At 62.2% G+C, this 56,739-nt stretch carries 54 protein-coding genes, 1 tRNA gene and 1 other RNA gene (2 of these 56 running past the window's edge); 9 read left to right on the forward strand and 47 right to left on the reverse strand.

Going from position 1 to position 56,739, the window contains the following annotated elements:
• From D7D26_RS00200 to D7D26_RS00245, 11 genes are all read right to left on the reverse strand, one after another.
• Positions 1-1,462 carry the 5' portion of a TRAP transporter permease gene (locus D7D26_RS00200; RefSeq protein WP_078016175.1) on the reverse strand. Its footprint begins 527 nt before the window's first position, so the window shows 1,462 of its 1,989 coding nt (coding positions 1-1,462); the start codon lies at positions 1,460-1,462; the stop codon falls past the left edge of the window.
• 21 nt (positions 1,463-1,483) lie between these two features.
• Entirely contained in the window at positions 1,484-2,002 is a 519-nt protein-coding gene (locus D7D26_RS00205; protein ID WP_158606203.1) for a DUF1850 domain-containing protein, read from the reverse strand.
• A 120-nt stretch (positions 2,003-2,122) separates the two neighbouring features.
• A complete protein-coding gene (locus tag D7D26_RS00210) occupies positions 2,123-3,082 on the reverse strand; it encodes a TAXI family TRAP transporter solute-binding subunit (RefSeq protein WP_078016173.1) in 960 nt (319 codons plus the stop codon).
• A 492-nt stretch (positions 3,083-3,574) separates the two neighbouring features.
• Entirely contained in the window at positions 3,575-5,296 is a 1,722-nt protein-coding gene (gene ggt / locus D7D26_RS00215; RefSeq protein ID WP_120371560.1) for a gamma-glutamyltransferase, read from the reverse strand.
• Between the two features lie 74 nt (positions 5,297-5,370).
• Positions 5,371-6,516, reverse strand: coding sequence for a succinylglutamate desuccinylase/aspartoacylase family protein (locus D7D26_RS00220; protein WP_120371561.1), 1,146 nt, complete (start codon positions 6,514-6,516; stop codon positions 5,371-5,373).
• Positions 6,517-6,529: 13 nt separating this feature from the next.
• A complete protein-coding gene (locus tag D7D26_RS12435; RefSeq protein ID WP_168170033.1) occupies positions 6,530-6,673 on the reverse strand; it encodes a hypothetical protein in 144 nt (47 codons plus the stop codon).
• 14 nt (positions 6,674-6,687) lie between these two features.
• Positions 6,688-7,974, reverse strand: coding sequence for a TRAP transporter large permease subunit (locus D7D26_RS00225; RefSeq protein ID WP_120371562.1), 1,287 nt, complete (start codon positions 7,972-7,974; stop codon positions 6,688-6,690).
• Between the two features lie 9 nt (positions 7,975-7,983).
• Positions 7,984-8,526 carry a DUF6305 family protein gene (locus tag D7D26_RS00230; protein WP_199674621.1) on the reverse strand — a complete coding sequence of 181 codons (543 nt, stop codon included), beginning with the start codon at positions 8,524-8,526 and terminating at the stop codon, positions 7,984-7,986.
• A 135-nt stretch (positions 8,527-8,661) separates the two neighbouring features.
• Positions 8,662-9,465, reverse strand: coding sequence for a glutamate racemase (gene murI / locus D7D26_RS00235; RefSeq protein WP_120371564.1), 804 nt, complete (start codon positions 9,463-9,465; stop codon positions 8,662-8,664).
• Between the two features lie 157 nt (positions 9,466-9,622).
• Positions 9,623-11,473: an oligoendopeptidase F gene (gene pepF / locus D7D26_RS00240; protein WP_120371565.1), complete on the reverse strand. Its 1,851-nt coding sequence runs from the start codon at positions 11,471-11,473 to the stop codon at positions 9,623-9,625.
• 32 nt (positions 11,474-11,505) lie between these two features.
• Complete coding sequence (locus tag D7D26_RS00245) at positions 11,506-12,258, reverse strand: hypothetical protein (protein WP_147413013.1); 753 nt, start codon at positions 12,256-12,258, stop codon at positions 11,506-11,508.
• Between the two features lie 157 nt (positions 12,259-12,415).
• Here D7D26_RS00245 and D7D26_RS00250 point away from each other — a divergent pair, with 157 nt between their 5' ends.
• A complete protein-coding gene (locus tag D7D26_RS00250) occupies positions 12,416-13,075 on the forward strand; it encodes a nitroreductase (RefSeq protein WP_158606204.1) in 660 nt (219 codons plus the stop codon).
• Between the two features lie 156 nt (positions 13,076-13,231).
• Here the strand turns inward: D7D26_RS00250 and D7D26_RS00255 are convergent, their stop codons facing one another.
• From D7D26_RS00255 to D7D26_RS00275, 6 genes are all read right to left on the reverse strand, one after another.
• Positions 13,232-14,293 (reverse strand): HigA family addiction module antitoxin, encoded by a 1,062-nt coding sequence (locus D7D26_RS00255; RefSeq protein WP_120371568.1) that lies wholly within the window; start codon positions 14,291-14,293, stop codon positions 13,232-13,234.
• A 45-nt stretch (positions 14,294-14,338) separates the two neighbouring features.
• Positions 14,339-14,653 (reverse strand): type II toxin-antitoxin system RelE/ParE family toxin, encoded by a 315-nt coding sequence (locus D7D26_RS00260; protein ID WP_233543408.1) that lies wholly within the window; start codon positions 14,651-14,653, stop codon positions 14,339-14,341.
• 187 nt (positions 14,654-14,840) lie between these two features.
• Positions 14,841-14,978: a hypothetical protein gene (locus D7D26_RS12210; RefSeq protein ID WP_154528004.1), complete on the reverse strand. Its 138-nt coding sequence runs from the start codon at positions 14,976-14,978 to the stop codon at positions 14,841-14,843.
• A gap of 175 nt (positions 14,979-15,153) precedes the next feature.
• Positions 15,154-15,681: a TetR family transcriptional regulator gene (locus D7D26_RS00265; protein WP_120371569.1), complete on the reverse strand. Its 528-nt coding sequence runs from the start codon at positions 15,679-15,681 to the stop codon at positions 15,154-15,156.
• Positions 15,682-15,879: 198 nt separating this feature from the next.
• Complete coding sequence (locus D7D26_RS00270) at positions 15,880-17,262, reverse strand: S-layer homology domain-containing protein (RefSeq protein ID WP_120371570.1); 1,383 nt, start codon at positions 17,260-17,262, stop codon at positions 15,880-15,882.
• 230 nt (positions 17,263-17,492) lie between these two features.
• The gene (locus D7D26_RS00275) at positions 17,493-17,846 is read right to left on the reverse strand and encodes a helix-turn-helix domain-containing protein (RefSeq protein ID WP_158606205.1); all 354 of its coding nucleotides are present in this window, start codon (positions 17,844-17,846) and stop codon (positions 17,493-17,495) included.
• Between the two features lie 434 nt (positions 17,847-18,280).
• Between D7D26_RS00275 and D7D26_RS00280 the strand changes: the two genes are divergently transcribed.
• Both D7D26_RS00280 and D7D26_RS12510 read left to right on the forward strand, forming a co-directional pair.
• Entirely contained in the window at positions 18,281-18,556 is a 276-nt protein-coding gene (locus D7D26_RS00280) for a type II toxin-antitoxin system RelB/DinJ family antitoxin (RefSeq protein WP_158606206.1), read from the forward strand.
• A 1-nt stretch (position 18,557) separates the two neighbouring features.
• Positions 18,558-18,674 carry a type II toxin-antitoxin system YafQ family toxin gene (locus D7D26_RS12510; RefSeq protein WP_233543409.1) on the forward strand — a complete coding sequence of 39 codons (117 nt, stop codon included), beginning with the start codon at positions 18,558-18,560 and terminating at the stop codon, positions 18,672-18,674.
• 353 nt (positions 18,675-19,027) lie between these two features.
• Here D7D26_RS12510 and D7D26_RS00285 read toward each other — a convergent pair whose 3' ends face one another.
• The 8 genes from D7D26_RS00285 to D7D26_RS00320 all read right to left on the reverse strand — a co-directional run bounded on the left by D7D26_RS00285 (position 19,028) and on the right by D7D26_RS00320 (position 29,025).
• Complete coding sequence (locus D7D26_RS00285) at positions 19,028-20,194, reverse strand: efflux RND transporter periplasmic adaptor subunit (protein ID WP_158606207.1); 1,167 nt, start codon at positions 20,192-20,194, stop codon at positions 19,028-19,030.
• Between the two features lie 10 nt (positions 20,195-20,204).
• Entirely contained in the window at positions 20,205-21,653 is a 1,449-nt protein-coding gene (locus D7D26_RS00290; protein ID WP_120371574.1) for a TolC family protein, read from the reverse strand.
• A gap of 23 nt (positions 21,654-21,676) precedes the next feature.
• Positions 21,677-24,721 (reverse strand): efflux RND transporter permease subunit, encoded by a 3,045-nt coding sequence (locus tag D7D26_RS00295; protein WP_120371575.1) that lies wholly within the window; start codon positions 24,719-24,721, stop codon positions 21,677-21,679.
• Positions 24,718-25,338, reverse strand: a complete 621-nt coding sequence (locus D7D26_RS00300) for a TetR/AcrR family transcriptional regulator (protein ID WP_120371576.1) — start codon at positions 25,336-25,338, stop codon at positions 24,718-24,720. Before D7D26_RS00300 ends, D7D26_RS00295 begins: the two co-directional genes overlap by 4 nt.
• A 298-nt stretch (positions 25,339-25,636) precedes the next feature.
• Positions 25,637-25,735, reverse strand: an RNA gene (ffs, locus tag D7D26_RS00305) — signal recognition particle sRNA small type.
• Positions 25,736-25,868: 133 nt separating this feature from the next.
• On the reverse strand, positions 25,869-26,237 hold the full coding sequence (locus D7D26_RS00310; protein ID WP_120371577.1) for a YegP family protein: 369 nt from the start codon (positions 26,235-26,237) through the stop codon (positions 25,869-25,871).
• Positions 26,238-26,478: 241 nt separating this feature from the next.
• Complete coding sequence (locus D7D26_RS00315; RefSeq protein ID WP_120371578.1) at positions 26,479-28,119, reverse strand: hypothetical protein; 1,641 nt, start codon at positions 28,117-28,119, stop codon at positions 26,479-26,481.
• Positions 28,120-28,224: 105 nt separating this feature from the next.
• Positions 28,225-29,025: an ankyrin repeat domain-containing protein gene (locus D7D26_RS00320; RefSeq protein ID WP_158606208.1), complete on the reverse strand. Its 801-nt coding sequence runs from the start codon at positions 29,023-29,025 to the stop codon at positions 28,225-28,227.
• 209 nt (positions 29,026-29,234) lie between these two features.
• Here D7D26_RS00320 and D7D26_RS00325 point away from each other — a divergent pair, with 209 nt between their 5' ends.
• The 4 genes from D7D26_RS00325 to D7D26_RS00340 are packed head-to-tail and all read left to right on the forward strand — an operon-like array spanning position 29,235 to position 32,510.
• Complete coding sequence (locus D7D26_RS00325; RefSeq protein ID WP_120371580.1) at positions 29,235-29,735, forward strand: DUF6921 family protein; 501 nt, start codon at positions 29,235-29,237, stop codon at positions 29,733-29,735.
• The gene (locus D7D26_RS00330; RefSeq protein WP_120371581.1) at positions 29,732-30,268 is read left to right on the forward strand and encodes a pilus assembly protein PilX; all 537 of its coding nucleotides are present in this window, start codon (positions 29,732-29,734) and stop codon (positions 30,266-30,268) included. The genes D7D26_RS00325 and D7D26_RS00330 overlap by 4 nt, the downstream gene beginning before the upstream one ends.
• Entirely contained in the window at positions 30,265-31,809 is a 1,545-nt protein-coding gene (locus tag D7D26_RS00335) for an FAD-binding protein (protein ID WP_120371582.1), read from the forward strand. Before D7D26_RS00330 ends, D7D26_RS00335 begins: the two co-directional genes overlap by 4 nt.
• Entirely contained in the window at positions 31,806-32,510 is a 705-nt protein-coding gene (locus tag D7D26_RS00340) for a 2Fe-2S iron-sulfur cluster-binding protein (RefSeq protein WP_120371583.1), read from the forward strand. Before D7D26_RS00335 ends, D7D26_RS00340 begins: the two co-directional genes overlap by 4 nt.
• 107 nt (positions 32,511-32,617) lie before the next feature.
• On the opposite strand, the gene D7D26_RS00345 is transcribed toward D7D26_RS00340, so the two are convergent.
• The 19 genes from D7D26_RS00345 to argH all read right to left on the reverse strand — a co-directional run bounded on the left by D7D26_RS00345 (position 32,618) and on the right by argH (position 51,359).
• Positions 32,618-33,304: an ABC transporter ATP-binding protein gene (locus D7D26_RS00345; protein ID WP_120371584.1), complete on the reverse strand. Its 687-nt coding sequence runs from the start codon at positions 33,302-33,304 to the stop codon at positions 32,618-32,620.
• Between the two features lies 1 nt (position 33,305).
• The gene (locus D7D26_RS00350) at positions 33,306-34,514 is read right to left on the reverse strand and encodes an ABC transporter permease (protein ID WP_120371585.1); all 1,209 of its coding nucleotides are present in this window, start codon (positions 34,512-34,514) and stop codon (positions 33,306-33,308) included.
• 2 nt (positions 34,515-34,516) lie between these two features.
• Positions 34,517-34,948: a DUF4418 family protein gene (locus D7D26_RS00355; RefSeq protein ID WP_120371586.1), complete on the reverse strand. Its 432-nt coding sequence runs from the start codon at positions 34,946-34,948 to the stop codon at positions 34,517-34,519.
• Between the two features lie 4 nt (positions 34,949-34,952).
• Complete coding sequence (locus D7D26_RS00360) at positions 34,953-35,366, reverse strand: FMN-binding protein (RefSeq protein WP_199674619.1); 414 nt, start codon at positions 35,364-35,366, stop codon at positions 34,953-34,955.
• 15 nt (positions 35,367-35,381) lie between these two features.
• Positions 35,382-36,074: an ABC transporter ATP-binding protein gene (locus tag D7D26_RS00365; RefSeq protein WP_120371587.1), complete on the reverse strand. Its 693-nt coding sequence runs from the start codon at positions 36,072-36,074 to the stop codon at positions 35,382-35,384.
• 3 nt (positions 36,075-36,077) lie between these two features.
• A complete protein-coding gene (locus tag D7D26_RS00370; RefSeq protein ID WP_120371588.1) occupies positions 36,078-37,286 on the reverse strand; it encodes an ABC transporter permease in 1,209 nt (402 codons plus the stop codon).
• Complete coding sequence (locus D7D26_RS00375; protein ID WP_078015918.1) at positions 37,276-38,562, reverse strand: ABC transporter permease; 1,287 nt, start codon at positions 38,560-38,562, stop codon at positions 37,276-37,278. The genes D7D26_RS00370 and D7D26_RS00375 overlap by 11 nt, the downstream gene beginning before the upstream one ends.
• 15 nt (positions 38,563-38,577) lie before the next feature.
• The gene (locus tag D7D26_RS00380) at positions 38,578-39,792 is read right to left on the reverse strand and encodes a Fe-S-containing protein (RefSeq protein ID WP_120371589.1); all 1,215 of its coding nucleotides are present in this window, start codon (positions 39,790-39,792) and stop codon (positions 38,578-38,580) included.
• 159 nt (positions 39,793-39,951) lie between these two features.
• Complete coding sequence (locus tag D7D26_RS00385; protein WP_120371590.1) at positions 39,952-40,548, reverse strand: iron transporter; 597 nt, start codon at positions 40,546-40,548, stop codon at positions 39,952-39,954.
• 72 nt (positions 40,549-40,620) lie between these two features.
• Positions 40,621-42,048, reverse strand: a complete 1,428-nt coding sequence (locus D7D26_RS00390; RefSeq protein ID WP_120371591.1) for an FTR1 family iron permease — start codon at positions 42,046-42,048, stop codon at positions 40,621-40,623.
• A gap of 418 nt (positions 42,049-42,466) precedes the next feature.
• Entirely contained in the window at positions 42,467-43,723 is a 1,257-nt protein-coding gene (locus tag D7D26_RS00395) for a CaiB/BaiF CoA transferase family protein (RefSeq protein ID WP_120371592.1), read from the reverse strand.
• 483 nt (positions 43,724-44,206) lie between these two features.
• Positions 44,207-44,294 (reverse strand) — tRNA-Ser (locus D7D26_RS00400).
• 121 nt (positions 44,295-44,415) lie between these two features.
• The gene (locus D7D26_RS00405) at positions 44,416-45,252 is read right to left on the reverse strand and encodes a polysaccharide deacetylase family protein (protein ID WP_120371593.1); all 837 of its coding nucleotides are present in this window, start codon (positions 45,250-45,252) and stop codon (positions 44,416-44,418) included.
• Positions 45,245-46,114: a polysaccharide deacetylase family protein gene (locus D7D26_RS00410; protein ID WP_120371594.1), complete on the reverse strand. Its 870-nt coding sequence runs from the start codon at positions 46,112-46,114 to the stop codon at positions 45,245-45,247. Before D7D26_RS00410 ends, D7D26_RS00405 begins: the two co-directional genes overlap by 8 nt.
• A gap of 25 nt (positions 46,115-46,139) precedes the next feature.
• A complete protein-coding gene (locus D7D26_RS00415) occupies positions 46,140-46,862 on the reverse strand; it encodes an amino acid ABC transporter ATP-binding protein (protein ID WP_120371595.1) in 723 nt (240 codons plus the stop codon).
• Positions 46,849-47,625 carry an amino acid ABC transporter permease gene (locus D7D26_RS00420; protein WP_233543410.1) on the reverse strand — a complete coding sequence of 259 codons (777 nt, stop codon included), beginning with the start codon at positions 47,623-47,625 and terminating at the stop codon, positions 46,849-46,851. The genes D7D26_RS00415 and D7D26_RS00420 overlap by 14 nt, the downstream gene beginning before the upstream one ends.
• A gap of 126 nt (positions 47,626-47,751) precedes the next feature.
• The gene (locus tag D7D26_RS00425; protein WP_120371596.1) at positions 47,752-49,260 is read right to left on the reverse strand and encodes a transporter substrate-binding domain-containing protein; all 1,509 of its coding nucleotides are present in this window, start codon (positions 49,258-49,260) and stop codon (positions 47,752-47,754) included.
• Between the two features lie 18 nt (positions 49,261-49,278).
• A complete protein-coding gene (locus D7D26_RS00430) occupies positions 49,279-50,040 on the reverse strand; it encodes an aspartate/glutamate racemase family protein (RefSeq protein ID WP_120371597.1) in 762 nt (253 codons plus the stop codon).
• Complete coding sequence (gene argH, locus D7D26_RS00435) at positions 50,037-51,359, reverse strand: argininosuccinate lyase (RefSeq protein WP_120371598.1); 1,323 nt, start codon at positions 51,357-51,359, stop codon at positions 50,037-50,039. Before argH ends, D7D26_RS00430 begins: the two co-directional genes overlap by 4 nt.
• Positions 51,360-51,697: 338 nt before the next feature.
• On the opposite strand from argH, the gene D7D26_RS00440 reads away from it, so the two are divergent.
• Together D7D26_RS00440 and D7D26_RS00445 are read left to right on the forward strand one after the other, a co-directional pair.
• Positions 51,698-52,564, forward strand: a complete 867-nt coding sequence (locus D7D26_RS00440; protein ID WP_120371599.1) for an NAD(P)-dependent oxidoreductase — start codon at positions 51,698-51,700, stop codon at positions 52,562-52,564.
• A gap of 13 nt (positions 52,565-52,577) precedes the next feature.
• Positions 52,578-54,089, forward strand: coding sequence for a carboxypeptidase M32 (locus D7D26_RS00445; RefSeq protein WP_120371600.1), 1,512 nt, complete (start codon positions 52,578-52,580; stop codon positions 54,087-54,089).
• Between the two features lie 73 nt (positions 54,090-54,162).
• Here D7D26_RS00445 and D7D26_RS00450 read toward each other — a convergent pair whose 3' ends face one another.
• The 3 genes from D7D26_RS00450 to D7D26_RS00460 all read right to left on the reverse strand — a co-directional run.
• Entirely contained in the window at positions 54,163-55,458 is a 1,296-nt protein-coding gene (locus D7D26_RS00450; protein ID WP_120371601.1) for an L-cysteine desulfidase family protein, read from the reverse strand.
• Positions 55,459-55,494: 36 nt separating this feature from the next.
• Positions 55,495-56,496, reverse strand: coding sequence for a uroporphyrinogen decarboxylase family protein (locus D7D26_RS00455; RefSeq protein WP_120371602.1), 1,002 nt, complete (start codon positions 56,494-56,496; stop codon positions 55,495-55,497).
• 81 nt (positions 56,497-56,577) lie between these two features.
• A protein-coding gene (locus D7D26_RS00460; RefSeq protein ID WP_120371603.1) for a GntR family transcriptional regulator crosses the window boundary here: on the reverse strand, positions 56,578-56,739 show its 3' end. 582 nt of this gene lie beyond the right edge of the window; the window shows 162 of its 744 coding nt (coding positions 583-744); the start codon falls outside the window, past its right edge — the gene reads right to left on this strand; its stop codon occupies positions 56,578-56,580.

A 56,739-nucleotide genomic window follows, 5' to 3' on the forward strand; every position in this document is an offset into this window, starting at 1 on the left:
ACGTGATCATGGTCAGCACCAGCGTGAAGAACAAATGCCCGCCCGCCAGCGAAACGATGCCGTTGGCAAGCTTCAGGCCGATGCCGGTCAGCGTCACGGAGCCGATCACGAGGCCGGCGCAGGCGCAGGCCGCGGCGACGCCGAGAGCGCTGCGGGCGCCTTCGTCGAAAGCGGCGATGATGTCGCTCAGCTTCATGCGCGTGTTCTTGCGGCACATGGCCACGGCCACCGTCCAGAGGATGCTGTAGAACGCGGCCTTCAGCGGCGTATAGCCTTTGATCAGCATGTAAACGATGACGAACAGCGGGATGAGCAGGTGCCCGCCGGCCAGGAAGATCTTCTTCGTGTTGGGCAGCTGCTCTTTGGGCAGCCCCCGCAGGCCGAGGCGCTTGGCTTCCATGTGGATCATGATGAACACGGCCATGTAATAGAGCAGGGCGGGAAGCACGGCGGCAATGGCGATCGTGATGTAGGGCACGCCGATGAAGTCGGACATGATAAAAGCCGCCGCCCCCATGATCGGGGGCATCAGCTGGCCGCCCGTGGACGACGCCGCTTCGACGGCGCCGGCAAAGTGCGGCAGGTAACCGATGCTCTTCATCAGCGGGATCGTGAACGTTCCCGTCGTCACCGTGTTGGCCACGGAACTGCCGGAAATGGTGCCGAAGAACGCCGACGAGATGACGGCCACTTTGGCCGGGCCGCCGGCCTGATGCCCGGCCGCGGCAAGGGCCAGATCGATGAAGAACTTGCCCAGCCCGGTCTTGTTCAGGAAAGCGCCAAACAGGATGAACATGAAGACGAAGGTCGAAGAAACGCCGACGGGCGAGCCAAGAATCCCTTCAGTGGTCAGGTACATGTGGTTGACGATACGCGTCCAGCTGAAACCGCGGTGAGCGAGGAAGCCGGGCATGATCTTGCCGAAATGGGCGTAGAGCACGAAGACCAGGGCGACAAGCACGATCGGCAGCCCGACGATGCGGCGCGCCGCTTCGAACGTGAACAGGATCGCCAGAGCGCCGAAGATCAGGTCGAACGTCGTGGGCAGTCCGCCGCGGTACAGGATCGCCTCGTAATTGACGACAAGGTAGATCATCGTCGAACCGGCAAGAACGGCCAGCACCACGTCGAGCCAATGCATCGTCTTTCTGGAGAACGACGCGAACGAAGGATACAGCAGGAAAATCAGCACGAACGTGAAGAACACGTGCAGAGGACGCTGAATCTGCGCCGGCAGCACGCCGAAACCGGCCGTATAGAACTGGAACAGAGAAAAAACGATGCAGATGAGCTTGATCGCCTTGCCCCAGAAACCATCCGGGCGACGGTACCGCGATTCCGTATCGTACTTTTCGAGATTCTCCTGGACTGCGCTCTGGTCGCCGGCCACCGTGTCGGCATTCAGCTGCTTTTTCTCTTGCGGCAGCTCCGTCGCGCCTGACTCTTTCTTCATTTCATCCATATTCCCATACCCCCTTATACTCTACAACATGCTCCGACATTTAAACTTCAGCAGTTCGCACAGATTCCCTTCGTGGACCGTGAACGTCAGCGGCTTCCCCGGGGCGGACACCCACTGCTTCAGCCTGAATTCATCCTTCCCGACACACAGCGTGTGATCCGCCACGACCTTGCTGATGCGGTAGGTCACCGCGGGGAGCCTCAGATGAAAACCCCTGATGTGGTATGCGCCGTCCTCCACCGTGAACGTCTGGCCGTCCAGAGGCTCCGTCGGCAGCCCCGCGCCCATCATGTCATAAACCGTTTCGCGCAGGATGGAACAGCCCGGGGCAATCTCGTAGATCTCGTCCACCGGGCGCCGTGCCACCGAATGGATAAAACGCACCGTGTAGCGCTCTCCCAGTTTTACCGGACGCAGATAGACCACCGTCCCCCGTTCATCCGTCACGGTCAGATACTGCTGCCGCACACCATACAGGATCCCCGCGGCAGCCATAAGCAGAAAGACGAAAAGAAACGCACGGCCTAGGGATTTTTTCATGTTCACGTCCTCTCCGCCGCACATCGCCGGCAGAACGAAAAGTCACGCTTTTTCCTGAAAAAACGGAAGGAGCCTCGCGACTCCTTCCGTTTGAGAAAGCTCCAAACTTCCGAGCCCCGCTTACTTGACCAGGCCGACTTCCTTGTAGTACTTCAGAGCGCCGGGGTGAATGTCAAGCGTCATGCCGTCAAGAGCGTGCTCAAGCGTCAGATTCTTGCCCTTGGCGTGCGCGTTGCCAAGCGCCTCGAGATTCTCGAAGATCGCCTTGGTGACGGCGTAGGCTTCGTCTTCCGACATGTCGCGGCGGGCCACAAGGCACGCCTGCACGGCGATAGTCTCGACATCGTGATCAAGCCCGCTGTACGTCCCCTTCTCAATCAGCGCGGGGGCGAAGAACGGATATTTGGCAATGATGTCGTCGCGAAGCTTGTCCTTGATCTCGAGGAAACGCAGAGGCTGCGTCGTGACGATCTCCTGAATGCCCGAGTTGGGAGCGCCGGTCGTGAAGGTGAAACCGTCGATCAGGCGATCCTTGAAGTGCGACGTCGCCTCGGCGTAGGACAGGAAGTGAGGCGTAAACCCTACGTAATTGGCGCCGTCAAACAGGCCGATCTCGCCGAAAATCTGGCGGGCGTTCGCTTCGTTGCCGGAGCCGGGCGCGCCGACGGAAATATTCTTGCCCTTGAAGTCCTCCAGCGACTTGATGGCGCTGTCGGCGTTGACGGCGACCTGAATGTGCTCGGGATAAATGCGGCAGATGCCGGTCACGTTCGCCAGCGGCGCCTTGAAGAACATCACGCCGCGCTTGGCGTAATCGGCAGTATCGTTCTGCACCAGAGCCAGGTCGATGTCGCCGGCGTTGAGCAGATTCAGATTCTCGACGGAAGCCCCCGTCGCCTGGGCTACGCAGGCGACCTTGCCGCCGGAATGGTCGGTGATGATCTGGGAGATGGCGCCGCCCAGAGGATAATAGGTCCCCGACGTGCCGCCCGTGCCCATGATGAACTGGCTGGCCGCGAAAGCCGTCGAAGCGGCAAAAAGCCCCGCGAGCGCAACTGCCAAAACTCTTGATTTCTTCATCCGTATCCCCTCCACAGAATAAGATATGAATCTTCAGAGAAATGAATCTTCCCCTTGGCGTTATTATACATTTTTAACCCGGCTTTGAGAAGTCCCCGAACCAAAGTATACAATAGCAAACGTCCCTTGTATGAGAGACATTTCAAGCGGCGTTATGCGATTTCCTGTCGTGTTATTCCTCCCCGACGGCGCGGCGAGTTCCACATTTTACAGAACATTCCCCACGAGAATGTCAGCTTCTATAAAATCACGCGGTATTATATGCGTCGCGGCGTCTCCGCCACGACTCGCGAAACCGACGCCCGGAATATTCCCGGCGCGACGATGAAAGGACCTCGACCGGACCGCCTCGCCCCATTGCTGCAAACCCTTTCGGCAGCGAAAAATCATGCTCCCCGGAAGACCCCGGCGCCGCCGCACACGCCAAAGCGCGGAGAACCGTCGGTTCTCCGCGCTTTGGCCATCGGTCAATATTCGGATCGTTTTTCCCCGCTAGAAGCCGACGGCCGCTCCCAAACGACGGCTGTCGGCGCCGCCGTTGAGGAACTTGTCGGTGCCCTTGGCGTTCCAGTCGAACATGATGCCCTGGGCGCCGCCGGTGTACAGCGGTTCCTGCAGCGAGATCTTGTAGCCCATCAGTTCGAGCGTGTCAAGAAGCGCTTTGTCGTAGCGATCGTTTTCGGTTCTCATTTCGTTGCCGCTCTGATTGTGGAAGCGCGCCGCCTCGATCGCCTCGTCCATCGTCATGCCGTGGTCGACGGCGTTCATGATGCACTGAGCCACGGCGGTGATGATACGGGTCGCTCCGGGCGAACCGATGCTCATGAAAGGACGCCCTTCGGGATCGAGCACGATCGTGGGGCTCATGCAGGACAAAGGCCGCTTGCCGGGTTCGGGGGCGTTGACGCTTTCCGGATTGGAAGCGAAGTCGTCCATCTCGTCGTTGATCAGAAAACCGTACTCGGGCACGAACACCGAAGACCCCATGAAGAAGTTGATCGTGTTGGTCGAAGTGACGACGTTGCCGAACTGGTCGGCCACGGAGAAGCTGGAAGTCGAGAAACGCTCGTCTCCCATGCCGCCGAGGAAAGAAGTCTTCTCCGCCGTGTCGTACTTCCAGGGATCGCCCGCTTCCGGCTTGTCGACGATCGCGTCGGTGATCCTGCTGGCTTCCTCCCTGGCGTATTCCTTGGACTGCAGCCCCGCCAGCGGGACTTTGGCGTAAGCAGTGTCGGCCATGTACTTGCTGCGGTCGGCGAACATCATCTTCGTCGCCTCGCCGAAGACATGAACTTTCTTCGCGGACTTGAATCCCAAGCTCTTGACGTCGTAGTTTTCCATGATGTTGAGCAGCTGGACCACATGCGTGCCGCCGGACGACGCGGGAGGCACGGAATAAATCCGGTAACCCCGATAGGTGCCGATGACGGGCTTGCGGACGTACATCTGATAATTGGCAAGATCCTCCATGGTCATCTTGCCGCCGGTGCGCTCCACGGCCCTGCAAATGGCCTCGCCGATCTCGCCCTTGTAGAACACGTCGATCCCCTTCTCGGCGATCAGACGGAAGGTTTTGGCCAACGCCGGCTGTTTCAGAAGCGTGCCGCCCTCGATGGGCAGTCCGACCTCGTCGAAGAAAGGCAGCGTGCCGGGCTCGTTGAACTGGTTCAGCGTCTCGAAGTGATCCTGAATGAATCCCTTCTGGGCCGGGTCGGTGACGAAGCCTTCCTCGGCCAGACGGATGGCGGGTTCGGCAACCTGGGCAAAGGTCATGGTGCCGTAGTTCTCGAGCGCGTAGGTCATGCCCTTCAGCCAGCCGGGCACGCCGACGGACTTGCCGCCGTAGGCCGACCACTTTTCCTTCTTGGCCTGCTCGGACGCGAACATATCCTTGGTGGCCGAAGCGGGAGCCTGCTCGCGGTAATCGAGGCAGATCACGTCTTTCGTCTTTTCCGAATAGAAGGTCATAAATCCGCCGCCGCCGATGCCGGAAGCGTTGAACTCTACGACGTTCAGCGCCAGAGCCGTGGCGACCGCCGCGTCGATCGCATTGCCGCCCTTCTGCAGGATCTCGACGCCGGCTTTGGCCGCCAATTCGTGCGCCGCAGCCACCATGCCATGCTCGGCGTAAACATCCTTGACCTCCACAGCGCCGGCCCCGCATGCAGCAGCGGCGACCAGAGCCAATGCCAACGTTGCGCCCAATTTCTTCATACCGTTCCCTCCTTTGTATTTTGAGACTGCAAAACGCTCCGCAGCCCTAAAGCCCAACCTCATAAAACGACTGTTTATTGCGCCGGGGCCAGCCAGGCGCCGAGCCCCTTTTCGTTGATCTCTTCATACGAAGGGATGCCCTCCACGACGATTTCCTTGCCGGGGCGCACGTCGCCAAGCAGTTCGACGTACTTGCTCATGGCTGCGACATGGCGTGCCGTCCTCAATTCAAGCGGCTGCCGGTCCACGTAGGGGATGAACAGCACGCCGAGCGTGGCGGCTTTCATGTAAGCCTTGTCGTGCCCCGTGAGCACCAGCGCCTCATCGGTGTGGCCGCGCAGACGCCCCTGCGCCGGATTGCCGGCTTCCATCAGGATCGGGATCACATTAGGACAGTGATCTCCCCACTCGCGGTGGCTCAAACCGCGGAAGTTCACCGGCGAAGGCTCGAGCCGCATGGGAATGCCCATCATCTCGAGTTCCATCGTGACCATCGCGGCCAGCTCCATGGAGTGTTCATGAGCGACCGTCGCGTTGATGACGGGGTATTCCGGCGAAGCTTCGTGAAGGTCGAACGCCAGATCGACGTTTTCCTTGTTCAGCAGTTCGACGATGGCGAGGCCGACCAGCTGCGTCAGACCGTCGTTCCTCGTTCCGGGATAGGAGCGGTTCAGATTGCTGCGCGAGCCGCCATCGAGTTTCTGACCGGAAGGATAGTGGATATACACATCGGGCTCCGGCCACTGGTCGATTGGATTGGTGGCGCGCGAACCGTACTTGAACACCCGCGCCTTTCCTCCTTCCTGGGGAATGTGGAAGCGCTGGGGAGCCGCGTCTTGAGGCGAGTTGTGAGTGAACGCCGACATATTGGCGCAGGGCAGCACGATCAGGCGCCCCTTTTTCACCTGCGCGCGCTCAAGATACATGACGGCGCCCATATAGCCGGCAGGCTCGTTAGGATGCGTGCCGCCCATAACGAAGACCGTGCCCCCCTCTTCGGCCCCCTTCTGAACGTAAACGGGCGTGTCGCCGTGAGTCCCTTTCAAGGCGGGTTCCCATTCGGACAGCATATGCCGTTCGAAGCCCGGCGCCGGATACAAGACATCCGGCTTCCACATGGACATGAACGACCGCGCCGTCAGCCAGCAGATCAGCCCGACCAAGGCGCACAGCGCCACAGCCGTGAGAGGACTGCCTTTGACCCTAGATCTCTCTTCCATCACGCCGGCCTCCTTACTTGATCATCAGCAGGCGGAGGACCAGCGGTATAAGCACCATCGCGCCGGTGACCTGCTTCCAGAACGAGCGCTCTTTGAACATGCAGCGCAGCACGAAGAGCAGCACGAAGAGCACGATTCCTCGGTAGATTAGCGTCATCAGGCTTTCCCTCCCTACTTGAGCAAAGCAGCGATATCGTTGCTGTAGACGATGATCAGAATGCCCCAGACGTCGAGGATGAAGCTCGGCCAGAGACACCTTTTGAGGATCTTGAAATAGTTCTCCTCCTCGACCACCTGCGCGGCGAAAATGCCGGCCAGCGCCGTCGGCGGCATCAAATCGCCCAGCGCAGCCACGAGGCTGAGAGCCGCCGCGACGACGACCGAATCCTTGCTGAGCATGGCCAGCAGGCAGGGAACGCCGAGCACCGAAGAAGCGCCGAAAGACGAGACCGCTCCGAACAACGGGATGATCAGCGCGATGCCAAGATAGAGCGTCCAGCTCGGCAGGCTCAGCGTCGAGACGACAATAAAGCCCTGCACGCCGATCAGCGTCATGATCTGGATGAACATGCCCACGCCCATGAGGATGCCGAGCACGGGCAGACAGTCGTCGATCGCCTCGGTAACCGTGTCGACGAAGTTCCATCTCACTCCCGCGAAGAATCCCGCCGCCGCGGAAACGAGGAAGATCAGCGGCATGCCAAGCCCCGGCCAGACGGAAGCCAGCGCCTGCTCGACGACAAACAGCGCCACCAGCACGATCACGGGCAGAGCGAGGCGGAAACCGAGCTTCTCGCGCTCCATCGTTCTCAGGTGCGCTTCAAGGGCCTGCGTGTCTTCGCCTTTACGGATCGCGGGATAGATCATCGTCAGCGCGTAGACGACCGCCAGCGGCATCGTGCAGACCAGCAGCGGCAGCGCGAAGCCCACGTAAGGGATATCGACGCCGGCGCAAATGATCATCGCGGGGATGCTGATCGGCGGCGCGATCATGCCCAGCAGGGCGGCCATGGAGATGATCGCGCCCGTCTTGACCTTGTCGACTCCGAGCGCCCTCAGCACCGGAGCGACCAGCGCTCCCGTGGTCAGCACGGAAGCCGTGGACGAGCCAGTGATCATGCCGGGCACCATGACGATCAGCATCAGGCCGATACTGAGCAGCGCCGGGAAACGGCGGAACCTGCGAATCAGCCATGCCGACAGCGCGTCAAGCAGGCCGATCCTGAGAATGACCTTCATAAAGACCATGGCCGTGGCGATCACAAGAATCGTGTTCAGATAGCCGAACTGCCCTTCCACAAAATGACGGAGCGGGAACCCTTCGCCGCCGGCCAGCGCGCCCACGATCGCGGCCAGGGCCATGGCCACGGCGATAGGCAGCTTCCAACGGAAAGCGCCAAAAGCGAAAACTGCAATCATGAGGAAGGTATAAAAACCTTCCGGCCAGAACCACTCCATGGGCGCGCCTTACTGTGCCGCGTTCCAGTCGGCGAGGAGCTTGCCCAGAGGCTCCTTTGTTCCCTTCACGTTGGGAGCGGTCTGGATGACGATCTTCCTTTCGTCGGCGTACTTGTCGAACACCCCGTCGGAGTTGCCGCCGTCGACGACGATCATGCCGTCGGCGTAAGGAGCCGCCGCGTTGATGAACAGGTCGGACAGAGTGCCGCGGCGTCCCTCGCCGCCCACGTGCATGATCAGGACCTTCACGCCCTTCTTTGCGGCCGCGTCCAGCAGGGCCTTCGCACGCGCCACTTCTTCTTCCTTGTCGATTCCCGCCGCGCCAAGCCCCTTGGAGCTGCCGCCGACGACGGCGACCAAAACTTTCTGGTTCTGCAGCGCTTCGGGCCTCATCAGCGCATCATAATCGGGAGTCACCTTCAGGGCGCGCATGACCACTTTCACCATCATCGCATCGGGTCCCTGGCCGATCGAGGTCAGGGCCACGTCGGCGGCGCAAGCGGCCGTCGCCAGGGTCAACGCGGCGATCATCGCGGAAACAATTCTTCTCATCTTCACAAAAACCAGCCTCCTCTGATTTGGCCGCCGGGAACGGCGGCTTCCGACGATCGTTGCGGCGGCGCGTTTGGGCGCCGCCGGGAATGCCCCTGCGCTGTCGAGAGCGCGGAGGGCATTTTTGCCCTCTGTCTAAAGCGGCTGAGCGACCGCGACGGTGTTGATCGCGCGCGGCTCTTTCAGGCCGAAGCGCCGCGCCGCCTCGGCGTACTGTGCCGCGTCTCCGGACGTGTTCAGCTCCAGGCTGCCGGAGCCGGCGTCGTTGAGAAGCCCCTGCGCTTCGAGAAAACGCTTCACCGCCAGCGCCTGCTCATGAGCGGGATCGATCAGCGTCAGCTGCGGATAAAGACGATTCAGGTGTCCGGAAACCAGCGGATAATGAGTGCAGCCCAGGATCAGGTGCCGGATCGGCGCCTGGGCCAACAGCGGCTCCACCGCCGCGCGCAGCTCGGGATCGATCGATTCGGGGCGAAGGTCGCCGCCGTCGATCAGGCGCGCCAGATTGGGGCAGCCCTGGACGCAGACCTTCATCCCCGGCCGGACGGCGTTGATGAGGCGATGGTACGCCCCCGACCGCGCCGTGAAGACGGTCCCGATCACGCCGACGCAATCGGCGTCCAGCGTCGCCACGGAAGCGGCGCCCGCTTCGATGACGCTGAAAATCTTGAACGGATAATCGTCGCGGTACCGATCGATCAGCGAAGAAATCGTGTTGCAGGCCACGGCCGCCGCCTTGACGCCGCGCCGCTCCAAAAACGCGAGGATCTGGCGCGTCAGATGCAGGATTTCCTCGCCCGATCTGTTGCCGTAAGGCATGTTGGCGCTGTCGCCGTAATAGACCACGTCTTCTCCCGGCAGGACTTTCTGTATTTCCCTGACGACGGAAAAGCCTCCCACGCCGGAATCGAAAACGCCCACGGGACTCAGCTTATCCATAGAACTCCCCTCTTTGTCTGAATTTTAAACCTTGCCTGACAGTATTCTAGCACAAAAAAACGGCCGGACATGCGCGTCCGGCCGAACGTTTTTCGTTAAATGCATTGCAACGGATCCTCGCCGTTAAAATCCCGGCGCCCGGCCGCTGCAAGCCGTTTTACCGCAGCAGTTTCCCCAGCTCGGCCGTTTTGCGCTCGAACACGGCCAGCGCCCGCTCCACCGGTTCGGGCGTGCTCATGTCCACGCCGGCGTCGCGCAGTAGGCTGATCGGGTCCTTCGAGCAGCCGCCCCGCAGCAGGTTCAGATAGGCGTCGCGCTCGGCGCGCCCGCCGGCGAGGATGCGGTCGACCAGCGCCAGCGCCGCCGCAAGGCTGGTGGCATACTGATAGACGTAAAAAGCGCTGTAGAAGTGCGGGATGCGCGACCATTCCGCGGCCAGATCGGGATTGGCGCCGACTTCTTCGCCGTAGTAGCGCGTGTACAGTTCGCTCCACATACGGTTCAGCAGCTCCGGCGTCAGGGGTTCGCCCTTTTCGGCCAGAGCGTGCGCGTCGCGTTCGAACTCGGCGAACAGCGTCTGGCGGTAGATCGTCTGGCGGATCAGCTCGAGCTGCTGGCTCAGCAGAAAGATCTTCTCCTCGCGGTCGGCCGTGTTCCCCAGCAGATGCTCCACCAGCAGCGTTTCGTTGACCGTGCTGGCCACCTCGGCGACGAACAGCGTGTAGCTGGCGTAGACCTGCGGCTGGGCCGCGTTGGACAGCCAGGTGTGGATAGAGTGTCCGCCCTCGTGGGCCAGCGTCGAGACGTCGCGGTACGTGCCGCCGTAGTTGAGCAGCATGTAGGGATGCACGCCCCAGCAGCCCCACGAATAGGCGCCGCTGCGCTTGCCGCGGTTCTCGTACACGTCGATCCAGCGCTCGCTGAAAGCGCGCCGCATCGTGCGCGCGTACTCCTCGCCCAAGGGCGCGACGGCTTCGAGCACCAGCTTCTGCGCCGTTTCGTAGCTGAACGTCCGCTTGATCTCCTTCGTGAAGGGGGCGTACAAATCCCACGGCTCCATGCGCTCAACGCCGAGGGCCTTTTTCTTCAGCGCCACGTATTCGTGCAGCGCCGGCAGTTTTCCGTTCACCGCCGCGACCAGGCCGTCGTAGACGGACACGGGGATCTCGTTGCCGTACAGCGACGCTTCCAGCGCCGAACCGTAGCGGCGCAGGCGCGCGAAGGTGACGTCTTTCCTGACGCTGGCCGCATAGGCCGCGCCCAGCGTGTTGCGGAACTTCGCAAACGTCCGGTGGATGCCCTCGAACGCTTCGCGGCGCACGCGGCGTTTCGGCGAGGAGATGTAGCGGCCGTAGCTTTCCTGCGTCAGCGGCCGCTTTTCGCCCTTTTCGTCGGCGATCTCGCCGAACTGCATGTCCGCGTCGGCGAGCATCGAAAAGATCTCGTCGGGGGCCCCGGCCAGCTCGCCCATCGCCGCCATGACGGCTTCCTGCTCGGCGGAAAGGACGTGCTTCTTCTCGCGCAGGATGCGCCGCAGCATCAGGCGGTACAGCTCCAGCTTCGGCTCCCGCGCCAGAAAGGCGCCGATCTTCGCCTCGTCGGCGCTGAGGATCTCCGGAGACAGGAACGCCGACGCCTCCGCCGCCCGAACGCTCAGCTGCGTGGCGCGCGCCGCCAGCGCCTTCGGCCCTTCCGCCGCCGTGTCCTCGTGGCTGCGCATCACCGCGTAGCTGTACAGCCGCCCCAGCAGGTAATCCAGCCGCTCGTCCAGCGTGATCGCCTTCAGCAGCGACGCGGCCGAGTCCATCACGCGCCCCCGGCAGGCCGCCAGTTCCGCCGCCGTCGCTTCCGCTTCCTTCGCCTCCGCTTCCCACTGCGCCGGCGCGGCGTAAATGTCTTCCAGCTTCCAGCGCGCCGCCTCGGGCACCTCCGCGCGCGTTTCGTACAGCGGCGCCGCGTAGCCCGCGTCGCCGGCGACGCCCGATGCCTTCGTTTCGTTCTCCGTCATTTCGCAACTCCCTTTCTCATCTTCTCCGACGCTCAAAAACCGGGAATGAAAAACAGCTTACGATCGTGCAGGCTGATGCGGTAGATCCGCCCCGAGGGACGGTCCCAGGCGTAAAATCCGTTGCCCGCCGGGATGCCCGCGCCGTCGAGGAACTGCATGTCCCCGCCGCGCGCGGTGGAATCGGTGACCGTGCCGCGCACCGGGCGGGCGATCGGCAGACGCCCCACCACCCGGCGCGGCCGCCAGTTCCCGCTCAGCCCCGTGCGCGCCACGATATCCGCCACAGCCTCGGCCACCGGCGCCGGACAGACGCCGAGAAAGTCGTAACGCCCGTGCGGCGAGCGCGCGAAATCGCGCAGCAGCCCGGCCGCCAGCCATTCGCCGCCTTCACGGCGCGGCAGTTCGATCAGCGCCGCATAGAGCGCGTCGATCACCATGAACGCCCGCGGCGTTTCCGACGGCAGCTCGAAAGAGCCGACCTCGTCCCAGCGGCTCGGGTCGCCGCCCGGCACGTGGGCGCGCAGAACGCTCCACGCCGCCTGCAGCCGCTGCGGCGCCTCGTCCCGGACGCAGCGCCGCCACAGCGAGTACAAAGAGCCCTCAAGGATCTGACCGTCGAGCGTCCGGCGCAGCTCCGCCGCTTTCGCCTCGCCCGCCGCGCGGGCCTCCTGCGCCGCCGTCAGCCGCTGCCAGCGGGCGTCGATTTCCGCTTTCGTCAGCGCCGCGGCCGAAGCCGGGACGGCACATATCCAAAACGCCACGGCAAGACACTTTATGCGATTCATTCTGTTTCATCTCCTTAAAACATTTCAACGCAAGATTTCGCCTTTCCGCCGTCGGAGCTCTTTCATTATAACTCATGGGCACGGCGCTTGCGCGCGCTCTTTTTCGGCGTTATACTTTCCCCGCAAGATTATTTATTCTTTCAGGAGTGATCATCAGATGTGCAATGAAGAAACTATGGGTCTGCTGGCCGGCATCGCCGCGCGCCGGTCCTGCCGCGCCTTCGAAAACACGCCGCCGGGGCCGGAGCTGCTCGCGTCGGTGCTGAAATACGCCACGTTCTCCCCCTCAGCCAAAAACGCCCAGCCGTGGGAAGCCTACGTCGTCGCCGGAGAACGCCTCGACGCCCTGCGCGCGAAGATGGACGAAGCCTTTCGTCAGGGCCGGGGCGTGCCCATGCACGCCGGGCGGGAAATGCCCGCGTGGCAGGCCCGCGCCCGCGAACTGAGCGGCGCCCTGGCGCCCGTTCTCGAGCGCCAGGGCTGGGAGCCGAAAAGCTTCATCGGCCGCTGCCTGCGTTTCTTCGACGCGCCGGCCGCCGCCATCGTCTGCATGGACGGCGAGCCCAGCCCCCTGCATCTCCTCGACATCGGCATGTTCACGCAGACCCTGTGCCTGTCCGCCGCCGGGCACGGCCTTGCCAGCTGCATCATCGCCTACACGCTGCTCGTCGAACCGGCCATCCGCGAGTTCCTGCGCCTGCCCGCCGGGCGCCGCGTCATGATCACCGTGGCGCTCGGCTTCCCCGCCAAAGACCAGCCCATGGCCCAGTTCAGGTCCGGGCGCGCCGGAGCGGGCGAGAACGTTCACTTCGTCTGATCGTGGTTTTCGATGAAAAAGGCCCGACCGGTCATGCGACCGGTCGGACCTTTTCGTATTATGCTCCGCCCTCGGACTTTCGCCTTCCCTCGGCGCAAAGCAAACTCCCACGAAAGCATCTTGCTTCGACCTCCTCGAAGACCGTCTTCCGCGATTTCAATCACAGAAAATCTCATACTTCGCTTTCAACGCGCCCAAGCAGTCATAACGCAGCCGGCCTTCCTTTTGAAGCCGCCCAACCACGATGCCCGGAGCGATCCCCTCCTTTTCGGCGAAAGCGCATACGCTCTCGCGGTCAAAGCGGGCGGCCTCGGTAAAGCGCTCATACCCGCCGGCCGGAATGAGAGCATCTTGGGCAAACGTATCGGCGGCCCGTTCCATCCCTTCCCTCTCCGCCGCATCGTGCGTTCCGAAAATATCTCCCGCGATCACATGCCCCAACTCGTGAAACAGGTTGAACCAAAAGATATCCGCAAACTTTCCGCGCGTGGTCACGCCGACGACGATCTTTTTCCCGTCGATGAAAGAAGCCCCGTTCAGGAACGTCCCTTCAAAATGCGGCAGATATACGAGAGCGACGCCGCATTCAGCCAAACAATCCCTGAGCTTTTTATAAGAGTCGGCCGAGAATCCCTTTGAGAGCGCCCGAATTCGAGGAAGGAGCGCCGTCAATTTTTTGATGTCGATTTCGCCCGCTTCGACCTTCCGCGCTTCGAGACGCACTTTCTGCGACCAGGCGGCCAGAGCGTAATCGCTGCGATCGTTCTCGCCCAGCTGACGATACGCGATTCCCGGGATTTGGAACTTCCCCAGGAACGTCAGGCGCGCCGTCTCGAAGAACGACCTGAGCGCAAAAACCTTCTCCTTCGCGTTCCTCGTATTTTTTACCCAACCCCTGGCCGCCATTTTCGAGTACGGAAACTTCTTCGCGATTTCGACTTCCTCGTCCATCTCGAGCTCTTCCTTTACGCGGGTAAGCTTTTCCCGATAGATCGCCTCGAGATTGTTCCAGAATTTGGCGGGGATGCCGAGAACTGACTCCAACCTCAGCGCCATGTCCTGACTCAGCTCCACGCCGCCGTGAATCAGACGGCTGATATGCTTCTCGCTGATCCCCATACGCACCGCAAACTCTTTCTGCGTGAGCCCGCGCTCCTCCAGCTGTTCGCGTATCGTCGCGCCGGGGGGGACCGCGATAAAACTCCTGCTGTGCGCCATTTCAATTCCTCCTTTGCGTCCCTTGACGCCGTTTCTCATTTTCCGTCAGTGATAATCATTCTCGATTTTCGTGATTTTCACGGCTTCTATCCCTTGAATACAACCATCCCGGGTAAAGAGCAGACGATGCGGCTGGACCAGATCCATCGCCAGAGTCCCTTCCAGATTTCCATGCAGTTCATGGCAGCGTCCGATCCGGTGCGCCAAAAGAAAATCCACTGAATCCGCCGCGTGGATCTCATCCAACCTCTGGACGAGTTTCTCGGCCATCTCAACTCCGTAAGCCCGTATGGCCGCCTTGTCCGATGTGCAGACCCTTTCGAGCTTCTTGCTTTTGAACGTCGTAAGCAGTCTCTTCACCACCTGCAATTTACCTCTAAGGTAAATTAATTATATCACGCGCCTGAAAAATGTGCAAAAACATACCCCAGTTCAGGTCCGGGTGCGCCGGAGCGGGCGAGAACGTGCACTTCGTCCGATCCTGACATTCAACGCCAAAGGCCCGGCGGTCGCGCGACCGTCGGGCCTTTGGCGTTGAATACCAACATCAGTGGCGCGGCTGCTCTTCGGCGGGGAGGTCGGGGCGGACGACCAGCGTCACGTTGTTCTCGCGGGAAAACCGGGCCAGCATGGCGTCGAAACGCTCCTTCACTTCCGCCGGCACGTCAACTTTCATGGTCTCCATAGGCATCGCTCCTCCGTTAACAGTTTATCATGATAAAGCATTAACCGACAGTTGGATGATACCACAAAGGACAAAAAAAGCAAGAGGGAGAAAAAGAGCTTCTCCGTCTTGCCGGGAAATTCCACCGCCCCGCACGCGATCCCGACGCCGCAGTCACAGGCGACGCGCTTTCGAATCAGGAGGGAGGGAGGGAGGGAGGGAGGGAGAAATTTTTCAGCAGTTCCGCACAGCGCGACAGACTTTTCCCCAAATCGGAGCTCATGTCCCCTTCCAGCCAATCCAGCAGGAACCCCGCCAGCGCGAAGCGGCACACGGAAAGCAGCAGTTCCCGGTTCTCCTTCTCCGCGAAAAGCCCGCCTTCCCCGGCGCCGACGCAGCGGGCCACGGCGTAGCGCACCCAGACGCCCAATTCCTCGATGAACGTCTCGCGCGGCAGCGACCTGTAGACGTGCATGACGGCCGCCCGGCGCCGCGACAGCGCGGCGACGACCGCCGCCGCGCCCGCTCCGTCGGCGAACAGCTCGTCGAGCCAGCCGAGCACGGACGTGCGGAGCAGATCGCGAAGATCCTGAAAGTGATAGTAAAACGTGTTGCGGTTCACGCCGCAGCGCGCGACGACCGCTTTCACCGTGATCTTGCCGAACGGGCGCTCTTCCAGAAGCTGCCAGAACGCGCTCTGTATTTCTTTCTTCGTAAAATCCATGGCGGCCGCCTTTCCGACGCTCCCCGCGGAACTTCGCCGCCGTCGAGGGACGGAAGGCGCGGCTCCGCCGCGGCGTCACCAATATGATCGATCATACCTCAAAACGCGCGCTGCGTCACGGACTTTTCACGGCGCGCGAAGATGCGAAAAAGCGGGGCTGCCGAAGCAGCCCCGCTTTTTGCGTATGCAGAGATTCGCTTAGAAGTTCAGCAGCGTGCGGAAGCGGATCTGGTTGTTGTCGTAGTTGGGATCGAAGAAGCTGCCGTCCATATCGGCGTAGGCCAGCTCGAAGTAGAGGTTGGGGCTGTACTGGTAACCAATGGCCACAGACCACTCCTTGGCATCCCAGAAAGTGTCAATGTCGTACTTGACATAGCGCTCGATCGTGCTCCACTTGTCGTTCCACTTCTGCTTCGCCTTGACAAAGAGGACGTCCACGTCGTCCGGCAGGGTGACGCCCGCAGAGATGTCGCCCGGCCACAGGACATCGCTGAAGGACCAGGGGCTTCTGTCGATGTAGAAGCCCTGGTCGAGCTTGGCGTACTCGACCCACAGGCTGGTGAACTTCAGCACGTCCTGGTCGACGTCGAGGATGACCTTGAAAGCCTTGGGATCGTCGATGGCCGCGCCGTCGATGTCTTCCATGTAGTAGGCGCCCTTCAGCTCGAGGCCGTCCATGAAGCTGAAGCCGAGGCCGGCCCAGTAGGTCTTGTAGTTCGTGTCGCCCACGTTGTACCACAGGCCGTTCAGGCTCAGCCAGAACTTCTCGCTGAAGTCGAACTTCAGGCGGGCGCCGTAGTACTCGTCGCTGGCGTTGGCAGCGTAGATGTTGCCGCCCTGGTTGGAGGCCGCGAAGCCCTCGACGGTGAACATGCCGCGGTTGTACTTCAGGTCGAAGCCGCGATAGTTGGCGTCCATGTTGAACGCGTCGTTGTCGTCGTACAGTCCGTCTTCGTCTTCCCAGTCAAGGTAGAACTGACCGCCGCGCATCGTCAAGCCTTCCAGGCCCATGAAGTCCTTGGCGGTGACCCACCAGCGGTCGAAGTTACCCCTGTGCCAACGAGCGTCGAAGCTGACGCCGTCGCTCAGGTCGCGGTGCAGGAACAGACGGGCACGGTTCATCGTGAAGCCGTCGGCGCCGGCGCCGGTCGCAGCACCGTCGTTGTCCCACGCGTTGTAGTCGAAGCGCATCTGGCCGGTGATCTTCCATCCGCCGAGGCCCTTCTCAAGCGCGCTCAGGCGGCTGTCGAAACCGTCCACTTTCACGCCCAAGGCTTCCAGTTCGGGCTGGAACTCCACCACCAGCGCCTTCAGCTTCTCCAGGTCTTCGCCGCTCAGGCCGCCCGCGGCCATCATGCGCGCCACCATCGTGGCGATCTCGTAGCGCGTCATGGCGCGGTTGCCCTTGAACGTCCCGTTCGGATAACCTTCCAGGATGCCCTTCGCGCTCAGCTGCTCCACGGCGTCGTACGCCCAGTGGTTCATCGGCACGTCGCTGAACGGGTTCGCGGCGAACGCCGGCGCGGCTACGGCCACCAGCGACGCGGCGGCGACTACGGCGAGCATTTTCTTCATACTCATTCTCAAAACTCCTCCTCAAACACGGAACAATGATGTGTGACGCCTCATGGCGCCGTTTCCCGGCCGTTCGGGGCAGAAAACGGATCGTCGCGAACCGCGTTTGTGGGGAGTTTCCACGTTTCCTCGCCCGTCGCGCTTTCGTTCCGTCCCGTTTCACGCCTGATGCGGCCGTGAAATGTTGTTTTATGATGCACGAGCCTCCCCGCGGGAGGTCCGCCACACTCTTTCGGTCATGCGGAGTGTTCTTCGCTTCCGGCGATGCGCCGCTCGAGGTAAGAGAGGTGTTTCTTGAGGACGTGGCGCTCTTCCTTGAGGTTTTTGATGCTGGCCCGGAGCAGGCGGTTCTCGACCCGCAGCTTTTCCGTCTCGCCCAGCTCGTCGGCTTCGCCGAGGCTGCGTCCGGTGCCGCGCCGATCCTGCAGGCCGGCCGCGCCGTACTGGCGGTATTTGTTGATCCAGGAATAAATCTGGCCGTAGCTGACGCCGTACTTGCGGATCACTTTGAGGCAGTCGGCGCCGTTGTCGAGGTAGTAGTTGACGATCTCCAGCCGCTCTTCACACGTGGTCTGCCGTACCTTGGCCATGCGCGCCACCTCTCTTGCCTTTGCTCCACACTTCTCACGCATACTTTACTTTGCCATTTTACGAAAGATGTCTTTGCGGGCAATAGACAATATTGTCTCAAATGCCTATAATTCAGACAGATATATAAATGTTGGCTGGATAACAACTTTTAAACAAAACTCGCACGACACAGCAGAAGCCGCCGCGGCGCAAAGACGTGGAGAAAAACATGAATCCTCAAAAAACGAAAACGAGGGGGGACGACCGGATCAATTCCAGTCGTCCCCCCTCGTTCTTTGCGCCGCGAAGCGGCCCTGTCTTATGAGCTTCTCTCCGCGTCCCCGCATCGTTACAGTGTTTTTTGTTTCCGCCGTTCCGCCGCTGCCCAACGTTTCTCGATATTGACATCATATTGCTAAAATCACTATAATATCATCATAAAGGGGTGATGATCATGGCTACAGCCACCAAAGACAGCTCGATTCAGATCAAAGTCGATCCCGAACTGAAGGCCGACGCAGCCGGTATCGCCGAAGAGCTCGGCATGAATCTGTCCACTCTCATCAACGTCTACCTCAAGCGCGTCGTCGCCGAACGCGGGATCCCGTTCCCCCTCGCCGCGCCCCTGACGCCCAACGCCCGCACGCGGCAGGCGATCCGCGACCTCCGCGCCGGCAAGACGAAACGTTTCGACACCGCGGAAGAAGCGCTCCGGGACCTGGGCATCTGAGATGCTGCACGTCGAATTCACCGCCCAGTTCCGCAAAGACCGAAAGCGCATGGAAAAGCGCGGCGACGTCCTCGGCCTCGTCCGAACGGGTTCGCACGCCGATCTTTTCGACAAATAGACGCCGTTTTCAGACTAATTCTTGATAGAAAGTATTAACATAGTTTTCCGGGGGCCGCGGGGGAGTTCAGTCGCTCAGGACTGTCTCGACCGCTACGCGGTCTGCGCAGCTCGCTTTGTGAATCTCCCCCGCAGCCCCTTGTGTTCGGCCTTTTAATTAAGAAATAGTATTAGACACCCCGCCTCGGGCAAACATAAAACACGAAAACGAGGGCGGACGACTGGATCGATTCCAGTCGTCCGCCCTCGTTCTTTGCGCCGCGAGGCGGCCGGCTCATTTCGTTTTTCCCGGCGTCTTCGCGGCAGTTCTTGTTCTGCCGTGCGCCGCCGTTTTGCGGCGCACGGCGTTTCGACTTACTCGGCGGTGATCACGAACTCGACTTCAGTGCCTTCGGCGACGTTGTTGCCGCCGGAGACGACGACGTCTTCGCCGATCTGCAGGCCGCCGGAGACGGTGACCATGCCGCCGGTGGCAGCGCCGGTGACGACTTTCTGGATCGCGGCCCTGCCGTCGCGGATGACCATGACGGAACCGTCGGCGCGCAGCGCTTCGCTGGGGATGACGAGGGGGTTCTCCTCGCTGGTCTCGACCAGCAGCACGCGGGCGAACATGCCGGGGCGCAGCTTGAAGCCGGTGGCCTGGTTGTCGACGGTGATCTCGGCGCCGATGGTGCGGGTGGAGGTGTTGATGTAGGGGTCGATCAGCGTCACGGTGCCGTAAAAGGTCTGCCCGCTCAGGCTCTCGAAGGTGAGCACGGCGTCCATGCCGAGGCGCAGGCGGCCCATGTCGCGCTCGGGGATGTCGACGCGGGCCTTGAGGCGGTCCACGCGGCCGATGCGCAGCACGTTGGTGGCGTCTTTGACGAGAGCGCCGAGGGTGAGGTCGTAATCGTCGAGGATGACGCCCTTGATCGGCGCTTTGAGCTGGTATTCGCTGAGCAGCACGGCCTGGGCGTCCAGATTGGCCTGGGCCTGCTTGACCTGCGCGGCGGCTTTGGCGTTGGCGGCCACGGCGGCCTGATAGGTGGTGCTGCGCGTGTCGTACTCCTGCTGGGTGGCGTAGCCTGACTTGCGCAGGCGGCCGTAGCGTTCGAGCTCGCGCTTGGCGTCGGCGAGCGTGACGGCGGACTGGGAGAGTTCGGCTTTGCTGACGGCGACCTGGGCCTGCATGGAGTTGTACTCGGCTTCCTGGTTGCGGCTGTCGAGCACGACGAGCGTGTCGCCGGCCTCGACGAGATCGCCTTTGGCGACGACGATGTTGTCGATGCGGCCGGTGACTTTGGGGTTGAGGATCACTTCTTCGAGGGCCTGCAGCGTGGAGGTGGTGTTGATGCCCTGCTGCACGCTGCTGAGGCGTTTGACGACGGCCACCTCGACGCGCGGCAGCGGCGCGGCGGGCTGTTTGGCGCGGGCTTCGGCGCGGGAACCGAACCACGCGGCGGCCGCGGGGCCGCACAGGGGCGAGAGGGCGACGGCAAGCAGCGCGGGCAGAAGATAGACTTTGAGTTTCGCAAATTTCATGGGCATTACCTCACTTTGTCTTCTTTCGAGAATCGGCGCGGAGGCCGGCGCTTTTCGCCGGAGCGGCGGCGCGGTCGCGAAGATTTTCCTGAAGCAGGGCGCGCTCGATGAGGAGACCCTGCGCTTTCCACAGGCCGGCCTGCGCTTCGCGGCTGTCGCGAAGATACTGCGCCAGGAGCTGGAGCGCGTCGGTCAGCTCGCTGCGGGCCTGCAGCACGTCGATCTGCGTGTTGACGCCCTCGCGGTAGCCCGATTCGGCGTAGGCAAGGCTCTCCTGTGCCAGCTGCAGGTTGGCGCGGCCGGCGTTGAGGGTTTCCAGCGCGTTCTGGAGGCTGAGCCAGCTGTCGGCAAGTTCGGCCTTGATGCTGTCCTCTTTTTCGCCGAGGGCGTGCTCGGCGGCCTTCAGTCCGGCTTTGGCGGCGCGGACATTGCCGCTGGTGCTGCCGCCGTCGTAGACGGGCACGTCGAGGGTGAGCGAGGCGGTCCACTGGTTTTTGTCGGAGACGCCGCCGAGACCGTTCGACGTGTAGCCGAAACGGTAGCCGCCGCTGAGGCTGAGCGTGGGCAGCATACCGCTTTTCGCCACGGCGATCTCGTTTTTCCGCGAGGCGGCGGCGCAGCGCAGCGACTGGTAATCGCCGCGGCGTTCGAGCACTTCGCGGACGGCCGCCTCGACGTCGTCGGGGATCTTGCGGGTGTCTTCCAGTTTGGGCAGGTTATCCTCGAGCGAGCCGGAGAGAGCAAGGTTCGTCTCAGGACGCATGCGCAGCAGGCGGCACAGTTCGATGCGCGCCGCCTCGAGGTTGTTGCCGGCGGCGATGTTGCTTGCGCGGGCGTTTTCCTTCTGCTGGCGCACGCGGGTGAGGTCGAGGTTGGTGGAGAGGCCGTAAGCGACGCGCTCTTTCAGCTCTTTTTCGGCGTTGGTGTAGTAGTCGAGCGCGTTCCCGGTGTTGCGCAGCACTTCGCGGCGGTACAGCACTTCGCAGTAGGCGTTCCAGACGGTCAGCGCCACGCTCTCGCGGGCGCTGCGCAGGTCCTGCTCGGCCTGTTCGACGCCGAGTTTGCCCTGACGGGCCCGCGCCTGATTTTTGCCGCCGGAATACAGGCTCTGGCCGACGGTGACGCGCGAAAGCAGTTCGTTGTCGGGATAGCCCGGGATGTTGTCATAGGCGTTCCCCTGCCCCTGAAGGTTCAGCTGCGGGTTGAGCGCGGCGCCGGCCGCCTTGCTCTGCCCCTTGGCGCTCTCCACGTTCTGCTCCGCCGTCAGCACGGTAAAGTTGCGGTCCAGCGCGATGCTCAGCGCCCGCTCCATGGTGAGGATAACCGCTTCGGAGTCGCCGGCCGCGGGACGCGCGGCGTTCCTCAGCGCCTCAAGGGAGCTGGCCGCCGGCGCCCCCGGCGCGGGAAATCCCAGCAGCGAAAACGAGAGCGCCAGCGCGGCCGCCTGAATTCTTTTCATGATGTTCGCTTCTCCTCTCTTGACTAAGGCAGCGCCTTCTGGAAAAGTTTGCGTCCCAGGCGCTCCTTGACGTTGTCCAGCACCAGATAGACGACGGGCACGACCAGCAGCGTCAGCAGCGTGGAGGTGAACAGCCCGCCGAAGATCGCCACTGACATGGGCTGGCGCGACTCGGAGCCCTCGCTCAGCTTCAGCGCCGCGGGAATGGCGCCGATCAGCGTAGACAGCGAGGTGATCAGGATGGCGCGCAGGCGGCGCGGGCCGGCGTCGATGACGGCGCTGACTTTGTCCATGCCGCTGAGGCGGTTCTGGTTGATGAAGTCGACGAGGATGATACCGTTGTTGACGACGATGCCGACGAGCAGAATGATGCCCATATAGGCCATCACGTCGAGCTTGACGTTCATGACGTACATCAGGCAGAAGGTGCCGGGGGTCATCAGCGGCAGCGAGAACATGACGGTGAAGGGGTGCAGGAACGATTCGAACTGTACGGCCATGATCACGTACATCAGCGAGATGGCGATAAGCAGCGCCGTGAACAGGCGGGCGAATTCTTTCTGCATGTTCTTGGTGCGTCCCGAGGGCTGGAGGGTGATGCCGGCCCCCTCGGGAATGTACTTTTTGCCGAGCTCCTGAATGTACACCATGGCTTCGCCCATGGAGTAATCGCTGGTGACGTTGGCGGAGATGGTCAGCGCGGTCTGGCGACCGTAACGTTTGATGACGCTGGGAGCCATGACTCTGGTGACGGTGATCAGGCCGGGGGCCTGCACGATCTCGCCGGCCCCGTTCTTGAACGAGACGATCTGCAGGTCTTCGAGACTAGAGCGCTGGCCGCGGCGGGCCATGAGGCGGATGTCGTAGCGGTAGCCGCCTTCCTTGAACACGCCGGCCTTGACGCCGCCGAAGTAGGCCTGGATCTCGGTGGACAGCGAACGCACGTCGACGTCCATAGCGTCGGTCATGTTGCGGTCGATGGAGATGTTGAGCTGGGGTTTGTCGAGGCGCACGTCGGTCTCCACGTCGCGCAGCTTGCCCATGGTCTTCATCTCGGCCGTAAGCTTCTGGGCGAGCGCCGCCAGAGTTTCCGTGGGCGCGCCGGACATGACCATTTCCACGTCCTTGCCGCCGAAGGTGGTGAAGTTCATGGTCACGTCGCGGAACCCCGCCACGGAATTGCGCACTTCATTCATGACGACGTCCTGAGCCTCGCGGGATTTGCGCGCGATCAGCTGCACGTAGATGCTGCCCTTGTTCGACTCTCCGCCGCTGCCCGAACCGGCGGAGATGATCGTGCGCATGACGCCGGGATGGCGGCGCGCCACGTCGGCAACGCTTTGCATGACGCGGCCGGTCTCCTCGATCTCGGTGCCGGAAGGCAGCTCGCAGTTGATGATGAAGATTCCCTGGTCGTCGTTGGTCGAGAAGGTGGAACCGACTTTTCCGGCCACGAAAACGCCGAAGACGAAGATGCCCAACGCGGCCGCCAGCGTCACGGCCTTGTGATGCACGGCCGCGGTAAGCAGACGGCGGTAGCCGCGTTCAAGAGAGCGCAGCAACGCGTCGCAGAACTGCGCGGCGCGGCCGGGCGGCGTGATGCGCAGGATGCGCGAGCAGGCAAAAGGCGTCAGCGTCAACGAGATGATCAGCGACAGCGAGATGGTGACGACGACGGTGATGCCGAAAGCGTAGAAGAAGCGGCCGATGATGCCGCCCATCGTGGCGATGGGGGCGAACACGCCGATGGTGGTGAGGGCGCCGCCGAGCACGGAGAAGCCGACTTCGTTCGTGCCCTTGAGGGCCGCGTCGAAAGGCAGCAGCCCCTTGTGCATGTGTGTGTAGATGTTCTCCAGCACGACGGTGGTGGCGTCGACGACCATGCCGACGGCCAGCGAGATGGCCATCATCGACATGTTGTTGACGGTGATGCCCAGATAGGACAGCACGCAGAAGCTGCCGATCAGGCAGACGGGCATGGAGATGACCGTCACGAACGTGGCGCGGAACGTCTGCAGGAAAAACAGCATCAGCAGCGAGCAGAGGATCACGGCCTGGATGATGTCGCCGCCCACGCCGTTCATGGAGCGGCGGATGAAGTCGGACTTGTTGTAGATCTGCTGCATCGTGATGCCATCGGGCACCATGCCCTGCATCTCGTTGAACTTGGCGACGATGGAGTCGCAGACTTCCACCTCGTTGGCGCCGCGCTGCTTCATGACGCCCATGATGATGGTGGACTGCTCGTTGACGAAGGCCTCGCTGTCCTCTTCTTCGAAGCCGTCTTCCACGTCGGCCACGTCGCCGAGGCGGATCACCACGCCGTTGCGCGTTGTGACAGGCAGGCTCTTGAGTTCCTCCACCGAAGAGTATTCGCCCTCGATGCGCAGGTCCATCTTGAAGCGGTCGATGCTGAGGCTGCCGGCGGGAAGCTCGACGTGCTTGCTGGCGATGGCGCGGGAAAGATCGCTGACGACCAGGCCGCGCGAGCGCAGGCGCACCGGGTCGATCCAGACGCGGATCTCGCGGTCGCGCAGGCCGGGCATGCTGATGTTGCCGACGCCGTTGACCGACTGAAACTGCACCTTGGCCACCTTGTCGGCGAAATAGACCTTGTCCTTGTAGGACGCCTCGCCGGTGATGGAAAACATCACCAGCGGCGAATCGCCGATGTCGTACTTGGCGATGATGGGCTGATCGGCTTCGTCGGGCAGATCGGCCTGGGCGGCGTTGACCTTGTCGCGCACGTCGGCCGCGGCGGCGTCGATGTCTCGGGCCAGATCGAACTCCACGACCGTGACGGCCGCGCCCATGTAGCTCGACGACGTCATGTTCTCGATGCCGGAGATGGTGTTGATCTGCTCTTCCAGCACGTCGGTGACGTCGTTGTCCATGACCGCGGCGGTGGCGCCGGTCATCGTCGTCGTCACCATGACGACGGGCAGATCGACGTCGGGATTTTGCTGAACGCCCATGTTCATGTAGGAATAAAGGCCGAAATAGACCAGCGCCAGCGTCAGGACGATGACCGTGACCGGTCTTCTCAATGCTGTTTCCGTGACTTTCATTTTTCCTCCGTACAAATGCCGCGCAGAAGCAGATCGGCGATCAGCTCGCGGATTTTCTGCGAATTCGTGTCCAGGCCGCCGTGAAAGCGGCTGCCCATTTCCACGCCCATCAGCGACGAATGGAGCGCGGCCGCCATCAGGCCGGGATCGCCGGGGCGCACCGAACCGTCCTTCATGCCCCGTTCCATGACGGCGGCAAGAGCTCCGTGCACGCAGTCCATGGCCGCGTCACCGGCGAACGCCCCTTCCGGGCTGGACTGCCTCATCACCACGTCGCCGATGGCGAAGTGGAGAAAGCGGAACTCCCTCATGCCCTCGATCGATTTCAGGATAATGCGCCGCAGCAGCCGGCGGATGTCGCGCTCCCGCTCCATGTCGCGCCGGATGCGGGCGGAGATCTGCCGGGCCAAAGTTTCGCGGATGAAGAGGATCACGGCGTCCTTGTCGCGGAAATAGTTGTAGACGGTGCCTTTGGCCACGCCCATGCGCGCCGCCAGATCCTTCATCGTGAAGCGGCGCCATCCCGCTTCGCGCAGCATCGCGCAGGCGCACGCAAAGGCCTTGTCCCGCACCGCCGCGGCGATCAGCTCTTTGTTCTCCGCCGAGAGTTTCGGCACGCTGCCTGCCTCCTTTCGCGCCGTCGGAAGACGGCAAGTCAAAATAACGACCCTCGGTCATTTTTATTCGAACGAAGATATTATAGCCATCGCCCGCCCATCTGTCACCGCCCCGTTCCCGCGGCTTAATTACAAAAGCGGGAGGAAAACGAAACCCACCGCGGAGACACGGAGAAACGGCGAAAAGCAAAATCATGCGGCGGCTTTGCCGCAAAGCGATAATCCAAAATTTCCCCGGCCGTTCTCCGTGGCGGTTTTCGTTCCGCTTTACGACAAAAAACGCGAAAAGCCTCCCCCAGGAGACCCAGAGAGCCGTGGCACCCGAAAAGATCCTCTTACCGCTGCTTCCTTCCGGACCTGACGGGATTCGTGGTTTTTCGCCGCACGGGGCTGGGCCTCCTGCGAGAGGCTTCAGGCATATTTTAACAAAATCCGCGCCCTTTGCAAGGGCGCGGCGAAGATGTTCCACGTGGAACACTTGAATCGAAAAAAGACAACGACAGGATTTTTCGCAGATGCGAAAAAACGAATTACGCCTTTTCGACGGAGGCGTTCGGGGCGTTCTTGCGCACGCTTTCGATGCCGTTCAGGCAGCCGGCTTTGGCTTTGTAGCCTTCGGAGACGGCGACGATCTGGCCGTTGCGGGCCTTGAGGCGGAAGCGGAACTCGCCGGCCTTGTCGGCGTAAAGCTCGAACTTCGGGTTCTTCCGGACGGCACAATCCTTCTCGGTCTGATCTTCCACGACGGCTTCGGCCGCGTTCTTCACCACGCTTTCGATGCCGTTGCGGCAGGCCGCCTCGGTGGTGTACACCTCGGACGTGGCGATCACCTCGCCGTTGCCCGCCTTCAGATCGAACTTCAGGCCCGACGCGACGCTTTTCATCACAAACTTTGCCACTTTCGTCTCCTCCTTTAGTAAGCATATTTCATGAAGCCGCTCTCAGCTTATCAGACTTTTATCAAAAAGCAAGCGGGGTCACGACGAAAAACAGATTTTTGCAGCTTTCTTCCGATCGGGAGCCGCCGCGTCGAAACGGAGCCGGGAGCGAGCAGGCAGCCGTCCGCGCGCTCCGCTTCGCGGCTTTCGCGCGGAGGGCGTGGCGAACGTTCGTCGTTTGAGCGTCTCCCCGTTTCGCCGATCAAAAACCGAAAGCCGTCAAATAGCACATGGTGCAAAAGGACGCGATTCCAAACCAGACCGCCAGGCAGAGCGGCGGCTTTATCAGCAAAACGAGGACGACCGCGAGACCGTCCACCACTTTTTTCCACGTGATTTCGATCTTTTTTCTGTAGCGCTTCTTTCCGCCGTCCTCTGTAAGGGTATAGATCCACGGGGCATCATAAAGCCTTGCCATGCCGAAAACCACAAAGTAAATCGGCACGACGGGAACCATAATGCAGAACCACACGGCCGAGCCGCCGAGAGACAACCTTGCAAAGTCGAATCCATTCAGAAAGAGGGCGACGATCACCGGCAAAAAAATGACCGCGAAACTCAGCAGCGCGATTCCCATCATCCGTTTCGGCGACCTGAAAAGATAGACGACGGGCTGGACCTTGCCGTCCAGTTTCCTCAAGAACACCGGCCGGGCCACCTTGCGCTCCAGGATCTCCTCGCGAAGGACAAGCTTCCCCCCGTCCCTGCGAAAGGTCCGCTCTCCCGAGGTGAATATCTTTCGGTAAGACCCGATCTCCCCGCTGTTATTCGCGAAATCGCCGAGCATGCACAGATAGACGATCAGATAAAAGATCCCGAGCATGCCCGCGATGCCCAGGCTTTCCCAGAGATCCATGCCGGAAAGCGCCATCGCGGAAAACGTGGCGCCGACAGCCAAAAGCAGCGTCACCATGGCTTTCAGCCACCACGGCAGAGTGACGTAATACGTTTTCTTCTCCGCGCGGACGCTGACCTTGCCCGTCTGTCCGTTCACGGCCGCATGGATATCCCCGCCGGAAACATAATAGACCGGCAAAAGCACGGGCAGCCTGACGGCGGACTTTGCCTCCGTATTGATCTTGATCGCCTTGGTGCCCCACATCTTTTCCAGCTGCGGCCGGTAGTTTTCCGAGACCTCTTCCGTCATCCGCCTTTCGGCTTCGGCCTCGGATATATCCGTTATCTTTACACGCTGTCCCGCCACATAGGCGAAATCGAAGGCTTCAAGACCGTCCAGATCGAACGGTTCCATGGCGTCCAGCAGTAAATTGTCGAGCTGTTTCGAACCGTTTACGAACTCATCGTTCACAAAACCCTCGAAGCCGTAGACCTCGGCCGTCCTCTTGCAGCTCACGCGGCAATGCACCGGGCCGCGCACCATCTCGTAGGGAAGATAAAATCCCTTCAGCTCGGGGATCATGGACCGCAGGTGCTTGGCCTCTTTTTTGCGGCTGTTCCGGTCGCACCATTCTTCCAGCCTTTGCTGCGCTTCCGCTTTCGTGAGCCTGAACGGGATGACGCTTTCCGGCAGTCCCGCGTCGTACAGATACTCTTTCCGCACCAGGCTCCTGCCGCAGAACGCGCATTTCGACAGAGCCTCGTTTTCCTCGAACACAATCGTTGCGCCGCATCCGCTGCAGGACGCGGACTCCAAAGAGAACGCCTCGGCGGACTTCTTCATTTTTTTCTGCTGCGCGTTCCGGTAATCCTTTTTTTCCTCCAGCGCCGCCTCGACCTTCACCGTTCCGCCGCAGTAGCCGCATTCATAAACCTGATGGACAATGTCAAAGTTTGCCGGCGCCCCGCACTGAGGGCAATGGATATTCAATATCTCTTTTCCCATGACTCGGTTCTCCTTTCGATCATCGCCAGAGGGCATAATCTCATCGTCGGCCCAATCCGGAACCGAAGAAGCGCTTTTCACAGTCGATACTATCAAGAATCGGTATCACGGCTCCTTTTCTTCGGAACAATAGAAACGGGACAGCCGGCTGCTCAGCCGGGTCTTTTCGGAGCTGCTCATCAGCGGATTCTGATGGAGCAGCCTCGTCAGCGTTTCCCGTTCCGCTTCGTCACAGTTTGGGCGCGCGCCTGCGCCGAGGAGCAATGCGACGGCTTCGGCTGTTTTGTTGTAGGCGGCGGCCAGTTTCAGCGGGGTCCAGCCGCTTTTGTCGCGGGAATTGGCGTCCGCGCCCGCCAGCAGCAGGAGGCGCACCACGGCGGGCGACGGCACGACCTGCTTGAGCGCGTGCATCAGCGCGGTCGCGCCGCCGCGGTCGCCGCGGTCAACCTGCGCGCCGGAGCGCAGCAGGATGTCGACGACGGCGGCGTCGCGGTTGTAGGCCGCGGCATACATCAGCGCCGTGCGCCCCTGGCGGTCGCGAGCGCCGACTTTCGCTCCCGCTTCGACGAGCAGATCGACGACGACGGCGCTGCGTTTCTGCGCGGCGATCATCAGGGGCGTAGCGTGCTCGCCGTTTCTCGTTTCCAGGGGCGCGCCGCGTTCGAGCAGGACTTTCAGCGCCGCCAGGCTGGCATTGGAGTTCAGCGCCGCCGCCAGCGGCGTCACGCCGCGTTCGTCGCGGGCCTCGGCCGGAGCGCCCCGGCGCAGCGCCGTTTCGATCTCCGCCGCCGAGCCGCGCGCGCATAAGGCAATAAACTGCCTGGCGGCCGACAATTCCCCGCCGCCGGCGACGAAGTCTCCGTCCGCGTCCAGAATGATGCGCAGCTGTTCGTATGTCTCGCCCATGGAATCCATCCCCTTCCCTCCGCATTTATTATATATGAAAGATCGGAAAGTTGCGACAGATAAAAATCTCTCCCCGTCGGGACGGATCCCTCGTCGCCGGATTTTATGCCGCGACGGGGACGAACATGTTCTTTCCCCAAAAATTGCGGTACAATAGAGGCGAAGTTCACTGAAACTAACGTCGACGGATTTTCGAAAAGGGTGAGACCATGATCAAACGCGCTTTTATCGTCGCGGCGCTGACGCTGTGCCTGATCGCCGGAACGGGCTTTTATTACCGCTCGCGGCTCGACGCGCTTTCGGCCGCTTCCTCGGGGGCGCGGCGAGCCCACGCCGGCGAGAAGGAGCTGGACGGGCTCTATCTGCTGGCGGTCAATCCGCGCGTGGACGCGTCCGGCGAACTGCTGCGCGGACTGCGCGAGGCCGCGCTGGGACGGCCGGCGCGCTTTGGACGCCCCGGCGAGCTGAAGCTGGCCTACACGACCGACGAAAAGGCGCTCGGCGTTTACGCGCGGCGTCTGGCGCGGCGGCTGGAACGCGCCGGCCTGAACGTGAAGCTGAGCCCCTGCTCGCCCGTGATGCTGCGGTCGAAGGCGCTCGCGGGCAAGTACGATCTGTTCGTCACGCCGCGGCGCGTCATCCTCATGAGCGACATCGGGCGGCTGGGCGCGCTGACGTTGAAAGCGCGGGAAATGGAGCGCGCGCTGTGAGGCGGCTCAACGCGCTGGTCACGGCGGCCCTGCTGGCGCTGCTGGCGTGGCACGGCATGTCGGGCAGCTTCATGCTGCTGGGAGTCAACGCTGGCACGGACAAGATCGTGGCCTGGACGGCGATGGCGCTGGCGGCGCTGCACGGCGCCATCGGTCTGGCGCTGACGGTCCCGACGCTGCGCGCTTCGCGGCGGGGCGCGCTGTATCTGCGGCAGAACGCGCGCTTCTGGGCGATCCGCCTCAGCGGGCTGGCCCTGATCCTGCTGCTGTGCCTGCACGTCGGCGTCTTCGGGCGCGTTCGTTCGGGGCAGTTCGTGCTGTTCGAGTTCACGACGCTGAAAATGCTCGTGCAGATCCTTCTGGCCGCGGCGCTGGCGCTGCACGTGCTGGCGGGGCTGGGGCCGCTGCTGGTCTCGCTGGGCGTCTGCCGCTACCGCGTCTGGCAGGGGGACCTGCTGTTGATTTTCTCGCTGCTGCTGCTGTTTTTCGCGGCGGCGCTGATCTTTTATTACGCGGAGTGGCAGTGGCGATGAAGACGCTGCTGATCGTCGGCGCGGGTCTGGCGGGCCTGGCGGCCGCCCTGACCGCCGCGGAAAAAGGGGGGCGCGCCGCGCTCGTCTCGTCGATGCCGTCGGAGCGCGCCCAGTCGGTGATGGCCGAGGGCGGCATCAACGCGGCGCTGAACGTGAAGGGCGAAAACGACAGCCCGGCACAGCACTTCGCCGACACGTACAAAGCCGGCTGCGAACTGGCCGACGCCGCGGCACTGCGCGGCATGACCGAGGCGGCGCCGGGCATCGTGCGCCGCCTGCTGGAGATGGGGACGCAGTTCAATCGGACAAACGGCGAGATCGACCAGCGCCATTTCGGCGGACAGAAGAAAAAGCGCACCGCCTTCGCCCAAAGCAGCACGGGCAAGCAGATAATGACGGCGCTGATCGACGCCGTGCGCCGTTACGAAGGCGAGGGGCTCGTCGTCCGTCTGCAGCATCACGATTTCGTGACGCTGCTGCGCGACGGGATCGCCTGCGGCGGCGCGGCGCTGCGCGACCGTTTCGACGGCTCCGTGTCGGAAGTCCGCGCCGACGCGGTGATCATGGCGACCGGCGGCATGCACGGCCTTTTTTCCGACACCACCGGCTCGCTGAACAACACGGGCGAAGCCGCGGCCGAACTGTTCCGTCTTGGCGCGCCGATCGCCGACGGCGAGTTCATCCAATACCACCCCACCACCGTGTCCGCTTCGGGCAAACGACATCTGATCAGCGAGGCCGCGCGCGGCGAGGGCGGGCGGCTTTTCACGATACGGGACGGCGAGCGCCGGTACTTCATGGAAGAGAAATACCCCGAGCTGGGCAACCTGATGCCGCGCGACGTCACCGCGCGCGAGATCTGGCGGGCGCGGCGCGGCGGCCCCGTGTTCCTCGACCTCACGGAACTGCCCGAAAACGTGATGAGCTGCAAGCTGGCCGGCGTGGTCGACACCTGCCTCACCTACCTGCGCCTCGACCCGCGCGAGCGCCCCATCCCCGTCGAGCCGGGACTGCACTACTTCATGGGCGGCCTCAAGGTGGACGCATCTCACCGCGTCGCCGGGTTCGAGAACCTGTACGCCGCCGGCGAGTGCGCTTGCCTGTACCACGGCGCCAACCGCCTCGGCGGCAACTCGCTGCTGGGCGCCATCTACGGCGGGCAGATCGCGGCGCGCACGGCCCTCGGCGAGGCGAAAGCCCCGGCGCGCTGCCGCGCCGGCGAAGCGCCGCCGCCTGCGCCGCAGCGGGACGTGAACGCCATGCACGCGGTCACGAAGCGCTGCCTCGGCGTGATCCGCGACGGCGAGACCATGGCCCGCGGCCTGAGCGAGCTGGAAAAGCTTTCCGGCACGCTGCCGCTGCTGGCCCGCTCTCTGCTGCAAAGCGCGCTGGCGCGCGAGGAAAGCCGCGGCGCGCACTTCCGCAGCGACTTTCCCGCGCGCGACGACGCAAAGTTCCGCCGCGCCAGCGTAGCGCGCTTCGACGGCGCGCGCGTCGCCGTAACGTTCGAGGACGTCGGAAAGGGGGACGAGCGGCCATGAACTTCGTCATCCGCGTCAGACGCGCCGCCGGCCCCGGCGCGCACGTTTTCTGGCAGGAATTCGCCTACGAAGGCGACGAGTCCGAGTCCGTCGCCGCCGCGCTGCGCGAGCTGAACGCGCGCACGCCGCTGACCGACCTGGAAGGCCGCGAAGCGCCGCCCGTCCGCTGGGAATGCGGCTGCGCCTGCGGCAAGTGCGGCGCCTGCGCCATGCGCGTCAACGGACTGCCGATGCTGGCCTGCAAAGCCTTTCTCGGCCCTCTGGGACGGACGGTCACGCTCGAGCCGCTGAGCAAGTTCCCGCTCGTCGCCGATCTTGTCGTCGACCGCGGCGTCATCTTCGAACAGCTGAAAAAAATCCATCTGTGGCTCTCCGGCAAAGCCGTGACGCGCGAAAAGACCCACGAACTGCGCTTCCAATCGGCCCGCTGCCTGATGTGCGGCTGCTACCTCGAGATCTGCCCGAACTTTTCCGCCGGAGGCGGCTTCGCCGGCGCGCTGGCGGCCGTCAGCGCCTACCGCATGTTCAATCAGGAGAGCGACGAACCCCACCGCGCCGAAGCGGCGAAACGATATGTCAAACATTATTACGCCGGCTGCGGCACCTCGCTGGCCTGCCGCGCCATCTGCCCGGCCGGCATCCCCGTGGACGAGCTGATCTCCCGCAGCAACGCCGCCGCCGTCTGGCGAAGGCGGTCGTGAGCCTGCATCAAAAAGAAGCGAATAAAAAACCGCGCGGACGAACGGGAAAAATTCCGTTCATCCGCGCGGTTTTCGTTTTGCGTTCCATTTTTTCCCGCAGTCCCCGTTTACGCCTCGAACAAGTTGCCCTCGCGCAGCCTGCCTTCGCTCATCGTGCAGACCCGCTTGCCGTATTTCAGCGAGTCGAGGTCGTGCGAGACGATCAGCAGCGTCACGCCCTCGGCGTTGAGGCGCGAGAATTCCTCCATGATGCCGCGGCTGGATTCCACGTCGAGATCCGACGTCGGCTCGTCGGCGATCACCAGCTTGGGACGGTTGATCAGCGCGCGGGCGATCAGCGCCCGGCGCAGTTCGCCGCCGGACAGCTCGCCCGGGTACGAACCGGCCGTCGCGCCGATGCCGAAGCGTTCCAGCAGCAGTCGGGCCGCGCCTTCGCCGTCGCCGCCGTGCGGGTAAAGGCAGAACGGCAGCATCACGTTCTCCAGCACGGTCAGATTGGGCAGCGCCGCCGCTCCCTGAGGGATGAAGCCGATCCTGTCGCAGCGCAGCCGCGACAGTTCCGCGTCGCTTTTGCCGGCCAGACCGACGCCGTCCAGTTCGACCGAGCCGGACGTGGCCGTCAGCATGCCCGCCGCCAGGTTCAGCAGCGTCGATTTGCCGCTGCCGGAACGGCCGACGACGTTGACGAAATCCCCGCTCGCGACGGTCAGCGACACATGGTCCACGGCGAAGAACGGACGGCCGCCGCGCGAATACTCTTTGCACAGGTCTTTCAGATTCAAAACGGCGGCCATCTCAGTTCCCCCTCAACGTGTCGTAAATGTCGGCGCGGCTGGCCCGGCGCGCCGAGAACAGCGCGCTCAGCACGCCCGTAAGGACGGAGACCGTCACGGACGCGACGCCCAGCAGGATCAGCGCCCTCCAGGACGGCAGAAGGAACGGCAGCTTCAGCGCTTCCGAAACCGCCGGGCTGACGACGGCTGCGGCCGCGGCGCCGAGAGACGTACCCAGCACGGCGCCGTAAAAACTGATCAGCAGCGCTTCGGTCAGAGCCAGAGCAAGGATTTTGCCGCGGCTGGCGCCGACGGCGCGCAGAACGCCGATCTCGCCCTTGCGCTCGTTCATGGTCACGGAGAACAGCAGCGCGATGACGATCACCGCCAGCAGCCAGACCAGACCGATGCCGCCGCGGATCATCCACGAGACCAGCGTCAGCGAAGAGGCGATGCTGTTGACGAACTTCTTGCTGAACAGCGCGAAAATATCGTCGTCGCCGAAGCGGCGGTTGATCTCCTGCGCCACCTTCACCGAATCGTAACCCGGCTTCAGCTTGACCATCACCGTCGAGACGAGGCTGCCGTCGTTGGCGAGCGGATGTTTGAAGATGTTTTCCGCCGCCTTGGCCAGGTCGGTCACCGTTTTGCGCGTCACGAAAACCGTCGAATCGAACCCCATGCCCGTCTGTTCCAGCCTTCCGGCGATGGGCAGATCGACGCCGAAGAAATGCAGCCGCTCGCCCGCTTCGCCGTTGACGCGGTAGCCGACGATCAGCTCGCCGTCTTTGAGGCCGCGCCCCAGCGTCGCTTCCAGCCACGGGCGCACGATGAAGTCGCTGTCGTAGTCCACGCCGACGATCTGCAGCGGATAGGAGCAGCAGGAGGCGCGCAGCGTCGCCAGAAAAGTCTGCGGCGACATGCGGTCGATCCCTTCCACGTCCCGCAGGCGCTCGAGGATGTCCTTGGGCAGGTAGAACATCGACGGCTTGCCCGAGAGGATGATACTGTCGATGTGGGGATCGTACCCCGCCGGCACGACGATGACGTCGGCGCCGAGGCGGTCGGCGGTGCTGCGCGCGCCGCCGGACAGACTGATCGACAGGACCGTGCCCGCGTACAGGAAGAACGCGAACAGCAGCACCGTGAGCACAAGGCAGAAACTCCGCCAGGGGCGGCGGCGGATGTTTTTGCGCGCGACGGCCGCCATGCTCAAGGGTGCGCCCGCCATCTTCAGCGCCCTCCCCTGACGAAAGACAGGATCAGCGAGACGACGTTCAGCGCGACGATGGCGGCGGCGACCTTCTGCACGAACGGCATCGTCACGGCGCGGCAGGCGTGCGTCGGATCGCCGCACAGGCCGCAGACCCAGCCGGCGCCGCGCAGCGGGATCACGCCGGCAGGAACGAGCAGGCAGGCCACCGCCGCCGCGATGGCGACAAGCGAAGCCAGAACCGCAAAACAGCCGCGGCCGCGGCGCAGCAGGGCGAACAGCGCCAAAAACACGACGACTGCGCCCATCCCCGCAATGAACAGTCCGGAATAGTAACACTTCATCGGGCCGCCGTGAGGCGCCATCTGCGAACAGACCGGCGCCAGCCAGAACGGCGTCAGGGCAAGAACCAGTCCGAGCAGAGCGTTCACGACGGCACACAACGTTTTCATCACTCTACCTCGCTTTGCTCAGCGCTTCATGCACGGCGATCTGCATGGCCTTGTAGGTAACGGACGCGCCGGAAATGCTGTCCATCGTGTCCACATCCTGCGCCTCGATCAGCATGTCCGGATACTTCTTCATCGCGCGCACGGCGCGCTGCGCCTGGCGAAAATCCTCGGCCGAACCGTCCCTGCCGTGATTTTCGTCCTTGATGTTACCCAGCGCGTCGCGCGCTTCGAGAACGCAGGCCACGATCCTGTTGTCCTTGAGCGTCAGGATCACCTTGGTGTTTTCGCCGTCGTCGGCCTGATACTCGCCCTCGTAAACGCCGTCCCGGTACGTGACGCCGAAGATCCTGTCTTTCATGGCGAAAACGCCGCCGCCGATCACGGCGAGGACGGCGATCAAAATCAGTGCTTTCTTCACGATACGCGCTCTCCTTTACGCTCTCAGCACGCCGCTGAAACTGGCGCGCTGGTCGATATCCTGAACGATCTTGCCGTGCTCCAGCACGATCTTGCGCTGCGCCACGTCGCCGACTTCGGGATCGTGGGTGACGACGATCAGCGTCACGCCCTCGTCGTGCAGGCGATGGAAGATGTCCACGACGATGCGTTCGTTCTCCTCGTCGAGGTTGCCCGTCGGCTCGTCGCCGAGCAGGATGCGGGGCGAATTGATCAGCGCGCGGGCGATGCAGACGCGCTGCTGCTCGCCGCCGGAAAGCTGCGTGGGCAAATGATGGGCGCGCTGTCCCAAACCGACTTTTTCCAGAGCGTCCATGGCCTCTTTCTCGTCGGGCATGCTGTGGTAATACTGGGCGACCATGACGTTTTCGAGAGCGGAAAGATAACTGATCAGGTGAAACTGCTGGAAGATCAGGCCGATCTTGTCGCGGCGGATCTTCGTCAGGTTCGCGGCGCTCTCGCGGCTGATGTCGGCGCCGTCGAGAACGACGCTGCCCTCGGAGGGAGTGTCCATGCAGCCGATGACGTTCAGCATCGTCGTCTTGCCGGAGCCGGAAGGCCCCATGATGGACAGCCACTCGCCTTCGTTCACCGTCAGGTTGATATGCGAGAGGGCATGCAGGTCGCCGTAGATCTTGGAAACATCTTTCAATTCGAGAATCTTACCCAATTTTTATTCCCCCCTGAGCACGATCGCGGGATGAATGTCCATTACCCGGCGCACCGGCAGGATCGAAGCGAGCACGGTGATCGCGATGAAAACCGCGATGGTAACGGGGATGATGGGCCACTGGAAGTCGATGGCCCGGCCGAAGACGTTCAAACTGACGCGCTGCGCGAACTCGAAGCCGAGGAACACGCCGACGACGCTGCCGATCAGGCCCAGCAGCACGCCTTCGCCGAGCAGTTCGCCCATGACGAGGCGATTCTCGGCGCCAAGCGCTTTTTTCAGGGCGATCTCGCGGCGGCGCTCGGCGACCATGGCCATCATCGTGGTGGAAACCGAGATCATCGTGATGATCAGCACCACTACCGTGACCAGCAGCACCAGCGCCTGCAGCTTGCCCAGCACGATGTCCTGCGACTGGGTGAGACGGCGCACGGCGCGCGGCTGGATGCCGGGCATCTCCGCCTCCAGGGCGGCGGTCAGTTCTTCCATCTGCTCCGAATCGGCCACGACGCTGCACTCCACCACGTCGCCTCGGAAGCTGTCGCCGATCAGACCGTCGAGCATGTCCACGTCGGCGAAGATGAAGCCCTCTTCGGCGCCGCCGGTGGTGACGATGCCGCAGACGGTCAATTTCTTGGCGAAATTCTGTTCGCCTTCGTCGCGGACGCGGTTCTCTTCCGCCGACAGGTTCTGCCCGGAGGCTTCGGCGCGGCGGCCGTACTTGACGCCCAGCACGGTGAACGTGTCGCCGATGGACAAATTCAGCGTCTCGGCGATCTCCTTGCCGACCATCACCTGGTCGGGCGCGGCGGCGCTGCCCCAGTCTCCTTCCACGTACCAGAAGGGGCTGTTCTTCTTCGCCTGCGGCAGGTCGGTGCCGGCGATAATGTAGGGCTGCTCGTTGATCTTCACCGTCTGGTAACGGTACGGCGCCATGCCGACGATGCGGTCGGAGCCGATGATGCCGCGCACCCGTTCGAGGTCTTCGCGGCTGATGCGGGCGTCGCCCTTGGGCAACAGCAGCAGATTGGCGCCGTAGGAGCGGAATTCGCGCCCCAACTGACGCGGGATGTCATAGTAGATCGTCACCAGGCCCGACAGGATGGTGGCGCCGATCGCGATAGCCAGCACGGCGCTGATCAGCCGCGAGGCGCGCCGGATCAGCGAACTCGTCACCATTTTGAGGTACATTTTCCGTCTTCTATTTACCATGGAGGACCTCCGTCGGTTTCAGGTTCAGCAGGTAACGGATCGCCGGGATCGAGCCGAACAGCGTCACGAAGAACAGGATCACGGCCACGATCACGATCACCAGCCGCGCGATCTCGATGGAGGAGCCGAAGACCGTCTGGCCGATGATCTGCGCGAAGCCGATGCCGAGGAAATATCCCAGCGCGCCGCCGAACAGGCTGGTCATCATCACCTCGACCAGCACCAGCAGCACGATCTGATAGTTATGGGCGCCGAGCGCCTTGAGCAGCCCCAGTTCCTGGCTGCGCTCGATCACGCTGGCCGTGATCAGGTTGGAGATCGCCAGCGCCGAGCCGATGGAGCTGAGGATCGTGATCAGGATCATCAGCAGCGTCGTCTTGTTGAGGATCGTCCCCTCCGACTCCGCCACCTGACGCACGGGCTTGGCCACGCCGTCGCGCACCACTTCCTGGATCTGGTGGCAGATGGCGCTGACGTAGGCCGTACAGTACCATGTCTCGTACTCTTCGGGCGAGAGGCTGCGCGGATCCTGGGCGGCCTTTCGCGCCAGATCGTTGTCGGGCGTGGTCAGCGCCGAGACTTCGAGGCGCGAGACCTTGCCGGGCAGACTCATGAGCTCCTGCACCATTTTCAGCGTGCCGACGATCTGGCCGTCGGCCGCGCCGCCGTCGTTGAAGATGCCCTTGACGGTCACTTTTTTCGCCGCGCCGTTATGCGTCAGCGTCAGTTCGCCGCCGACGCCGATTTGAAGCCGTTCGGCCAGAGCGCCGCCGACCATGACGAAGCCGTCGTCGTCTTCGCCGAGCCAGTCGCCCTTCATGTCGATCTGCCACCAGTTGCGCAAGGGGCGCAGACCGGTGTCGATCTCCTCGCCGGTGTTCAGCACGGCGTGTTTCTGCACCCAGGCTCCCAACAGCGGGACTTCCTCGCCGCCGTTGACCCGGGCGCGTCCGTCGATCATCGGCGCGAAGTCGATGATGTTGAACCCCCAGAAGATCGTCTTGAGCTTGAGCACGTCCTCTTCGTACAGGAACTTGTCGGTGACGCCCAGTCCCTCGCTGAGACCGTAGAGATCGTTCATCAGCGCCGCGTCCTTGTGGCGCACGGTGATGTTGGCGCCGTAAACTTTCAGCTCGCGGTTGACCTTGTCGCCGACGCCCAGCATGACGTTCATCATCGCCGTGGACAACGATACGCCGAGGATGACGGTGAAAGCGATCATCAGCATCTTGCTCTTCTGGCGGGCGAGCGTCCGCCAAATCATTCTCCAGAACATGTCCGCTCCCGCCTCCTACCTGAAGCGCCGTTCGTGGCGCTCGAGCTCCCTGACATCGATGGAGATCCGGCCTTCCCGCACCTCATAGGGGAAGGGAATCGGATTGCAGCCTCCCTTGAAGCCGATCGTGTTCTTGTTCATGACCACGTCGCAGCGGCGGCAGACCACGTCGTCGCCGCGTTCGAAATATCCGGCGACGCCGCAGATCTCGCAGGCGTCCAGGCCGACGCCATAGGCCGTGCCGACAGGCTTTTTGACGACGAGAAAGCGCACGTCGTAGCCGTTCGGCGTAACGTAGGAAAATTTGTGCAGGTGCCCGTCGGACGCCTTTTCCAGGTCTATGGAAATGATGCCGTCGCTGAGATCGTAAGCTTCCGGCGGCACTTCCGCCGGAGGCTTGGTGTCGTAATAATGGAGCGCCGTCACCGTCAGCGCCGCCGCCAGAGCCCAGGAGAACAGGCTCCACGACCAGCGGCGGCAGGTGCGCAGGCGGGCTTTTTCCTTGCGCAGCAGGGCGCGGTTGGCGAACTCCCCTTCGGGGCGCCGGTGCGTGGCGATCACCCACAGCAGCATGACCAGCCCCAGCAGCAGCTGAGCGAAGAGGAAATAATTTTCATATTCGTCGCCCAGGACCATGATCTCGAACACGAGGTCGCTGAGCGGGATCATCTTCAGTCTCTGCAGCGAAGCGACGGCGTTGAAGCCGTATTCGACGAAGAAGAAAAGCACGGAGACGCCGAGGAACACCATGCCGCCGCGCTCGTCCAGAGCGCGATGGACCTTGAACGAACTCAAGCCCAGCAGCAGGCACAGCGCGAGACCGAGGGCAAAGCCGATCGCGCGCAGCAGCGCCTTGGTGCTGAAGCCGCTCTCGCCGAAATAGACGAACTCCTGAGTGAACTGGATCACGGACGGCGCCAGATACATGAAGGCGACGCCCAGCAGCGCCGCCAGCAGCACGACGCCCAGCGTCCGCCAGGCGCCTTCGACGCGGCGCGGCAGCGACGAAAGCAGCGCCCACAAAAGAGCCGCGGCCGCGACAACCGCGACGGCGACGACGACCCAGCGGTTGAACCGCGTCAGGGGCAGATTCATGCCCTTGGGATCGTACAGGCGCACGCCGAAAACGACAAAGCCGAGAAGGATCCCCGCCGCCATTCCACCCCAGGCGATCGAACGGCCGATTTTCTCTCGGCTCCGCGTCGCGAAGCCGAGGATCAGGCCGGTCAAAAACGATAAGGAGGCGAGATGATCCGTGACCGCAACAAGATATTTTAAAATGGGACTGACCCCCGTTCTCAATAAACAGCCAAAGCGGGGCGCTGTTCTGCTCTTACGGCAGCGCAGCTCCCCGCATACTCGACTTCTTTTTTTGCTTATACCTCGATTTTACTGATTCTGAAGCTGCTCAGCGGTGTACTTCCATTTGAAATCGCAGGTGTAGGTCTTGAAGTAATCCTTGGCGTTCTCCTTCGCCGGCACGCCGGTCTCGGGATCGGTGTGGAGGAGATAATCCGTGGGCGGCTCGATGGTGAAGCGCAGCGTGTAGGTGCCGACCTTCAGGCCCTTCTTGATGTTGGCGCCGTAATGGGGGCCGTCATCGGCGTTCATGGGCATGAAGGAACCGTACATGACGATCTTGTTGTTCTTGTCGAGTATCTCGTACTTGACGGTCAGGTACGCGGGCCAGATGTTGTCGCCGGCGCCGAAGCCGTACTGCACGGCGTATTCGGGCTGCAGGTGGATGTCGGCCTCGAGGTGCATGTCGGACTCTTCCTTGGAAGGATTCTTGCCGGCGGGATACATATCGACGGCCTGGAAGTACACGGCGGCGACGTTGTAGGGGCCGACCTGCTTCTCTTCGCCGATGGAGATCTCGGAAAAGCCGCTCTCACCCGGCTTTTCCACCGCGGGGGCGGCCATCGCGGACGCCGCCAGAGCCACCACGGCAAGACCGGCCAGCATTGCAACAAAAGACTTTTTCATAAGAACTTCCTCCTTTAAAGATAGCGTTCTATAAAAGTTCCGCGCGGCGCGGAATCTTTCCGAAGATGAAAACTACTTCGCTCCCCCGTCCTTCTTTTTGCCGAACAGATGAGGCAGCGTCACCCACAGCGAGGCGATCAGCAGCATGACCTGCGGGATCAGCGTCTCGGCGCGGTCGTAAATGCTGAGGATCTCGATCTGGAAGCCCTTCATCGCGGGGATGACCGTGCGCCCCGTGATCACGTCGGCCTCCGTCAGTTCCACCACGCCCTTGCCCATGAAGGAAATGCACATCAAAAACAGCAAAATGCTGGTGAACAGGAAAAACGGCTTGAGCGGCAGCTTGACGCTGAAGTAACGGAACGCCACCCAGACGGCGACCAGCACCGCCGTGCCGGCGAGAATGCCGTAGACGATGTGCGGGACGCTGTTCATGCCGCCCGTGAAGGCCGCCTTGTAGAACAGGATCAGCTCCGCGCCCTCGCGCATCACGGCGATGAACGCCGCGAAGATCAGCGTCCACTGGCTCTTGCTGTCGATCGACTGCTGCACCTTGCCGCCGATGTAATTCTCCCAGCGCTCCGTGTCGGCCTTGGAGAGCATCCAGTTGCTGACGTAGAACAGCACGGCCACCGCCAGGAACATCGTCCAGCCCTCGAGCAGCTCGCGCGCCACGCCGCTGGCGTCGCCCATCATGTACTCCAGGAACCAGGCCAGCACCGCGCTGGCGAAAACGGCGGCGAAACAGCCGAGGTACACGCTCTTGATCATCGGCGTGTTGCCCGTCTTGATCAGATAAGCGACGATGGCGACGATGACCAGGATCGCCTCGAGCCCCTCGCGGACCAGGAGTCCGAACGCCGTCAAGAACGTCAGCCAGTCGCGGCTGACCGGAGCTTTCCTGGGCGCCGCGCTCGGCGCGCCCTGATCTGCGGATACAACGGCGGCCTTCTCGGGTTCGCTCTTCTTTTCCGGTTCGCCGGCGGCTTCCGCGCCATACGGCGCCGGTTTGCCCGCCGGGCCGTAGACAGCCTCGCCGAGACTGTCCGGATCGGTGTCGCTGATGTCGCCGTCGAGGACCATGGCGTCCTTGTAGACCTTGACCTTCAGATCCTCGATCTCGCTGACGAGCGTCGCCTTGTCCATCGAGTCGTTGTTGCCGAGCAGTACGTGCTTGATGGCCGAGAACTTGCCCTCGATGTGGCCGACGCGGGCCGAAGAGATGGCGACCATGACGTTCTTCTCGAAGCCCTGGATCTCGTAATAGCCGAAATAGGCGTCGTTCATGTTCTTGTGGGCGGCCTTGTACTCGCCCTTCTCGACGTTCTCCCGCGCGCGCGAGAACTCAACCGCCATGTCCGCCGCCACGGCTTTCCACGTGTCGTATTTCTTTTTCTTGGCCGCGGAAGCGTCCTGCGCCGAAGAGAAAAGAAGGAAGAAAACAGCGACCGCAAGCAGTCCCAAGCCCCGCCCGCGCCGCAACATGTTCTTTGTCTGCATCGTGCCGCCTCCTTACGCACATTTAATTTTCCAGCTCCCGGCCGCGCCGGAAGACAAAAATCCGGCCGCGCGAAAAGATCCTTCGCGCGCCAACGCTCCACTCGAGATCTTTCGTTGTGCGCGGAAAGATCTGCTCCGTACGGAATTCGCACTTTCGGACGGGACTCCCTGTAAGTCTCGGACCGCATGTTTCACAGCTCTTCTTAGTTGTTGCTAACTAATACAGCGTTAGTTTAACACCCCTAACCAACCTGTCAAGCGTTTTTTCAAAAAAATCCCTTTAGATCAATTAAAAACATTCCCTCCAGCGGCGACGCCCAAAACACCGCAACAAAAAAGCCGGAGAGAGCGCAGCGCTCTTTCCGGCTTTTTTGCGGTTCTACGGCACAGTTCTTCCCCGAGGCGCCCCCGAGCCTGGTCAGATAAGCCCCTTTTCCTGCAGCGACGAAATCTTGGCGTCATCGTATCCAAGGAGAGTCTTGAGGATGTTTTCGGTGTCCTGGCCGAGCTTCGGCGCCCCGCGCCAGACTTTGCCCGGCGTCTCGGACATCTTCGGGGCGATGCCGAAGGCGGTGATTTCGGTTTCGACGGTCTGATCCTCGTACGTGATCCAGTCGTTGCGGCTTTTGAAATGCTCGTTCTCGAAGGCGGATTTGGCCGTGTTCAGCACAGCGCAGGGGACCCGCGCCTCCTCCATCTTCCGCTCGATTTCCGCGGCGGTCAGAGAAGCGCACCATTCGATGACTTTCCGATTCAGTTCGCGTCCCTTGGGCGAGGCGACGGCCTCTATGCCGGACGAGCAATCCTCGTAGTTGAAATAGTCGAGATCGAATCCGACGCCCTGAATGAACCTCTTGTACACTCCCGGGCCAAAGGCGCCGAGCGCCACGAGGAACCCGTCTTTCGACTTGAAAATATTGTAAGGCTGGAACGCCGGCGAGGCGTTGCCGCTTCTTTCGGAAATTTTCCCGGCCATGGTGTATGAAGTGTAGGTGCCGCACATATACTGCGCCATCGCTTCGAACTGCGCGACGTCGACGACCTGCCCCCTGCCCGTCTTCTGAACGTTGATATACGCGCCCAACGTACCGAAGAGAACGGCGAACGCCGAAACGAAGTCGTTCGTATAAGGTTTGGACACCGACGGATCGCGGTCGGGGTCGCCCTGCAGGTACAGCCATCCGGAAAACGCCTGCCCGATCATGTCGTACGAAGCCCTGTTGCAGACCGAGGGGACGCCGCCGAATTCCTTGTGCCCAAGTCCGCTGACGTGGACGATGACGAGCTTCGGATTGACCTTCAGCAGTTCCTCGTCGTAGATGCCGAGCTTCTCCAGCCAGACCATGTTCTCCATGAAGACGTCGGCTTCCTTGATGAGTCCATAAAATATCTCTTTGACTTCCTCATGCCGGAGGTTGAGCTCAAGCGTCATCGACAGCTTGTTTCTCGCATCCTGCGCCCAGGCCGTGGAAACTTTCTTCCCGTTGACGGTGGCGAACGGCGCCATCAAACGCAGCGTGTCGCCGACGCCGGGGCGCTCGATGTGGATGACTTCGGCTCCGAAATCGGCCAACATCGTGGCGGCAAAGGGCATCGCAATGAGAGAGCCGCTGTCGATGATCCTCATCCCCGCAAGGGGGCCGAATTCCGGGATGATAAACGTACGATCGCGCATGGACAAGATCCTCCTTTGAAATGATATGAATCTCCGCACAAAGCTCGCACCCGAATCTCAGGCTTTTCGCCTTCTGATCTCCTCGATCAGGGCCGGTATCAGCGTCCTGTAGTCGGCAACCGCGCCAGAGAGATCGCACCGTGGAGAAGAACGGAAGACCCTTGTTTCAGACCCGTTGCGTCAGGGTATTTTCGCAAGGACAAGCGCTGTTTTTATTGTACCATGAACGCGCATGTTAGTTTTACCATGGAATTGATTCGATTAAAAGCCTAAACTTTCGCAATAGATCCTATAATCATACTAAGGTAATATTGCTCAGGTTCAGTATAAGTTCCGGTGTTTTTCGGGCAACCGGTATCGTCGATTTTTTCGACGCCTTCTGACCATGATCTTCAGATACGACAAAAGGCCCTGCATCTATTTGCAGGGCCTTGACGATTTTATACTGAATTCCATCTTTCCTGGGGTCTAATGAAGAAACATTGGCGGAGGGGAGAGGATTCGAACCTCCGGTACCCTAAGGTACACATGCCTTCCAAGCAAGCACCATCGACCACTCGGACACCCCTCCGCGGACAAAGGGCATTATAACACAGGCGGGCGTTTTTTGACAAGTTGCGGCCGCGGCTTTGAAACGCGCCGCGCAAAGATGGCGGCGGGGAGAACTACCTTTCCCGTTTCGCAGGAAGGCGCTACTTCGCGGGATAAACGGCGGACCAGTAATCGTACATCTCGCCGCCGGTGGCGAGCCAGGCCGCGTCGCTCTGCTTGATCTCGCCCAGCAGTCCTCGCAGCAGCGGCATGCGGCCGGGAGTGCAGGCGGTCTGCGGGTCGAGCTGGAGCACGTAACAGAGGCCGCGCTCGGCGCAGCCGAGGAACTCCTCGCGGAAGTTGTTGAAGACCTGAGAGTAATTTGCGATCCGCCCCTGTCCCTTCGGCATGGGCGGGTGGTAGTTGAAGGCGAAGTACGGCAGGTCGTAAAGCGCCCAGTGAACGGGGATCTCCAGCAGTTTTTCGCCGTTTCCCAGATCGAGCCAGAAGGGGCGGTCGTCGCTGCTGAGGCTGCTGGAATACACGGCGCCGTTGGCATGGGCGGCGCGCAGGGTGTCGAGGGTGAACTCGGCGATGGGGGCGCGGTAGCCTCTGGGCTGCTCGCCGACGACGTTTTTGAGGACGGCGGCGCCTTTTTCCATGTCGGCCGCGGCCCGCTCGGCGGGCAGCAGGCCCCAGTTGAGCAGTTCGCAGCCGCGCAGGGCGATCTCGTGGCCGCGGGCGGCGACGTCTTTCACTTTTTCGGCGTAGGCCGCGGCGGTCGAACCGGGCACGAAAAACGTGGCCTTGATATCCAAATCGTCAAGAAGCTCCAGCAGGCGCGGCAGGCCGCGGTCCATACCGTACTGCCCCATGGACAGAGTCTTCGGGCGTTTCGAGACGTCGGGGTCGACGGCCAGCCAGAAATTCTCGGCGTCGAGGTTGACGGTGATCATGGCGGCGCAGCGGGCGCCGTCCTTCCACTCGATTTCAGGCATTTTTCAGGACCTCCTCGCGGTCGTAATGTTCGCGGTACCACTGCGCCACTTCGCCGCCGCGCGCGACCCAGACGTCGCCTCGCTCCTTGATATGCCGGATCAGCTTTTCGAGGATGCGCAGGCGGCCGGGAGTGCCGGTGACCTGCGGATGGATCATGCTGACGAAGCACAGGCCGTATTCGTAATAGCCGTCGAACTCGCGCGAGAAATTGTCGTAGACCAGGTCGTAGCCGGAGATGCGGTCCTGCCCGTCGGGCTCGGCGGGGAAATAATTGTAGGCGGTGGCCACGTAATCGTCCAGTTCCCAGCGCGTAGGGATCTCGATGAAATCGGTCTTTTCGCCGTCGATCGCGGTGTGATAGGGGCGGTCGTTGCCGCGCATCGAACTGCTGTAGTCGACGCCGCGCTCGTACAGCAGGCGCGGCGTGTCCAGCGACCAGTCGCCGGACGGGGTGCGAAAGCCGCGGGCCGGTTTGCCGATCAGGTCGCAGAAGATGTTCTGGCACTTTTCGACGATCTCGATCTGCCGCTCGCGGCCGCAGTTGAAGAACATTTCGTGCGTGTAGCCGTGCTGGCCGATCTCGTGCCCTTCGGCGTCGATGCGGCGGATCAGCTCGGGGTTCTCCTCGGCGACTTTGCCGGGCACGAAGAACGTGCCGGGAACGCCGTATTCCTTCAGCAGGTCGAGGATGGCGTGCGCGCCGCGGTTGGGGCCGTAAAGCCCTACCGAGCGGGCTTTCAGGAACTTGTCGCCGCCTTCGTAGTGGGCGTTGCCGTTCTTCCACGTGGTGTCCCCGTCGAGATCAAACGTCAGCATCACGGCGCAGCGGGCGCCGTCTTTCCAGAGAAGCCTGTCTTCCATTTTTTCAGTCTCCGTTTCTCTGCGTCTAAAGCACTTTTTCCAAAAACTGCCGGGCGCGCGCCGACTGCGGCGACGAGAAGAACTCAGACGGCGCGGCGTCTTCGGCGATCACGCCCTCGTCGACGAAGCAGACGCGGTCGGAAGCCTCGCGGGCGAAGCCCATCTCGTGGGTGACGATCGCCATGGTGATGCCCGTGGAAACCAGGCTGCGGATCACGTCGAGCACTTCCTTGACCATTTCCGGATCGAGCGCCGAAGTGGGCTCGTCGAAAAGCAGCGTGCGCGGTTCCATGGCCAGGGCGCGGGCGATGGCGACGCGCTGCTGCTGGCCGCCGGAGAGCATGGAAGGATAAGCGCGGGCTTTGTCGGCCAGGCCGACGCGCTCGAGCAGCCTCATGGCCTTTTCGACGGCCTGCGCCTCGGGAAGGCCGCGCACTTTCATGGGCGCGTAGATCATGTTCTGGAGCACGTTCTTGTTCTGGAACAGGTTGAAGTGCTGAAACACCATGCCCACGTTCTCGCGCACTTTCTGGATGTCCACGCCTCTTTCGGTGATATCCACCCCGTCGATGACGACCTGTCCCGACGTGGGCGTTTCGAGCAGGTTGATGCAGCGCAGCAGCGTCGACTTGCCCGAGCCGGAGGGGCCGATGACGGACACCACTTCGCCGTCGTCGATCTTTAGATTCACGCCCCGAAGCACCTCGAGGGAGCCGAATTGTTTTTTCAAGTTTTTAATTTCGATCACTTTTGTGCAGCCTCCTCTCCAGGCGTGAGGCGATCACCGTGAAGATCATCACGAGCACGTAGTACATGCCGGCGACGACGATGAACGGCTCGAAGGCCAGATAAGTGGAGTTCATGGCGGTCTGGGCGGCGCGCATCATGTCGAGCATGCCGATGGTGGCGACGATGGAGGTGTCCTTGAGCAGGGCGATGAGCTCGTTGACCAGCGACGGCAGCACGGTGCGCAGCGCCTGGGGAATGACGATGTCGAACATCATGGCGCGGTAGGGCACGCCCAGGGCCATGGCGGCCTCGCGCTGGCCGACGTCGATGGACTGGATGCCGCCGCGCAGGATCTCGGACACGTAGGCGGCGGAGTTGAGCCCGAAGGTCAGCACCACGGCGTTGAAGGCCGGGATCTGGTAGTCGAAGAGCTGCGGCGTGGCGAAATAAACGAGGAACAGCTGCACCATCAGCGGCGTGCCGCGGAACACCGAGGTGTAGGCCGTGGCGAACCACGACAGCGGCCCGAGGCGCGAGACTTTGAGCAGCGCCAGGACGGTGCCGCAGACCGAACCCATGATCACGGACATGAAGGTCACCTCGAGCGAATTGATCATGCCGTGGTAAAAGACTTTGTAATAGGGCCAGATGCGTTCGAAGTGCAGCGCGAACCGCCGAGCCGGGGCCGGCGCGGCCCACGCCAGCCCCGCCAGAGCCAGCAGGACGGCGCATGCCAGCCATGCGGGCGCCGTTTTTCTCCGGTTGAAAAAGTTCTTTCTCAATTGTTTCTTCCTTCCTGCGGCGTTTCGCAAAGCCGCCGCGGCGACGCGCGGCGCGCCCGCCGCACAGGGGCGAAGGGATCCCCGCACGGCGGCGCGCCCCTCGGCCGCTCTTTTTTCGAAAAAAAGTTACTTCACGAACTCCTCGCCCATCCACTTGACGATCAGCTCGTTCATCCGCCCGCTGGCGAACATCTTCTCGATCTGGGCGTTGAACAGAGGGATCAGCTCGGAACCTTTCTGAAAGGCGATGGAATACGCGCCGGAAACGTAATGAGCGCTTTCGAGCTCTTCGTTGGGGATGACGTGGTACACGTAGCCCTCGTTCTGCTCGCACTTGGTCTTGGCCTGCGAGGCGTCCATGACGGCGCCGTCGACGCGCCCGTTCAGCAGTTCCTGGGTGACCATGGTGCTGTTGTCGAGCAGCGTCGGAACAGAACCGGAAGCCTCGACCACTTTGGCGTACTCGGTGCCGAACACGGTAGCGATCTTTTTGCCCTTCATCTCCGCCATGGTCTTCAGCGGCGCGGCGGCCGGCGAGATGATGGCGGTCTTGCAGAAATAATAGGGAACGGAAAAATCGACGCTCTTGCGGCGCTCTTCCGTATCCGACAGGCCGGAGATGACGAAGTCGGCGCGGCCGCTGTGCAGCTCGCCGATCAGGCCGGAAAAGTTCATGTCCTTGATCTCGTAGGTAAAGCCGAGCGCCGCGGCGATGGCGTCGAGCACGTCGATGTCGAAACCGGCGATGACGCTCTCGCCCGTGTCGTTCACCCGGGCGAACTCGAACGGCGCGAAGGTGGCGTTGATCGCCAGCTTGTAGTGCTTGCCCTGAAGCGGCTTGGCGTCGTAGGGCCAGGGGCCGATCCACTTCTCGTAAATGGCCTTCATCGTGCCGTCGGCCTGCATCTTTTCGATCTGCCCGGTGAACAGCGGTTCCAGTTTCGAGCCCTTGGGGAACACGGCGGCGAAACAGTCGGAGACGTTGCCGCCCTGCACCTTGTCGAGTTCGTCCTGCGGCAGCACAAAGTACTCGAGCTCGGGATGCTGCTTGACGCGGATGGAAGCGGAGGCGGCGTCCTGCACCACGCCGTCGGCGCGGCCGGCCAGGAGCTCCTGCATGCTGTACGTGCTGCTGTCCATCGCGGCGACGACGGCGCCCGCCGCTTCGGCGAAGTCGGCGTACTGAGTGCCGAAGGAGGCGGCGATCTTTTTGCCCTTCAGGTCCGCCACGGTCTTGATGTTGGTTCCCTTGTGCTGGATGATCGAAGTCTGACAATAATAGTAGGGCACGGAGAAATCGACGGTCTTTTTGCGTTCCTCGGTGGGCGACATGCCGGAGACGACGAAGTCGACGCGGTGACTGGCCAGCTCGCCCATCAGCCCCTTGAAGTTGGTGTGCACCAGCTCGTAGGTAAAGCCGAGTTCCGCGGCGATCGCGTCCACCATGTCGATATCGTAGCCGACGATGCGGGCGTTGCCCCGCTCATCAAGCTGCTCGAACTCGAAAGGCGGGAACGTGGGGCTGACCGCCATCTTCAGCTTTTGCCCTTCGAGCGGCTTGGCCGCACAGGCCGATACGGCGCACAGCATGACCGCCGCAACGCCGGCGGCAAATTTTTTGACGCTGGATTTCATGTTTTATTCCTCCTTAGATTAAACCTTGATTAAATAATATGGCGTTCGATTTTCGATGATTCCCGCGCCCCAGAAGCGCCGCGCCGACGGCGGCTCGGGCCAGCTCCGCTTGCTGTGGCTGAGTCCCTGAACGATCAGCGATTCGGCCGTGGCGATCAGCGCGGCGGCGGGGTCGATCACCGGCACGCCGAGCCTCTCCGTCAGCTCCGCGCCCATGCCGGCGAAGCTGAGACAGCCGAGGATCACCGCGCCGGCTCCGTCCTCTTCGACGCACCGCCGTCCGCCCGCCTCGAGGATCTCGACGATTTCGCTCCGCTCCCGCGGTACGTTCGGCGGCAGCTCGACGCCGCGCACGCTCGCGATCCTGGCGGGATCGGCGCCGAGCGCGCGGAGAAACGCTTTTTTCTGCGGGATCCGCCGCGCCGACGTGGTCAGCACCGAAAAGCTGAGGGCCAGCTGGCTGGCCAGCAGCACCGCGGCCTGCGCGCCGCCGACGACGGGAACGCGAAGCAGTTCCCGGCAGGCGTCGAAGCCGGGATCGCTGAAACAGTACAGGCACACCGCGTCGGCGCCGTCAGCCTGCGCCCGCAGCGCCATCTCCGCGATCTCCGGCGCGTCCAGCGCCGCGTCGAGGCACGAATCGACGCAGAGATTGTTCTTGCGCGGGCAGACCATGACGATCTCCGTATCGGGGCGCGCAAAGCGCCGCAGCCGCTCGACCCTCAGTTTCAGCCCCGCCGCGTCGAGGCCGCTGTCGGGATTGACGACGCAGATCTTCATAGCATCTGGCTCTTGACGCCCAGTTTGATCGTGTTTTCGTAATCCAGCTGGCCGTACACGTCCGCGCCGATCGCGGGGCTGAGTTTACGCAGTTCTTCCAGCGGCAGGTCCTCGATCGCGCAGCCCTTTTTCTCGCACAGCAGCACCGCCGCGCCGACGACGGCGTGGGCGTCGCGGAAGGGCACGCCGCGTTTGACGAGGTAGTCGGCCAGCTCGGTGGCGTTGAGGAAACCGTCGTGAAGCGCCTTTTTCATGGCCTCGGGATGGACGGTCATCGTGGCGACGATGCCGCTCATGATCTCGAGGCACATCAGCGTGTCGTCCAGCGCCGGCAGAAAGGCCCGCTTGTCGAGCTGCATGTCCTTGTTGTAGGCCAGCGGCAGACCCTTCATCTCCGTCAGCATCGCCATCAGCGAGCCGTAGACCAGCCCCGCGCTGCCGCGGATCAGTTCGGCGCTGTCGGGGTTCTTCTTCTGGGGCATGATGCTGCTGCCCGTGGAATAGGCGTCGCTGAGCGTGACAAAATGGAATTCCTGCGAGCACCAGAGGATGATCGACTCGCTCAGGCGGCTGAGGTGCATGAGGACGATCGCGAAGACGCCGAGCAGCTCGCAGAAATAATCGCGGTCGCTGACGCCGTCGAGGAAATTGTCGCAGGGCTTTTTGAACCCCAGCGCCGCGGCGGTCATGCCGCGGTCGATGGGATGCGTGGTCCCCGCCAGCGCGCCGCAGCCCAGCGGACAGTCCTCCATCATAATCTCCACGGCGTTGCGCAGGCGCTTGCGGTCGCGCTGGAACATGCGCTCGAAGGCCGCCAGCGTGTGTTTGAAGGTGACGGCCTGTGCGCGCTGCAGGTGCGTGTAGCCCGGCATCAGCCAGGGATTGGCGTCGGCTTTGGCTTTGAGCGCGCCGCACAGTTTGTCCAGCTTCTCCTCCACCTGCGCGGCGGCGTTTTCGGCGAAGAGCTTCGAATCCACGGCCACCTGGTCGTTGCGGCTGCGCGCCGTGTGGAGCTTTTTGCCCGCCTCGCCGATGCGCTTCGTCAAATTCAGCTCCACAAAGCTGTGGATGTCCTCGTAGCCTTCGTCGCCGATCGCGAGCGCGCCGCTTTCGATGTCGCTCATGATCCCCTGCAGTCCCTCCCGGATCGCCTCGGCGTCTTCCTTCGGTATGATCCCGCAGGCGCCGAGCATGGCCGCGTGCGCGAGACTGCCTTCGATGTCTTCCTTCCAGTAGCGCTTGCCCAGCGGCAGCGAATTGTCGAAGGCCTTCATCAGCTCGTCTTCGGCGCCTTGAAAGCGCCCTCCCCATAAATTCATATTTTTTCACCTCAATACGATGCATGAATAAACTATTATTTATCACTCGATGAAAACTGAAGCGATATTATCATTGCCTTGGGACGCTGTCAAGATGAACTTCCATATTATCTAATGAGTTTTACAAAACTAAAGTTTTGATAAACCGGGATTCGTTCGGAGAAAGCGTTCTCTTTCTCGAACCGCAATGGCTTAGCTCGAGATCTTGTGGCATAATAGCGGCGGGACCGTTTTGGCATGAAGATCCGGCGTAAGCCGCGTTCGCGGGCGGACAGAACCGTATCTCACGCGACACACGCGGAAAAAAATTTCGCCGTCGGGAAAAAGGAGAAAACAAAATGAACCAAGCGCTCGCCTTCATCGGCCTGGGCATCATGGGAAAGCCCATGGCCCGCAATCTCATGAACGCCGGATACGAACTGCACGTTTACGCCCGGCATCCGGAAAAGGCGCGGGATCTGATCGACGCCGGCGCGCGCCTTCACAATTCCATCGCCGACTGCGTCCGCTCCGCCGCGGTCGCGCTCACCATGCTCGGCGCGCCCGCCGACGTGGAACAGGTTTATCTCGCTCCGGGCGGATTGATGGATTCGGCGCGTCCGGGGACGTTCCTGATCGACATGACCACCTCCAGCCCGGCGCTGGCGGAACGGATCTTCGCCGAGGGGCAAAAGCGCGGGCTGCGCGCGCTCGACGCGCCCGTCACGGGCGGAGCGAAGGGAGCGGCGGAAGGGACGCTGTCGTTCCTCGTCGGCGGCGCGGCGGCGGATTTCGAAAGATGCCGGCCTCTTTTTTCGGCCATGGGGGCAAAAGCGGACTTTATGGGGCCGGCGGGGAAAGGCCAGCACGCCAAGGCGGCCAATCAAATCCTCGTGGCCGGAACGCTTTCGGGCATTTGCGAGTCGTTCGCCTACGCCCGCCGGGCCGGCCTTGACCTGAGCCGCCTTTTCGGGCTCGTCAGCAGCGGTTCCGCCGCCAGCCGGCAACTGAACGCGCTGGGACCGAAGATCATTTCCGGCGACGACTCGCCCACCTTTTTCGTCAAATATCTGGCCAAAGACCTGCGCATCGCCGCCGGAGAAGCCCGAAGCGCCGGACTCGCCCTCGACGTGCTCGAGGCCGCGCTGCGCAACTGTCTCGACGTGACGGCGCGCGGCATGGGCGACCTTGGCACGCAGGCGCTGATCCATCATTACGAAAAGTGAGCGGAGGCCGAGCATGGACTTCGACGAAGCATTGCGGACCGCCCGAGCGGTCAATCAAACGGCCGTTTATTACCGTTCGCTGAACGGGCTGCTTCAGTACGACCAATGGACTTCTCTGCCCCGCCGCGGCGGCGCGTACCGTCAGGAGATGAGCGCTTTTTTCGGGGCGCAGAAAGCGAAGCTCTACGCCTCCGACGACGCCCGCCGAGCCGCCGCGTACCTTGACGGCGTGCCCCTTGCGGAGATCGAAAGCGACGCTGACCGCGCCCAGGCGCGCATCTTCCGGCGCGATTACCGCAACGCCGTCATGATCCCAGCCGACACGCTGCGCGAGTTCACGCTGATCAAAGCCGACGTGCTGAACGCCTGGAACGAAGCGCGCGAAAAGCGCGATTATCGGATCTTCATGCCGTGGCTGAAACGGGCCTTCGCTCTGAAAGCCGAGATCGCCCAAGCTCTCTCCCCCGACCTGCCCGTTTTCGACACGCTCGTGGGGCTGACCGACGAAGACGTCAAAACCGGCGATATCAGCCGAGAATTCGCGAGGCTGCGCGCCGGCATCGTCGCCTTGATCGAACGCATCCGCTCTTCCGGCAAAACGATTTCCCGCGATTTCATGAACCGCGAGTACGACGCCGACTCGGTCATGGCGCTCGGACGCCGGCTGGCCTGCTGGAACGGGCTCGATCCGGAGACGGCGACCTTCAACGACCGCGCCGTCCACGGCATGACCAACCGCCCGGGGCCCCTCGATTCGCGCATTTCCACGGGGCGTCTCGGACGGATCGAGATGATCTTCACGCTCCTGCATGAGGGCGGGCACGCCATGTACTCCAGCCGCACCGATCCCGCGCTGCGCGGCGAGGGCTTGTGGGGCGGCACGACCGGCGCGCTGCAGGAAGGCGCAGCGCGCTTTTACGAAAACATCGTCGGCCGCAGCCGCGAATTCTGGCAGTGCCATTACGGAGCGCTGCAAGCCGCGCTGCCCGAATTCAAAGACCTGCCGCCGGAAAATTTCTACGCCGGCGTCAACGCCGTCTCGCCCAGCCTCAAGCGCACGGCCGCCGACGAAGTGACGTACAGCCTGCACATCATCGTCCGCTTCGAGCTGGAACGCGATTATTTCGCCGGGCTTCTCACAGCGGAAGACCTTGCCGACGCGTGGAACGACGCTTACGAACGCACGCTCGGCATCCGCCCCGCCGACGACCTGGAAGGGATCCTGCAGGATATCCACTGGGCCGGCGACTACATCGGCTACTTCCAGAGCTACGCGCTCGGCAACATCTACGGCGGCCAGTGGCGCGCCGCGCTGCTGAAAAAACGCCCCGACGCCTTTGCGCGCCTTGCCGCGGGCGATATCGGCGCCATCGACGGCTGGATGCAGGACCATCTGTTCCGCTGGGGCTGCTGCTTCACCTCGCCCGAACTGATGAAGCGCGTCGCCGGAAGCGAACTCGACGCCGGCCCCTATCTGGATTACCTGAACGAAAAATACTCGCGGCTGTACGGATTCAAAATTTAGCCCCGCCGCAAAAAAGCTGACCTCCGCGCCGTCGTTTACGGTTCGGAGGTCAGCTTTTCTTTTGCGATTTTTTTCAGCGGTGCGTGATGATGTCGATGATGGTGTGGTCGACGTCCTTCATGCCTTCGCGGTTCAATCTGGCCGCGTTCTCGGCGGTGCGGGTGAAACTGTTCACGTCGACGACGCCCTGCGACACGGCCATGCCGCCGCCGGCCAGGGCGATCTGCGCGGCGTAAAACGCTTCGGTCGCGCCAGTGCCCACTTTGAGCGCGCAGGATTCCTTGGCGCCGTCGCAGAGCATGCCGGTAATGTTGCCGAGCACAAGTTCCATGGCTTTCTTGGCCTGAGCGTCCGTGCCGCCCATAACGTTGACGATGCCCGCGGCCGCTCCGGCTCCGGCTGCCACGGCGCAGCCGCACACGGGACTGAGACGCCCCATGCGGCTCTTGACAAAACTCGTCGCCAGATGGCTGTACGCCACAGCACGGGCGATTTCTTCGCGAGATTTATGTTTCGCCGTGCCGACAACGTAGACGGGCAGGATCGCGGTGATGCCGTGATTGCCGCTGCCAGCGCTGCTCATCACGGGCAGCGCCACGCCGGCCATGCGCGCGTCGGAGGCCGCCGCGGAAACGGCTTTCACCTGGGCGGCCAGATCGTTTTCGTAGTTCGCTCCGGCCGCGGCTCTGACAGTCCGCCCCAGTCCCAGGCCGACGTCGTTCTCGAAGCCGTAATCGGAGATCCTCATGTTCATGTCGATGCCCTGCCACACGTAGTCGATGTCTTCGGGAGAGAGCCGGCCGGCGAGCGCGACGAGTTCCTCGAAATCCATCTCTTTCACCTGGTCGGGAACGGAGAGCGTTTTCGCGGGAGCTGCCGACACGGCGCCGTCGCAGTGCGGCACGGCCTGAAAGACGACTTCGCCGTTCTTCTTCACCAGCGTGATGTTGCCGTGGGTCTGCTCGATCACGGCGACGCCGACTTCGTCGCCGCGATACGCCGCAGCTTCCACGTAGACGCCGCCCTTGCCGTTGGCTGTCAGCTTCAGACGGCCTGCGGCGATGAAATCCTTGGCGTGGGCCAGATCTTCGGGCGTGGCGTCCTTGAGCACTTCGAGGCTGTAAGCGCTGTGACCGCAGAACACGGCCAGCGCCGCGGCAATCTCGTTGCCGCGCGCGCCGTTGGTGCCGGGCACGCCGACGGCGATGCCGTTCTTGAAGATGTTGTCGCTGACGACCACTTCCACGCGCTCGGCCAATCCGCTCAGCTGCTCGCACGCCTTGGCGACGGCCAGAGCCACGGCCCCCGGCTCGGTGCAGCCCAGGGCCGGTTTGACTTCCTGACGAAGAAATTCGGTAATGGTAAACATGGATGATCTTAAACCTCTTTCTGACGTTTGCAGATTTTATTTGCAACAACAGCTCTTGCCAGCACACTCGAGAATCGTCCGATGGACCAGTTCGAGGAACTTCTCAGGCGTGTGGGGCTCGATGACGCAGCCGGGGCCAAGGATGACTCCCTTGCAGCCATACATCTCCCGGACTTCAGCGGCGACCTGTTCTTCCGTCTTGGTCAGCCAGTTCTCGCCCCAGCTCAGGCCGCCGACGAACGCCTTCGAACTGTACGTGCGCACTTCCTCCATGGAAGGACCGTCGTCGCGGTCGTGCCAGCTCAGCCCCTGCACGGGATAATGCTGCACTTCGTCGATGCGCACTTCGGCGCCGTGCATGTGCAGCACGTTGAACCAAGTAAGGTCTTTAACGGCGTTCAGCACCTCAAGGTCGTACTTCATGACGAACTCCTCATGCTCCGCCTTCTCCATCGTTTTGCGTCCCGAAAGCTGCGTGGCGTAGAAGAAACCGTCGGCGCCAAGCGCCGCGGAAGCGCGGGCGAACTGGATGGTGGTATCGGTGACCATCTCCAGCACGCGGTGGACTCGAGCGGGATCTTCGCGCATGTGCTTGACCAGCGCAGCGGGCGAACACATTTTGGCCAGCGTGGTAGCGGGGCTGAAGAGCGTCTGCAGGAACGGCACGTGTTCGTCCATCATCTCCATGAGGATGCGCTGCGATTCGAGCACGACGGCGTACTCGCCGCGGACGCCGCTGACGGGACGGATCCGATCCCAGTCCTTCACGTCCTTGATGACAGGCTCGTGCAGCGTGGGAGCCTTTTCGAAGCCAGGATACACGTCGAGATCGACGCCCATGTCGATAGTGGTGTACAAGCCGAAGGGCATGTACTTGATGAAGTCGAGGTCATACTTCTTCTGATTGGCGAGCGCCAGTTCGGCCAGGCGGCGAGGATGGCGGTCGCGGTTGGGAAAGTGCATCCACATACTGTACGGCGTACGGTCATTTTCCTTCAGGGCGAGGGCGTTTTCGATTCTCTGCTTGTGCGTGAACATTCATAAAACCTCCTAAAAATTTTTTCATGCAGCAAAAGACAGTTTATAAATTTGGCGGCTGAGCCGTCTGAAAACCTGCGTTCAAACCGACGACTGTTTTGACATGAGGATCTGTTCCGAAGCGCGGCGGTTGATCAACGGCGGAAACAGCGTAAAGGACTCATCCGGCGCAGGCGCGCTGATTTTTTCCTGCAGGAAGAGGTCGAGGCGGCGCAGCGCGGTCACCATATGCTCGTGCAGCAG

Origin of the sequence: Pyramidobacter sp. CG50-2, assembly GCF_003612005.1 — a bacterium.
Taxonomy (GTDB): Bacteria; Synergistota; Synergistia; order Synergistales; family Dethiosulfovibrionaceae; genus Pyramidobacter.

Bases quoted from the DNA above. Each gene is read 5' to 3' on its own strand.
- D7D26_RS00205 (WP_158606203.1), bottom strand. From the start codon at position 2,002: ATGAAAAAATCCCTAGGCCGTGCGTTTCTTTTCGTCTTTCTGCTTATG.
- D7D26_RS00210 (WP_078016173.1), bottom strand. From the start codon at position 3,082: ATGAAGAAATCAAGAGTTTTGGCAGTTGCGCTCGCGGGGCTTTTTGCC.
- ggt (WP_120371560.1), bottom strand. From the start codon at position 5,296: ATGAAGAAATTGGGCGCAACGTTGGCATTGGCTCTGGTCGCCGCTGCT.
- D7D26_RS00220 (WP_120371561.1), bottom strand. From the start codon at position 6,516: ATGGAAGAGAGATCTAGGGTCAAAGGCAGTCCTCTCACGGCTGTGGCG.
- D7D26_RS12435 (WP_168170033.1), bottom strand. From the start codon at position 6,673: ATGACGCTAATCTACCGAGGAATCGTGCTCTTCGTGCTGCTCTTCGTG.
- D7D26_RS00225 (WP_120371562.1), bottom strand. From the start codon at position 7,974: ATGGAGTGGTTCTGGCCGGAAGGTTTTTATACCTTCCTCATGATTGCA.
- D7D26_RS00230 (WP_199674621.1), bottom strand. From the start codon at position 8,526: ATGAGAAGAATTGTTTCCGCGATGATCGCCGCGTTGACCCTGGCGACG.
- murI (WP_120371564.1), bottom strand. From the start codon at position 9,465: ATGGATAAGCTGAGTCCCGTGGGCGTTTTCGATTCCGGCGTGGGAGGC.
- pepF (WP_120371565.1), bottom strand. From the start codon at position 11,473: ATGACGGAGAACGAAACGAAGGCATCGGGCGTCGCCGGCGACGCGGGC.
- D7D26_RS00245 (WP_147413013.1), bottom strand. From the start codon at position 12,258: ATGAATCGCATAAAGTGTCTTGCCGTGGCGTTTTGGATATGTGCCGTC.
- D7D26_RS00250 (WP_158606204.1), top strand. From the start codon at position 12,416: ATGTGCAATGAAGAAACTATGGGTCTGCTGGCCGGCATCGCCGCGCGC.
- D7D26_RS00255 (WP_120371568.1), bottom strand. From the start codon at position 14,293: ATGGCGCACAGCAGGAGTTTTATCGCGGTCCCCCCCGGCGCGACGATA.
- D7D26_RS12210 (WP_154528004.1), bottom strand. From the start codon at position 14,978: ATGGAGACCATGAAAGTTGACGTGCCGGCGGAAGTGAAGGAGCGTTTC.
- D7D26_RS00265 (WP_120371569.1), bottom strand. From the start codon at position 15,681: ATGGATTTTACGAAGAAAGAAATACAGAGCGCGTTCTGGCAGCTTCTG.
- D7D26_RS00270 (WP_120371570.1), bottom strand. From the start codon at position 17,262: ATGAGTATGAAGAAAATGCTCGCCGTAGTCGCCGCCGCGTCGCTGGTG.
- D7D26_RS00275 (WP_158606205.1), bottom strand. From the start codon at position 17,846: ATGGCCAAGGTACGGCAGACCACGTGTGAAGAGCGGCTGGAGATCGTC.
- D7D26_RS00280 (WP_158606206.1), top strand. From the start codon at position 18,281: ATGGCTACAGCCACCAAAGACAGCTCGATTCAGATCAAAGTCGATCCC.
- D7D26_RS12510 (WP_233543409.1), top strand. From the start codon at position 18,558: ATGCTGCACGTCGAATTCACCGCCCAGTTCCGCAAAGACCGAAAGCGC.
- D7D26_RS00285 (WP_158606207.1), bottom strand. From the start codon at position 20,194: ATGAAATTTGCGAAACTCAAAGTCTATCTTCTGCCCGCGCTGCTTGCC.
- D7D26_RS00290 (WP_120371574.1), bottom strand. From the start codon at position 21,653: ATGAAAAGAATTCAGGCGGCCGCGCTGGCGCTCTCGTTTTCGCTGCTG.
- D7D26_RS00295 (WP_120371575.1), bottom strand. From the start codon at position 24,721: ATGAAAGTCACGGAAACAGCATTGAGAAGACCGGTCACGGTCATCGTC.
- D7D26_RS00315 (WP_120371578.1), bottom strand. From the start codon at position 28,119: ATGGGAAAAGAGATATTGAATATCCATTGCCCTCAGTGCGGGGCGCCG.
- D7D26_RS00320 (WP_158606208.1), bottom strand. From the start codon at position 29,025: ATGGGCGAGACATACGAACAGCTGCGCATCATTCTGGACGCGGACGGA.
- D7D26_RS00325 (WP_120371580.1), top strand. From the start codon at position 29,235: ATGATCAAACGCGCTTTTATCGTCGCGGCGCTGACGCTGTGCCTGATC.
- D7D26_RS00335 (WP_120371582.1), top strand. From the start codon at position 30,265: ATGAAGACGCTGCTGATCGTCGGCGCGGGTCTGGCGGGCCTGGCGGCC.
- D7D26_RS00340 (WP_120371583.1), top strand. From the start codon at position 31,806: ATGAACTTCGTCATCCGCGTCAGACGCGCCGCCGGCCCCGGCGCGCAC.
- D7D26_RS00345 (WP_120371584.1), bottom strand. From the start codon at position 33,304: ATGGCCGCCGTTTTGAATCTGAAAGACCTGTGCAAAGAGTATTCGCGC.
- D7D26_RS00350 (WP_120371585.1), bottom strand. From the start codon at position 34,514: ATGGCGGGCGCACCCTTGAGCATGGCGGCCGTCGCGCGCAAAAACATC.
- D7D26_RS00355 (WP_120371586.1), bottom strand. From the start codon at position 34,948: ATGAAAACGTTGTGTGCCGTCGTGAACGCTCTGCTCGGACTGGTTCTT.
- D7D26_RS00370 (WP_120371588.1), bottom strand. From the start codon at position 37,286: ATGGTAAATAGAAGACGGAAAATGTACCTCAAAATGGTGACGAGTTCG.
- D7D26_RS00375 (WP_078015918.1), bottom strand. From the start codon at position 38,562: ATGTTCTGGAGAATGATTTGGCGGACGCTCGCCCGCCAGAAGAGCAAG.
- D7D26_RS00385 (WP_120371590.1), bottom strand. From the start codon at position 40,548: ATGAAAAAGTCTTTTGTTGCAATGCTGGCCGGTCTTGCCGTGGTGGCT.
- D7D26_RS00390 (WP_120371591.1), bottom strand. From the start codon at position 42,048: ATGCAGACAAAGAACATGTTGCGGCGCGGGCGGGGCTTGGGACTGCTT.
- D7D26_RS00395 (WP_120371592.1), bottom strand. From the start codon at position 43,723: ATGCGCGATCGTACGTTTATCATCCCGGAATTCGGCCCCCTTGCGGGG.
- D7D26_RS00405 (WP_120371593.1), bottom strand. From the start codon at position 45,252: ATGCCTGAAATCGAGTGGAAGGACGGCGCCCGCTGCGCCGCCATGATC.
- D7D26_RS00410 (WP_120371594.1), bottom strand. From the start codon at position 46,114: ATGGAAGACAGGCTTCTCTGGAAAGACGGCGCCCGCTGCGCCGTGATG.
- D7D26_RS00425 (WP_120371596.1), bottom strand. From the start codon at position 49,260: ATGAAATCCAGCGTCAAAAAATTTGCCGCCGGCGTTGCGGCGGTCATG.
- D7D26_RS00430 (WP_120371597.1), bottom strand. From the start codon at position 50,040: ATGAAGATCTGCGTCGTCAATCCCGACAGCGGCCTCGACGCGGCGGGG.
- argH (WP_120371598.1), bottom strand. From the start codon at position 51,359: ATGAATTTATGGGGAGGGCGCTTTCAAGGCGCCGAAGACGAGCTGATG.
- D7D26_RS00440 (WP_120371599.1), top strand. From the start codon at position 51,698: ATGAACCAAGCGCTCGCCTTCATCGGCCTGGGCATCATGGGAAAGCCC.
- D7D26_RS00445 (WP_120371600.1), top strand. From the start codon at position 52,578: ATGGACTTCGACGAAGCATTGCGGACCGCCCGAGCGGTCAATCAAACG.
- D7D26_RS00450 (WP_120371601.1), bottom strand. From the start codon at position 55,458: ATGTTTACCATTACCGAATTTCTTCGTCAGGAAGTCAAACCGGCCCTG.
- D7D26_RS00455 (WP_120371602.1), bottom strand. From the start codon at position 56,496: ATGTTCACGCACAAGCAGAGAATCGAAAACGCCCTCGCCCTGAAGGAA.